Annotated in this window: 59 protein-coding genes (1 of these 59 running past the window's edge); 24 read left to right on the top strand and 35 right to left on the bottom strand. The window is 27.4% G+C overall.

Going from position 1 to position 57,671, the window contains the following annotated elements; genetic code table 11:
* Positions 1 to 299: 299 nt before the first annotated feature.
* From ABVS04_RS01990 to ABVS04_RS02000, 3 genes are read right to left on the bottom strand one after another with little or no spacing between them, the layout of a single operon-like run.
* Positions 300 to 929, bottom strand: coding sequence for a type II secretion system protein (locus tag ABVS04_RS01990; protein ID WP_368028981.1), 630 nt, complete (start codon positions 927 to 929; stop codon positions 300 to 302).
* Positions 926 to 2,131, bottom strand: coding sequence for an ArnT family glycosyltransferase (locus ABVS04_RS01995; protein WP_368028982.1), 1,206 nt, complete (start codon positions 2,129 to 2,131; stop codon positions 926 to 928). The genes ABVS04_RS01990 and ABVS04_RS01995 overlap by 4 nt, the downstream gene beginning before the upstream one ends.
* 1 nt (position 2,132) lies before the next feature.
* Positions 2,133 to 2,702, bottom strand: a complete 570-nt coding sequence (locus ABVS04_RS02000; protein WP_368028983.1) for an aminodeoxychorismate/anthranilate synthase component II — start codon at positions 2,700 to 2,702, stop codon at positions 2,133 to 2,135.
* Positions 2,703 to 2,875: 173 nt separating this feature from the next.
* On the opposite strand from ABVS04_RS02000, the gene ABVS04_RS02005 reads away from it, so the two are divergent.
* From ABVS04_RS02005 to ABVS04_RS02020, 4 genes are read left to right on the top strand one after another with little or no spacing between them, the layout of a single operon-like run.
* Complete coding sequence (locus ABVS04_RS02005; RefSeq protein ID WP_368028984.1) at positions 2,876 to 3,883, top strand: Fe(3+) ABC transporter substrate-binding protein; 1,008 nt, start codon at positions 2,876 to 2,878, stop codon at positions 3,881 to 3,883.
* Positions 3,874 to 5,442, top strand: coding sequence for an ABC transporter permease (locus ABVS04_RS02010; RefSeq protein ID WP_368028985.1), 1,569 nt, complete (start codon positions 3,874 to 3,876; stop codon positions 5,440 to 5,442). The genes ABVS04_RS02005 and ABVS04_RS02010 overlap by 10 nt, the downstream gene beginning before the upstream one ends.
* Positions 5,439 to 6,371: an ABC transporter ATP-binding protein gene (locus ABVS04_RS02015; protein WP_368028986.1), complete on the top strand. Its 933-nt coding sequence runs from the start codon at positions 5,439 to 5,441 to the stop codon at positions 6,369 to 6,371. The genes ABVS04_RS02010 and ABVS04_RS02015 overlap by 4 nt, the downstream gene beginning before the upstream one ends.
* Before the next feature lie 28 nt (positions 6,372 to 6,399).
* Positions 6,400 to 8,661, top strand: a complete 2,262-nt coding sequence (locus tag ABVS04_RS02020) for an ABC transporter substrate-binding protein (RefSeq protein ID WP_368028987.1) — start codon at positions 6,400 to 6,402, stop codon at positions 8,659 to 8,661.
* A 49-nt stretch (positions 8,662 to 8,710) separates the two neighbouring features.
* On the opposite strand, the gene ABVS04_RS02025 is transcribed toward ABVS04_RS02020, so the two are convergent.
* Positions 8,711 to 10,297 carry a nitrite/sulfite reductase gene (locus tag ABVS04_RS02025; RefSeq protein ID WP_368028988.1) on the bottom strand — a complete coding sequence of 529 codons (1,587 nt, stop codon included), beginning with the start codon at positions 10,295 to 10,297 and terminating at the stop codon, positions 8,711 to 8,713.
* 404 nt (positions 10,298 to 10,701) lie between these two features.
* Here ABVS04_RS02025 and ABVS04_RS02030 point away from each other — a divergent pair, with 404 nt between their 5' ends.
* Genes ABVS04_RS02030 through ABVS04_RS02055 form a run of 6 tightly spaced genes read left to right on the top strand, consistent with a single transcriptional unit; the run spans position 10,702 to position 16,080 of the window.
* The gene (locus ABVS04_RS02030) at positions 10,702 to 11,790 is read left to right on the top strand and encodes a peptidase M42 (protein WP_368028989.1); all 1,089 of its coding nucleotides are present in this window, start codon (positions 10,702 to 10,704) and stop codon (positions 11,788 to 11,790) included.
* Positions 11,791 to 11,835: 45 nt separating this feature from the next.
* Positions 11,836 to 12,069, top strand: coding sequence for a hypothetical protein (locus ABVS04_RS02035; protein ID WP_368028990.1), 234 nt, complete (start codon positions 11,836 to 11,838; stop codon positions 12,067 to 12,069).
* Positions 12,053 to 12,457: an ester cyclase gene (locus tag ABVS04_RS02040; protein WP_368028991.1), complete on the top strand. Its 405-nt coding sequence runs from the start codon at positions 12,053 to 12,055 to the stop codon at positions 12,455 to 12,457. Before ABVS04_RS02035 ends, ABVS04_RS02040 begins: the two co-directional genes overlap by 17 nt.
* Positions 12,458 to 12,481: 24 nt before the next feature.
* Entirely contained in the window at positions 12,482 to 13,192 is a 711-nt protein-coding gene (locus ABVS04_RS02045; RefSeq protein ID WP_368028992.1) for a 2OG-Fe(II) oxygenase, read from the top strand.
* A 49-nt stretch (positions 13,193 to 13,241) separates the two neighbouring features.
* Positions 13,242 to 13,976 carry a phytanoyl-CoA dioxygenase family protein gene (locus ABVS04_RS02050; protein WP_368028994.1) on the top strand — a complete coding sequence of 245 codons (735 nt, stop codon included), beginning with the start codon at positions 13,242 to 13,244 and terminating at the stop codon, positions 13,974 to 13,976.
* Positions 13,969 to 16,080, top strand: a complete 2,112-nt coding sequence (locus tag ABVS04_RS02055) for a Tex-like N-terminal domain-containing protein (protein ID WP_368028995.1) — start codon at positions 13,969 to 13,971, stop codon at positions 16,078 to 16,080. The genes ABVS04_RS02050 and ABVS04_RS02055 overlap by 8 nt, the downstream gene beginning before the upstream one ends.
* A 24-nt stretch (positions 16,081 to 16,104) precedes the next feature.
* Here ABVS04_RS02055 and ABVS04_RS02060 read toward each other — a convergent pair whose 3' ends face one another.
* The 11 genes from ABVS04_RS02060 to ABVS04_RS02110 form a co-directional block, all read right to left on the bottom strand.
* Positions 16,105 to 16,389: a type II toxin-antitoxin system RelE/ParE family toxin gene (locus ABVS04_RS02060; RefSeq protein WP_368028997.1), complete on the bottom strand. Its 285-nt coding sequence runs from the start codon at positions 16,387 to 16,389 to the stop codon at positions 16,105 to 16,107.
* Entirely contained in the window at positions 16,379 to 16,630 is a 252-nt protein-coding gene (locus ABVS04_RS02065) for a type II toxin-antitoxin system prevent-host-death family antitoxin (RefSeq protein ID WP_368028998.1), read from the bottom strand. Before ABVS04_RS02065 ends, ABVS04_RS02060 begins: the two co-directional genes overlap by 11 nt.
* Positions 16,631 to 16,860: 230 nt before the next feature.
* Positions 16,861 to 17,166, bottom strand: a complete 306-nt coding sequence (locus tag ABVS04_RS02070; protein WP_368028999.1) for a CcdB family protein — start codon at positions 17,164 to 17,166, stop codon at positions 16,861 to 16,863.
* Positions 17,166 to 17,411 carry a type II toxin-antitoxin system CcdA family antitoxin gene (locus ABVS04_RS02075; protein ID WP_368029000.1) on the bottom strand — a complete coding sequence of 82 codons (246 nt, stop codon included), beginning with the start codon at positions 17,409 to 17,411 and terminating at the stop codon, positions 17,166 to 17,168. The genes ABVS04_RS02070 and ABVS04_RS02075 overlap by 1 nt, the downstream gene beginning before the upstream one ends.
* 99 nt (positions 17,412 to 17,510) lie before the next feature.
* Entirely contained in the window at positions 17,511 to 17,894 is a 384-nt protein-coding gene (locus tag ABVS04_RS02080) for a RidA family protein (protein ID WP_368029001.1), read from the bottom strand.
* Positions 17,895 to 17,926: 32 nt separating this feature from the next.
* A complete protein-coding gene (locus ABVS04_RS02085) occupies positions 17,927 to 18,712 on the bottom strand; it encodes an NUDIX domain-containing protein (RefSeq protein ID WP_368029002.1) in 786 nt (261 codons plus the stop codon).
* Positions 18,713 to 18,735: 23 nt separating this feature from the next.
* Positions 18,736 to 19,350 (bottom strand): LysE/ArgO family amino acid transporter, encoded by a 615-nt coding sequence (locus ABVS04_RS02090; protein WP_368029003.1) that lies wholly within the window; start codon positions 19,348 to 19,350, stop codon positions 18,736 to 18,738.
* Positions 19,343 to 19,972 carry a MarC family protein gene (locus tag ABVS04_RS02095; RefSeq protein WP_368029004.1) on the bottom strand — a complete coding sequence of 210 codons (630 nt, stop codon included), beginning with the start codon at positions 19,970 to 19,972 and terminating at the stop codon, positions 19,343 to 19,345. The genes ABVS04_RS02090 and ABVS04_RS02095 overlap by 8 nt, the downstream gene beginning before the upstream one ends.
* Entirely contained in the window at positions 19,972 to 20,940 is a 969-nt protein-coding gene (locus tag ABVS04_RS02100) for an amino acid ABC transporter permease (RefSeq protein WP_368029005.1), read from the bottom strand. Before ABVS04_RS02100 ends, ABVS04_RS02095 begins: the two co-directional genes overlap by 1 nt.
* A 3-nt stretch (positions 20,941 to 20,943) precedes the next feature.
* Positions 20,944 to 21,759 (bottom strand): transporter substrate-binding domain-containing protein, encoded by an 816-nt coding sequence (locus tag ABVS04_RS02105; RefSeq protein ID WP_368029006.1) that lies wholly within the window; start codon positions 21,757 to 21,759, stop codon positions 20,944 to 20,946.
* A 29-nt stretch (positions 21,760 to 21,788) separates the two neighbouring features.
* Positions 21,789 to 22,529, bottom strand: coding sequence for an amino acid ABC transporter ATP-binding protein (locus ABVS04_RS02110; protein ID WP_368029007.1), 741 nt, complete (start codon positions 22,527 to 22,529; stop codon positions 21,789 to 21,791).
* A 150-nt stretch (positions 22,530 to 22,679) separates the two neighbouring features.
* On the opposite strand from ABVS04_RS02110, the gene ABVS04_RS02115 reads away from it, so the two are divergent.
* Positions 22,680 to 23,567, top strand: a complete 888-nt coding sequence (locus tag ABVS04_RS02115; protein ID WP_368029008.1) for a DMT family transporter — start codon at positions 22,680 to 22,682, stop codon at positions 23,565 to 23,567.
* On the opposite strand, the gene ABVS04_RS02120 is transcribed toward ABVS04_RS02115, so the two are convergent.
* Entirely contained in the window at positions 23,551 to 24,429 is an 879-nt protein-coding gene (locus ABVS04_RS02120) for a GyrI-like domain-containing protein (RefSeq protein WP_368029009.1), read from the bottom strand. The genes ABVS04_RS02115 and ABVS04_RS02120 overlap by 17 nt on opposite strands.
* A gap of 120 nt (positions 24,430 to 24,549) precedes the next feature.
* Between ABVS04_RS02120 and ABVS04_RS02125 the strand changes: the two genes are divergently transcribed.
* Positions 24,550 to 25,653 (top strand): PLP-dependent aminotransferase family protein, encoded by a 1,104-nt coding sequence (locus tag ABVS04_RS02125; RefSeq protein ID WP_368029010.1) that lies wholly within the window; start codon positions 24,550 to 24,552, stop codon positions 25,651 to 25,653.
* 24 nt (positions 25,654 to 25,677) lie between these two features.
* Here ABVS04_RS02125 and ABVS04_RS02130 read toward each other — a convergent pair whose 3' ends face one another.
* The 16 genes from ABVS04_RS02130 to trmD all read right to left on the bottom strand — a co-directional run bounded on the left by ABVS04_RS02130 (position 25,678) and on the right by trmD (position 41,325).
* Positions 25,678 to 26,508 carry a DUF5718 family protein gene (locus ABVS04_RS02130; protein WP_368029011.1) on the bottom strand — a complete coding sequence of 277 codons (831 nt, stop codon included), beginning with the start codon at positions 26,506 to 26,508 and terminating at the stop codon, positions 25,678 to 25,680.
* Positions 26,498 to 28,219: a glutamate synthase-related protein gene (locus tag ABVS04_RS02135; protein ID WP_368029012.1), complete on the bottom strand. Its 1,722-nt coding sequence runs from the start codon at positions 28,217 to 28,219 to the stop codon at positions 26,498 to 26,500. The genes ABVS04_RS02130 and ABVS04_RS02135 overlap by 11 nt, the downstream gene beginning before the upstream one ends.
* Positions 28,220 to 28,308: 89 nt before the next feature.
* Positions 28,309 to 31,875, bottom strand: coding sequence for a proline dehydrogenase family protein (locus tag ABVS04_RS02140; protein WP_368029013.1), 3,567 nt, complete (start codon positions 31,873 to 31,875; stop codon positions 28,309 to 28,311).
* 132 nt (positions 31,876 to 32,007) lie between these two features.
* Positions 32,008 to 32,730: an ABC transporter ATP-binding protein gene (locus ABVS04_RS02145; protein ID WP_368029014.1), complete on the bottom strand. Its 723-nt coding sequence runs from the start codon at positions 32,728 to 32,730 to the stop codon at positions 32,008 to 32,010.
* Entirely contained in the window at positions 32,730 to 33,512 is a 783-nt protein-coding gene (locus ABVS04_RS02150) for an ABC transporter ATP-binding protein (RefSeq protein WP_368029015.1), read from the bottom strand. The genes ABVS04_RS02145 and ABVS04_RS02150 overlap by 1 nt, the downstream gene beginning before the upstream one ends.
* Positions 33,512 to 34,477 (bottom strand): branched-chain amino acid ABC transporter permease, encoded by a 966-nt coding sequence (locus ABVS04_RS02155; protein ID WP_368029016.1) that lies wholly within the window; start codon positions 34,475 to 34,477, stop codon positions 33,512 to 33,514. Before ABVS04_RS02155 ends, ABVS04_RS02150 begins: the two co-directional genes overlap by 1 nt.
* Complete coding sequence (locus tag ABVS04_RS02160) at positions 34,477 to 35,379, bottom strand: branched-chain amino acid ABC transporter permease (protein ID WP_368029017.1); 903 nt, start codon at positions 35,377 to 35,379, stop codon at positions 34,477 to 34,479. The genes ABVS04_RS02155 and ABVS04_RS02160 overlap by 1 nt, the downstream gene beginning before the upstream one ends.
* Before the next feature lie 12 nt (positions 35,380 to 35,391).
* Positions 35,392 to 36,513, bottom strand: a complete 1,122-nt coding sequence (locus tag ABVS04_RS02165) for a branched-chain amino acid ABC transporter substrate-binding protein (protein WP_368029018.1) — start codon at positions 36,511 to 36,513, stop codon at positions 35,392 to 35,394.
* A 27-nt stretch (positions 36,514 to 36,540) separates the two neighbouring features.
* Entirely contained in the window at positions 36,541 to 37,200 is a 660-nt protein-coding gene (locus tag ABVS04_RS02170) for a hypothetical protein (protein WP_368029019.1), read from the bottom strand.
* Positions 37,200 to 37,433, bottom strand: a complete 234-nt coding sequence (locus ABVS04_RS02175) for a hypothetical protein (protein WP_368029020.1) — start codon at positions 37,431 to 37,433, stop codon at positions 37,200 to 37,202. Before ABVS04_RS02175 ends, ABVS04_RS02170 begins: the two co-directional genes overlap by 1 nt.
* A 212-nt stretch (positions 37,434 to 37,645) precedes the next feature.
* On the bottom strand, positions 37,646 to 38,539 hold the full coding sequence (locus ABVS04_RS02180) for a DMT family transporter (RefSeq protein WP_368029165.1): 894 nt from the start codon (positions 38,537 to 38,539) through the stop codon (positions 37,646 to 37,648).
* A 43-nt stretch (positions 38,540 to 38,582) separates the two neighbouring features.
* Positions 38,583 to 39,125, bottom strand: coding sequence for a hypothetical protein (locus tag ABVS04_RS02185; protein WP_368029021.1), 543 nt, complete (start codon positions 39,123 to 39,125; stop codon positions 38,583 to 38,585).
* Positions 39,126 to 39,128: 3 nt separating this feature from the next.
* Complete coding sequence (locus ABVS04_RS02190) at positions 39,129 to 39,734, bottom strand: DedA family protein (RefSeq protein ID WP_368029022.1); 606 nt, start codon at positions 39,732 to 39,734, stop codon at positions 39,129 to 39,131.
* Positions 39,735 to 39,743: 9 nt separating this feature from the next.
* Positions 39,744 to 40,262, bottom strand: a complete 519-nt coding sequence (locus ABVS04_RS02195) for a hypothetical protein (RefSeq protein WP_368029023.1) — start codon at positions 40,260 to 40,262, stop codon at positions 39,744 to 39,746.
* A gap of 29 nt (positions 40,263 to 40,291) precedes the next feature.
* Positions 40,292 to 40,651 (bottom strand): 50S ribosomal protein L19, encoded by a 360-nt coding sequence (gene rplS / locus ABVS04_RS02200; protein ID WP_172127705.1) that lies wholly within the window; start codon positions 40,649 to 40,651, stop codon positions 40,292 to 40,294.
* Positions 40,648 to 41,325 carry a tRNA (guanosine(37)-N1)-methyltransferase TrmD gene (gene trmD, locus ABVS04_RS02205; RefSeq protein ID WP_368029024.1) on the bottom strand — a complete coding sequence of 226 codons (678 nt, stop codon included), beginning with the start codon at positions 41,323 to 41,325 and terminating at the stop codon, positions 40,648 to 40,650. The genes rplS and trmD overlap by 4 nt, the downstream gene beginning before the upstream one ends.
* A 130-nt stretch (positions 41,326 to 41,455) precedes the next feature.
* Between trmD and ABVS04_RS02210 the strand changes: the two genes are divergently transcribed.
* From ABVS04_RS02210 to ABVS04_RS02230, 5 genes are all read left to right on the top strand, one after another.
* On the top strand, positions 41,456 to 41,812 hold the full coding sequence (locus ABVS04_RS02210) for a hypothetical protein (protein WP_368029025.1): 357 nt from the start codon (positions 41,456 to 41,458) through the stop codon (positions 41,810 to 41,812).
* A gap of 46 nt (positions 41,813 to 41,858) precedes the next feature.
* Positions 41,859 to 44,129 (top strand): 5-methyltetrahydropteroyltriglutamate--homocysteine S-methyltransferase, encoded by a 2,271-nt coding sequence (metE, locus tag ABVS04_RS02215; RefSeq protein WP_368029026.1) that lies wholly within the window; start codon positions 41,859 to 41,861, stop codon positions 44,127 to 44,129.
* A gap of 98 nt (positions 44,130 to 44,227) precedes the next feature.
* Positions 44,228 to 45,433 (top strand): threonine ammonia-lyase, encoded by a 1,206-nt coding sequence (gene ilvA / locus ABVS04_RS02220; protein ID WP_368029027.1) that lies wholly within the window; start codon positions 44,228 to 44,230, stop codon positions 45,431 to 45,433.
* Between the two features lie 91 nt (positions 45,434 to 45,524).
* Complete coding sequence (locus tag ABVS04_RS02225; protein WP_368029028.1) at positions 45,525 to 46,211, top strand: F0F1 ATP synthase subunit A; 687 nt, start codon at positions 45,525 to 45,527, stop codon at positions 46,209 to 46,211.
* 86 nt (positions 46,212 to 46,297) lie between these two features.
* Positions 46,298 to 46,864, top strand: coding sequence for a thiamine phosphate synthase (locus ABVS04_RS02230; RefSeq protein WP_368029029.1), 567 nt, complete (start codon positions 46,298 to 46,300; stop codon positions 46,862 to 46,864).
* Here the strand turns inward: ABVS04_RS02230 and ABVS04_RS02235 are convergent.
* Positions 46,861 to 49,593, bottom strand: a complete 2,733-nt coding sequence (locus tag ABVS04_RS02235; protein WP_368029030.1) for a RecB-like helicase — start codon at positions 49,591 to 49,593, stop codon at positions 46,861 to 46,863. The two genes, ABVS04_RS02230 and ABVS04_RS02235, sit on opposite strands and share 4 nt — an antisense overlap.
* A 124-nt stretch (positions 49,594 to 49,717) precedes the next feature.
* Here ABVS04_RS02235 and argB point away from each other — a divergent pair, with 124 nt between their 5' ends.
* From argB to ABVS04_RS02260, 5 genes are all read left to right on the top strand, one after another.
* On the top strand, positions 49,718 to 50,617 hold the full coding sequence (argB, locus tag ABVS04_RS02240) for an acetylglutamate kinase (protein ID WP_368029031.1): 900 nt from the start codon (positions 49,718 to 49,720) through the stop codon (positions 50,615 to 50,617).
* A 50-nt stretch (positions 50,618 to 50,667) separates the two neighbouring features.
* Positions 50,668 to 52,149, top strand: a complete 1,482-nt coding sequence (gene thrC, locus ABVS04_RS02245) for a threonine synthase (protein WP_368029032.1) — start codon at positions 50,668 to 50,670, stop codon at positions 52,147 to 52,149.
* Positions 52,150 to 52,321: 172 nt separating this feature from the next.
* A complete protein-coding gene (gene petA / locus ABVS04_RS02250; RefSeq protein ID WP_368029033.1) occupies positions 52,322 to 52,822 on the top strand; it encodes a ubiquinol-cytochrome c reductase iron-sulfur subunit in 501 nt (166 codons plus the stop codon).
* Between the two features lie 10 nt (positions 52,823 to 52,832).
* Positions 52,833 to 54,083, top strand: a complete 1,251-nt coding sequence (locus ABVS04_RS02255) for a cytochrome bc complex cytochrome b subunit (RefSeq protein ID WP_368029034.1) — start codon at positions 52,833 to 52,835, stop codon at positions 54,081 to 54,083.
* The gene (locus ABVS04_RS02260; protein WP_368029036.1) at positions 54,080 to 54,964 is read left to right on the top strand and encodes a c-type cytochrome; all 885 of its coding nucleotides are present in this window, start codon (positions 54,080 to 54,082) and stop codon (positions 54,962 to 54,964) included. The genes ABVS04_RS02255 and ABVS04_RS02260 overlap by 4 nt, the downstream gene beginning before the upstream one ends.
* Before the next feature lie 81 nt (positions 54,965 to 55,045).
* Here the strand turns inward: ABVS04_RS02260 and ABVS04_RS02265 are convergent, their stop codons facing one another.
* Together ABVS04_RS02265 and ABVS04_RS02270 are read right to left on the bottom strand one after the other, a co-directional pair.
* A complete protein-coding gene (locus ABVS04_RS02265) occupies positions 55,046 to 55,717 on the bottom strand; it encodes a 16S rRNA (uracil(1498)-N(3))-methyltransferase (RefSeq protein ID WP_368029037.1) in 672 nt (223 codons plus the stop codon).
* A complete protein-coding gene (locus tag ABVS04_RS02270) occupies positions 55,717 to 56,121 on the bottom strand; it encodes a hypothetical protein (RefSeq protein ID WP_368029038.1) in 405 nt (134 codons plus the stop codon). The genes ABVS04_RS02265 and ABVS04_RS02270 overlap by 1 nt, the downstream gene beginning before the upstream one ends.
* An 82-nt stretch (positions 56,122 to 56,203) precedes the next feature.
* On the opposite strand from ABVS04_RS02270, the gene ABVS04_RS02275 reads away from it, so the two are divergent.
* Both ABVS04_RS02275 and queC read left to right on the top strand, forming a co-directional pair.
* Complete coding sequence (locus ABVS04_RS02275; protein WP_368029039.1) at positions 56,204 to 57,427, top strand: molybdopterin molybdotransferase MoeA; 1,224 nt, start codon at positions 56,204 to 56,206, stop codon at positions 57,425 to 57,427.
* Positions 57,420 to 57,671 carry the beginning of a 7-cyano-7-deazaguanine synthase QueC gene (gene queC / locus ABVS04_RS02280; protein ID WP_368029040.1) on the top strand. 432 nt of this gene lie beyond the right edge of the window, so 252 of the gene's 684 nt are visible here — the first part of the coding sequence; it begins with the start codon at positions 57,420 to 57,422; its stop codon lies beyond the right edge, outside the window. Before ABVS04_RS02275 ends, queC begins: the two co-directional genes overlap by 8 nt.

Below are 57,671 nucleotides of genomic sequence, written 5' to 3' on the forward strand. Positions count from 1 at the left end.
ATTTAAACAACAAGAATTACATATTCGGTTTACAAAGATTACTTCATAAACGTTATAATTTATTTTAAAGATCATCCAGCTTCGAATGTCACGCTTCTCATCAACCTTTTAGTTGGTGACGCTTCAGTCAAATTGGACGGGAATTATAATAGATTCTTCTGCCTTTGTCAAGAGCTTACAGCTGAAATTTGGCTTAAATTTCTGGATTCTTCTCCCTCCCTCTTCTTTTACTCTATTTTTATTGGGTTTATACTTTTATTTTGTATTTTTTTGTTACTTTTTTATACTCTTTAATTTTTTTAGTTATTTTTTATTTGATTATTATATCCTGTGAACGGATAAATTATGATTTCTTTTGTATCTTTATTCTTTGATATGAATTTTATAGTACATGGCTCAGTAATTTCATATTCTTCACTCTCGTTATCAAATGCTGATAATTTAGAATAAATTTTTCCATCACTTCCAAACGAAAGTTGTCCTAATGTTGTTGTATCATTACAAGATATATTTACATCTTCTACATCATATTGCTGAGTAAGTAATACATATTTACTATTTTGCTCATTTTCATTACATGTATTAAAACTATAAATATTTTTATTTGTTAGTGGATCTTTTAAACTATCCTGGGCACTTGGATGTCCTGATTTGTTTCTATCTGTATACATAGTATAATAAATACCACCCACACTTTTTCTACAATTAAAAAACTTTATTGTCCATCTTTGCTTATGCCATAAGGGATCTGTAGAATCATATTTATCATCTATTAGAGCTTTAAATCTTAAGTGAGTTATATAAAGAGACATTTTACTTGTTAATTCTTCTAGATTATCAATTTTTGTTTTGGGAATAAAAGCTGTATATAAAAACCCAAGCAAAGTAATTACTAATATAATTTCTAAGATTGAGAACGATTTTTTCATTGATTTATTTTTTTCACATAAACGTCTAGTAATTCTTTATTATAATATCTAATAACAATTTTTTCATCATAGTTATAATATGGACGAGTTGATATAAAATATTTTTCACCTTCAGTAATATTATAAAATTTTAATCTTAATTGTAATTCTTTATCTAAACAAGTAATTTCATTTATATCTCTTTTTCTTAACTCTTCAGATAACTCTTTTGCAAAATGATATTGATACACAAAATGTTTTGTAGGATTTCCTAATACTAAATATAAAGGTTTATTAATAAAAGTTAAAACAACATTTATTATAAGCATTAATAGTATTAATATTGCAGCTATGTTATAAGGTTGTCTAAATTCTTTTAATCTAACTCGATATGAGTGAAAAAATGTTTTTAGCATAAAAGGTAATGCAATTACAACATATGGACCAAAATCTTCAATAAATATTCTTTGTCTAAAAGAAAATATTATAGATAAAATCATAGCTGTTATTGATATATACCAAGTTAATGTTCTTTCATCTTTTATCCCTGCTCTATATAATGAATAAATAAAATAAATAAATAATAAAGGAGAAAAAACAGTTGCATAAATAGCAAAGGTATCAACTAAAAAACCTCTAGGTTTACCCTCTGTAGCAAATCCATATATATACATTGATAAGACAAAAAATATCATAGAAAAATACATTAGTTTTTTATCTTGGTTTTTAAAAGAGTAAAAAAATAATGCTAGATATAAAATAGCAAATGAATTATCTACAAATAAAAAGAATATCAATAGCATATAAGAATGCTTAGAGTTTTTTTCATATAAATATAAATATAAGAGAGTAAAAAATATTACCATTATTGCACTATTTACTAATAAAGATGCACTTATAACTCCAGGCAAAATCATAAATATACAAATAGCTATGAATCTATCTTTTTCATATCTAAAATAGTTTTCTGTTAATCTATACATCAAAAGTACACTAAGGGTATAAAAGGTAATAAAAGGCAATCGTAAGGCTATATCATTTTGTCCAAAAAATGCGATTGATAGTTTTGATATTATTGATAAAACAGAATTGTTTACAAATACATTTAATGCTTCTTTATAAGAAATACTAAGAGAACTATCTGCTTTGAATAATAAAATAAGTACTATTGTAAATAAAGATATATAGAAATAGTAGTTATATTTATTATTTGTTGTAATCATTTTATAATTTTAAAAAGTTGTCTAATATTTTAAATCCATGCTCACTCATTATTGATTCAGGGTGAAATTGAACACCATAGATTTTTTTATCTTTAATTTCTAAAGACATAATTTCATTATCATCATCACTATATGAAGTAACTATTATGTTTTCAGGTAAATTATCTTTTTCAACTATTAATGAATGATATCTTGTTTGTGTAAACTCTTTTGGTAAACCTTCAAAAATTTTTGTATCTTTTACTACTTTTATTAAAGAAGTTTTTCCATGCATCATATTTTTAGCACGAACTACATTACCACCAAAAACTTGACCTATGGCTTGATGACCTAAACATATTCCAAAAATCGGTTTCTTATCTGCAAAATATTTTATAACATCTAAACAAACACCTGCATCATCGGGAGTTGCTGGACCTGGAGATATAATAATTTTATCTGGATTTAAAGCTTCAATTTCTTTTAGTGTTAATTCATCATTTCTAATTATTTTTAAATCAGCTCCTAATTCTAAACAATATTGAACTATATTGTAAGTAAATGAGTCGTAATTATCAATCATTAATATCATATTATAGTATTCCCTCTTTTTTTCTTGCGCCATTATAACAATAATAAAATTTGTTTATGTTAAAAATAACTGTTTTTATTTTATGATAATCATTCTTAGTATTAAGACTAATCAAAGTTTTAAAAGTATATTATTTCGATAACAATTATTAATATAATAAAAAAAGGAAAATTATGATAAAAAAATTAGCTTTAGGTACTATATTATTAGCAAGCTCGTTATTTGCTACAACAGAGGTAAATGTTTATTCTCATAGACATTATGATTCAGATAAAATATTATTCAAAAAGTTTGAAGAAACAACAGGAATAAAAGTAAATGTTGTTACAGCAAAAGCAGAAGAACTTGTATCAAAATTAGCAATCGAAGGTGAAAATACACCTGCTGATGTTTTAATTACGGCAGATATTGGAAATCTTTATGAAGCAAAAACTAGAAGTTTATTACAAGCTATTGATTCATCTACTTTAAATACAAATATTCCATCTCATTTAAGAGATGCTGATAAAGAGTGGTTTGCTCTTACAAAAAGAGCAAGAATTTTTGTATATAATCCAGATAAAATTAAAGAAAGTGATTTAAGTGACTATTTAAGCTTAACTAATACTAATTTAAAAGGTAAAATCATTACAAGATCATCAACAAATGCATATAATAAAGCATTATTAGCCTCTATTATTGCTAATCATGGTGAGGCAAAAGCTTTAGAATTTACAAAAGGCTTAGTAGCGAATTTTGCAAGAGAACCAAAAGGTAGTGATAGAGATCAAATAAGAGCAGTAGCAGCAGGAGATGGAGATTTAGCTATTGTAAATACTTATTACTTAGGTGTTATGTTAAATGGTAAAGATCAAAAAGATATTGATATTGCAAAAAGCGTAAAAATCTTTTTTCCAGCACAAGAAACAACAGGAACACATATAAATATTTCAGGAGCTGGAGTAACAAAATTTGCTAAAAATAAGGAAAATGCTGTTAAACTTATTGAATTTTTAAGCTCAAGTGAAGCACAAGCAACATTTGCTGAAGGAAATCATGAGTATCCTGTAAATCCAAATGTAAAACCATCTGCAACAGTTGCATCATGGGGAACATTTAAAGAAGATACAATTGAATTAACAAAAATTGGTGAAAATACTAAAAAAGCAGTTGATATAGCAACTCAAGGAAATTGGAAATAAACAGATTAAAGTACTACTTAGCCCCTTTTGCGGGCTTAAGTATCTCATTACCTATACTATCTTTAATAGTTTACTTCTTAATTGAAGGAAGCTTTGATTTTAACTTCTTAAAAAGTAGTGTATTAACTGAATATACAATAAATACTGCCTTATTAGTTTTTGGAACTTTTACTTTTGTAATTGTTTTGGGAACTATTACTTCTTATTTAAGTGCAAGATTTGAATACTTTGGTCATAAATTTTTTGCAATAACCTTTGTTTTACCACTTGCTTTTCCTGCTTATATTTTAGGTTATACATATGTTGGTTTTTTTGAATATAGGGGAATTTTGTCAGATATAGTATCAGATGCTAGTGTTAGATTTGATATTTTGAATATGTATGGTGCAATTTTTATTTTTGCTATTGCAATGTTTCCTTATGTTTATATTCTAGCTAGAGTATCTTTTGGCTCTATTTCTTCCACTGTTTGTGAATTAGTTTCCTTACAACAAATAAGTCCTATAAAAGCATTTTTCAAAGTATATCTACCCCTAGCATATCCTGCTATTTTTGCAGGAAGTATTTTGGCTGTTATGGAAACAATTAGTGATTATGGAACTGTTTTGTATTTTGGAATAGAAACTTTTAGTGTAGGAATTTTTAAAAGTTGGTTTGGATATGGGGACTTAGCACAAGCAATTAATGTAGCTATTGTTTTACTAGTTTTTGTCTTTGGTATTTTATGGACTGAAGCATTAATTAGAAAGAAATATAGATTTGTTAGTGCAACACATAGTGCAAAAAGAGCCTCTAAAATTAAATTAAATGGGAAATATAATTTATTAGCATTTTTAATATCATTTAGTATTTCAACAATTACTTTATTTATTCCAATTGGCGTTTTGGTTTACTGGTTTATTTTAGATATTGATACTTTAGATTTTGATGCTTTTTCATTTCTTTATAACACTCTGAGTTTAAATATCATCTCATCAAGTATTATCATTTTATTATCTTTTGTTGTAATTTATATGCTTAGATTTTATCCATCTAAATTAGGAAACTTTACCCATAAACTTTCAATGTTAGGATATTCAATTCCTGGTGCAGTTGTTGGTGTTGGTTTATTGATACTTAGTAATTTTTTAGATAAAAGTTTAGGATTTATACTTTTTAGTGGAACTTTTTTTATGGTAGTTTTTGCATATGCAACAAGATATTTTGCATCAAGTATAGGTTCTATTGAAAATGGTTTTTCTAAAATTGATTCAAGTATTGATGATGCTAGTAAAATATTTGGAAAAAGTGAAATAAAAAATATTATGCAAGTATATTTTCCACTTATGAGACCATATATTATAAGTGGATTTTTAATACTTTATATCGATATTGCAAAAGAGTTACCTGCAACACTAATATTAAGACCTTTTAACTTTGATACATTAGCTATTAGAATATATGAACTTGCAAGTAATGAAATGCTTTATAAAGTTGGATTTCCATCACTTATACTTGTGTTTACAACTGCTTTTGCTGTAATATTATTAAACTCTGGATTTGGGAAAAGAAAAAAATGAATCAAATTGTACAAATAAGAAATCTGCAAAAAGTTTTTCCAAAAGGAAATATTTGTATTGCAAAAGATATTAATCTAGATATAAAAGAAGGTGAAATCTTTACTATTTTAGGTAAAAGTGGTAGTGGTAAAACTACATTTCTTCGAATGATTGCAGGACTTGAAACTCCTGATGATGGAAAAATTTCAATAGATAATAATATAGTTTTTTCAAACACTATAAATCTACAAGCAAAAAATAGAAAAGTAGCTGTAGTATTTCAAAACTATGCCCTACTTCCCCACTTAAGTATTGCTTCAAATATTACCTTTGGAAGTGATGCATCAAAAGCTGATCTTGAAGAAATTTTAGAAAAAACAAAATTAAAAGGTCAAGAAAATAAACTTCCACATGAACTAAGTGGGGGACAACAACAAAGAGTAGCCCTTGCACGTGCACTTATAAATAAACCAAAAATTCTTCTTTTAGATGAGCCATTAAGTAATATCGATACAGAATTAAGAGCCCATTTAAGAGCTGAGTTAAAAGAAATGATAAAATCTTTTGGAATTACAGCTCTATTTATAACTCATGATAAAGAAGATGCTTTTTATCTATCTGATAGAATTGCAATTATGTATGGGGGGAATATTTTACAAACAGGAACAGCAAAAGATATTTATCATCATCCAAAAGATTTATATTGTGCAAATTTTCTTGGAAAAATGACTCAAATATCTGAGCATACATATATAAGACCTGAGCATATTGAAATAAAAGAAGATGGTGAATTTGAAGGAATTATAAAAAACATTGTATTTTATGGAAGTTTTTATGAAGTCATAATATTAAGTGAAAATAAAGAATTACTAGTACATAGTTTCGATGATAGACTAGAAATAGATCAAAAAATTAAATACTCTTTTATTGGGACTTTATTAGAATTTTAGTTTAAAGTAAAACATTGTAAAATATTGTATGTTTATAAAAAAATTATTACTTACTTGTTTATTGTTAGCGGCGTCATTAAATGCAAAAGAAAGAATAACTCTTTATTTAGATTGGATAAATCAGTTCCAATTTGCTGGCTATTATATGGCAAAAGAAAAAGGATATTATGATAAATTAGGAATTGACTTAGAAATAGTCGAATATTCTAACAATCATAATGTTGTTAATAAAGTAATAGAAAATAGTTCAAATTATGGTATTGGTAAATCTTCTTTAATCATTGATAAATTTGAGGGGAAAAATGTAATTTTATTATCAAGTTTTTTTCAAAGTTCTCCATTAGTATTAATTACACTTAAAAGTTCAAATATTAAAACTCCTAAAGATTTAGTTAATAAAAAAGTTATGATAACACAGGATGCTAAAGATGCCATTGCAATAAAAGCTATGATTGTATCACAAGGCATGAAAATGGATGAATTAAATATTCAAGATCATTCTTTTGATATTAATGATTTAATAAATGGTAAAACAGATGCCATGGCTTGTTATTTATCAAATGAACCACTAAAATTAAAAGAAAAAAATATTAAATATAATATTATAAATCCATATGATTTCGGTTTTGATTTTTATGAAGGTATTCTTTTTACTTCACAAAAAGAACTCAATGAAAATCCTATTCGTGTACAAAACTTCAACCAAGCATCTATACAAGGTTGGGAATATGCTTTTAATAATATTGAAGAAAGTGCTAAAGTAATATATGAGAAATACAATTCTCAAAATAAAACTTTAAAAGAATTAATTTATGAAGGCAATAGTTTAAAAAAACTTTCAAAAATTGATGAAAACTTATTAGGGAATATTGATTATCAAATAATAGAAGAAATAAAAAGATTTTATACTTTATTAGGTTTAAATTCAAATAATAAGTTATTTGATACGAAAGATGTAATTTTTAATAAAAATGATGTTTTAATCAACGAAGAAGAAAAAAAATACTTAGAAGATAATTCTTTCGCACTCTTAGTTCAAAATAATAAAATACCTTTTTCTTTTAAAACAACAAATGAATTAGTAGGAGCTGAATTAGATTTTTGGGATTTGATATCTAAAAAACTATCTAAATCTTTTAATATAGAAGAAATAATTCAAACTGAATTCATAAATATTTTCTCTGATTCAATAAAAGGAAAATTTATTTATAGTTTTGAAGAATCACCTTCAGATAAACATGTATATAGTGATCCTATTATTAAAATTCCTGTTTCTATTGCCACTAAGAATAATGTTAATTTCATTAATGATTTGTCTTCATTAAAAAATATAAAAATTGGTATTCTAAAAGATTTAAAATTAATTGATTTATTAAAAAATGATTACCCAAATATAGAATTTGAAGAAATAAATAGTATCAAGCAAGGTATAAATAAACTAAAAGCAGATGAAATATTTGGATTAATTGATAACTTTTATACACTATCTCATAGTATTACAAGTGAATTAAAAATAAACAATTCTTTAAAATATGAAATAGGAATGAGACTAGAAGTTGAGAAAAAGAATGAAAAATTTATTCACTTAATAAATAAAATAGCTAACACATTAACTCAAAAAGAAAAAAATGATATTCTTAATAGTTATCAATTAATTTCATATCAACAAAATTTTGATATTTCATATCTTATTCAATATATTATTCCTTTGATTATACTTCTAATAATTCTTATATTTTTAAACTTTAAATTAAAAAAAGAGGTAAAAGTAAGAAAAGAAACAGAGATTAAATTATCTAAATTTGCAAATAAAGATAGTTTAACTAATATTTATAATAGAAGAAAAATTGAAGAATTATGTGAAAATGAAATAAAAAGAAGTGAAAGATATAACTATAATCTTTCTTTAATCTTTTTTGATCTTAATGATTTTAAATTAATAAATGATTTAACAGGACATCATAAAGGTGATGATGTTTTAATTAAAATTGCAGATACTGTATCTCAAAATATACGTTCAAGTGATTACTTTGGTAGATGGGGAGGAGATGAATTTTTAATAGTTTTACCGCACACTGATTTAGTACAAGCAGAAAAAATAATTAAAGTTTTAGAGAGTAAAATAAATCAAATAGATTTTGATTTAAAAAAAGATTTAATATTAACCTGTAGTTTTGGTTTATGTCAATATGAGGTAAATGATACCTTAGATAGCTTACTTAAAAAAGCTGATGCGTCAATGTATGCTGTAAAGAATGAATATAAAAGAAAAAAAAATATAATTGCATAAAGATAAAATCTCTTAAAATAAATATTTTAAGAGATTTTTACTAAAACTATTATTCTGAATCTTCAACTACACTATCTGCATGCAACACTGCTAAATAGTCTTTAAATCTTTTCTGACCTAAGTTATCTGCCTTATAATCATTTATTAATTGACCAACATATGATACCAAACCAGTAGCAGGAACTTTAACTCCAATTTTTCTTGAAATTCTACTTCCTTTAACACCTTCTAAATTTCCACCTAAAAGTACTTCATATCCTTCAACTCTTTGACCATCATGTCTAATCATTCCACCTACAAATCCAATATCTGAAATCTGTGGTTGAGAACAACCATTTCCACATCCTGAAATTGAAATAGTTACATCTTCTGTAAATTCAGGAAATCTTTCTTCAAGTTCAACTAATACTTTTTTAGCAAACTCTTTAGTTTCTGTAATACCGAATTTACAAAACTCTTTTCCTGTACATGATTGTAATCTTGCTCTAAAAGGAGTTGGGGCATATGGATATCCAAGTGCTGCAATTTCATTTGCTAAGTCTTGAGCTACCTCATCTTTTACACCATAAACAATAAAGTTTTGAGTAGCTGTTAAAGATAGACCTTCAACATTATATTTTTTACAAATATCATACATAGCTTGGAAGTCTTCACCTGCAACTCTTCCTGAATTTGTTGCAAATCCAACATATGAATAACCTTTTTGTTGAGCTTTATTTATTCCAAAGTGGTTTCTATTTTCAAAAGATTCAATTTTTGGCTCTACTAAACCTTCTTGTAAAGAGTAACCAATAACTTTTTCAATTTCAGCTACAAATTTTTCAATTCCCCAGTCATTTAATAGGTGTCTTACTCTTGCTTTGTTTCTATTATCTCTATTTCCATTGTCTCTAAAAATTTCTGCACAAGCAACTGCTACATCTTGAACTTGTTCTGGTTTTACATATCTATTCGCACGTGTTGCTATTTGTTTTGATTTTGATAATCCTCCACCAATAGTTAAATCAAACAGTACTTCACCATCATCTGTTTTAAATGCTGTAAATGCAACATCTTGAATTTCATGTGCTGCACAATGACACTTACATCCAGAAATACCAATTTTATATTTTCTTGGAAAATTACAAAATCTATCTTCATTTACATCAAAATAAGTATCTACTTGTTTTACTAATTTTGCTGCATCATAAATCTCACCTTCATCTATTCCACTAACAGGACATGTCATAATAGGTCTTGGTCCATCACCTGATGCCATTCTTGATGTTAATCCAACTGATTCTAATAATTCTAAAATAGCTGGCATATCTTTTATTTGAATAAAATGAAATTGCACATTTTGTCTAGTTGTAAAGTCAACTAAACCTTGAGCATATTCTTGACCTATTTTTGCCATAACTTCTAATTGTTTTAAATTCATTTTTGTATCAACTAACTTTATTCTTTTCATAAAGTATTTTTTATCTTCAGTTCCATCTGTATTAATATGTGGATACATTCCATACCACTTCAATAATCCAATGTATTCATCTTTTAAAGGAATACCATCTATTGCTTCTTTATAAACATCATCAATAACTCTTAAAGGATTTCTAGAAGCTTTTAATTGCTCTAGTGGCGATAACTCTTTTCCCATAATTTTCTCCTATTATTTAAAGATAAAATAATATCTTTTTATTGCAAATTTTCAAAATTATATCCTATTTTCATAAAAAATAGATTAAATTAATCCTGATTAAATTACTATACTATTATTCACTATTGTTTTATAGAATATTTTAATTAATGAAAAAAGTACAAAAAAACCCTAACAATGTGAGTAAAGTACTATTTTATTTTTTTTCAAATAATTTATTTTAATAAGATTAAATGCCCATTTTATCGTACTTTTTACTGATAAAAAACCACTTTAAGCTTATTTTCAGAATATTTCGTTTTTTTATGGTTTATAATTACAATATGGAATAAGAAATAAAGTATTATTGTTTTATTTACTTGACTTATAGTCTTATTCTATTCTAAATTTTTCAGGAGAATAAATTGGGTGCTTCATCTTCAAATGAGCCGAAAAATTTTATTCAATTTCTTGACTTATTAAAACAATTAATAAGGGTCCCATCAGTAACAGGTGCGGAACACTCTTTTTTATTATATTTAAAAAGAGAGTTAGAAGAAATTGGTATAAAAACACAATACTATGATGGTCTACTTGTTGCGCAAGGTAAAAATCCCACAAAGGGAATGCTTAGTGCTCATATTGATAGACATGGTGTAATTTGTACAGGTCCAAATGAATTTCAGTTTGCAGCTTTTCTTGCTAAAAATCGATCTGATTTAAGAGGTAACTCACTATCTGAACAAACATATCAATTAATTGCAAAAAGATATATAAATCAACAAGTTCAAGCTTATGAACCTTGGAGTGGAAGCTATCTAGGAATTGGTCAAATTTCTGATGTATATATGAATGAAGATGTTAATAACTTATTTTTTAAAATTGAGGGATTATCTCATTTACAACCAGGAACACCAATTGCATTTAGTGATAAACTAAAAAGATCTGATGATTTACTATCAGCCCAACTTGACAATGTTATTAGTGCTGCCATTATTATCTATTTATATCAAAATGGTTTTCAAGGAACAGCATTTTTTACAGCACAAGAAGAAGCTGGTAAATCTTGGAGATATGTTTATGAATGGTTTAGAAAAAACAATGTAACTACAAATGAATTGTTAGTTTTAGATACGAGTCCTTATGACACAAGACTTGAAGCTGATGTGCAACAAGTAGTTCTTAGAAATAGAGATGCAAATGCTAGATTTAAATCTCCTATTTTAAAACAACTGAAAAACTTTTGTCATAAAAATAAAATTGATTTTTCTTGTAAAGATACTTTTATTCAAGAAAAAAATAAGATTAGAAAAGAGAAAGGTTTGTCTTTATTGACTCTTGGTAGTACTGAGCTTGGAAGAATTGTAATGGAATCTAAAGGATCAATCCAAGGAGCAACATTACAAATACCAACAACTGGTTATCACACAGTTGAAGAAACAGCTTCTATTAAGTCTGTTAAGGCAATTTTACATATATTAAGCAGTATTTATATAGATACTAAAAAAGCTTAATAATACAATATTAAAAAATATATTAATTTAGAGGAATTGAGAGTTATGAATTTAGCTATTATTTATGAATTAAGAGCAAATGATGTAAGCGAAGAGCATATTGAATTAATCATGAGTAGAGTGAAGAACCGATTGACAGAAGAAAATATTGATAAAGAACTTGTTAAATTAGGTTATTCTAAAATATTTACGGTAGACTACGATGAATTTGACAACTATGATTTTGATGATGATTATAGTGGTCCAAGCCACAAGGGAAATAATGAAGAAATTGACTAATAAAGAGTTAGTAAAACTATATTACAACGAATTATGGAATAAACAAAATAAAGATTATATTGATATCTTATTTGATGACAACATCACATTTCATGGTTCTTTAGATATATCAGTTGTTGGAAAAGAAAAATTCAAAGAATATATGGACACTATTTTAACAGGTATTCCAAACCTTTTCCATAGTATTATAATGATGGTAAGTGAAGATGATACAATTGCTGTTAAAGCATTGTACAATGGACGACATACTGGTAAACTATTTGATTATGAAGCAAGTAACAACAAGATTGTTTATAATGGAGCATCTTTTTTCAAATTTAGAGATGGAAAAATTATAGATATTTGGGTTCTTGGCGATTTAAATAATCTTAATAAACAACTTTCATAAACACTCGTTTATGAAAGGGCTGCTATGACACAAATAAGCAATCATATTTATTGCGCTGATTTTTTAACTTCTTTTGATATAGAAACAAAACTTTTACCTAATCCTTATTATGATTATCCATTTTTAATAATAGAAAACTTTCTTAGTATTGATGAGTGTAATGAAATAAATAAAAAAGTAAAAGAAGATGATGATTTTCAAAAAGCACAAATAAAGACTTTAGATTCTGTAGTTTTAAGTGAAACTAATGAAGAAATCAGAAAAACTAATATTTATTCACTTGATGAAAAATATTTAGAACTCTATACAAATAGATTTCTTCAACATCAAGCACAAATAGAGGATTACTTTAAAATAGCACTTACAACTTCTACTTCTGTTCAAGTTTTAGAGTATTTAAAAAATAGCTTTTATTCAATGCATAGTGATGATTCAAGTATGTTATATAAAGATGATGAACTTGTTGGATTTTTACCAGTTGCTAGACAAAGAAGGGTTTCAAGCGTATTATTTACAACATCAAATGATGAAATTCCAAGTGAAAACACTTTTAATGGTGGAGAACTTTTATTTAATTTTCTTTTTGATGCAAGGGGAAATGAAATAAAGATAAAACCAAAAGCTGGTGATATGCTTGTATTTTTAAGTAATCCATATTTTACCCATGAAGTTCTAAAAGTAACTGAAGGAAGAAGAATCACCTTAGTTCAATGGCATAACGCTATCATCAATTAAAAAACAGCTTTTTCTACTATAATAAAAAAAATAATACCTAAGAGATATAATGATATTAGATGAAAAACAAATAAAAGAGTTCCATGAAAATGGCTTTTTACTTCTTAAAAACTTTGCAGATGCTAAGCTTTGTGATGAAATTCTAGAAAAAGCAAAAATACATTTGAGAAATAAAATTGCTCCAATTGAGAGTGAACAAGAATATATGCAAAAAGATACAAATGAAATCACAGTTAGAAGATTAAGACAAGTATATGATAGGGAAGAAGTTTTCAGAATTTGGATGCGAGATAAAAAAATCAGACCTATTTTAATACAACTTTTAAAAGATACTCCTGTATTAACCCTTGCTCATCATAATTCAATTATGACAAAACTACCACATGATAGTACAAGAACTTTTTGGCATCAAGATAGAAGATACTGGAATTTTGAGAATGATAATCTAGTTTCCGTATGGTTAGCTTTAGGTGATGAGTATTTAGAAAATGGATTACTTGAATTTATTCCAGGTTCTCACATAATGAATTTTTCAAAGGATAGATTTGATAGTGAATCTAATTTTTTAGATGAAAATAGTGAGAATATAGAACTAATTCATAAAAAAACTTCTAATAACTTACAAAAAGGAGATGTCGTATTGTTTCATTGTAAAACACTTCATCACGCAAGTAAAAATAACTCAGATAAAGCAAAAATCTCCTTTGTATATACAGTTCGAGCAAAATCAAATAATCCAATAAAAGGGACAAGAAGTGATTTTAAAGAGGTGATTCTTGACTAATAATCTAATTACTCTTTTAATAGAGAAAACAAACTTTTCAAAAACTACTGTTGAAAATATTTTAAAACTTATTGATGAGGGTTGTACTATTCCATTTATTGCAAGATATAGAAAAGATATGACTTCAAATGCTACAGATGAACAGCTTAGAGATTTTGAAGATATTTATAATTATTCTTTAAAACTACTAGGAAGAAAAGAAGAGATACTTAGCATTTTAAAAGAGCGAAACTTTTTAGATGAGAAAATACAAAATCATATAAATTCTGCAACAACTTTACAAGTGCTTGAAGATATATATGCACCATTTAAAGATAAAAAATCATCAAGAACATCAACAGCCATTGAAAATGGACTTGAACCACTTGCAAATATAATTCAATCTATGAAATATTCACTTGAAGAAATAAATCAAAAAGCAAAGCAATTTTTAGGCAAAGAAGTATCAAATATAGAAGATGCAATTAGTGGAGCTAGTGATATTATCGCACAAAGATATGCCGATGATTTTAGAACAAAAGAAGTAATTAGAAATATTGTTTTAAATTATGGAATTTTAGAGACTAAAAAAACAAAAACATTTAATGAAAATGGTGTGTATCTTAGTGTTGCAAACGTTAGTGATAAAGTAAAATATTTAAAATCACATAGATTTCTTGCAATTTCAAGAGCTGTAAATGAAAAAGAATTAACAGTCAAAATCGAAGTTGATGAAAACTATATTTTAGAAAATATAAAAAAATATAAAATTCCATCAAGTGCTGCTAGCTCAAAAGAATTAGTTTTTCAAGCCTATAAAGATGGTCTAAAAAGACTATTACTTCCAAGTCTAAAAAGAGAAGCACTAAGTGAACTAAAAGAAAAAGCCTCAAGTGAAGCAATAACACTTTTTGGAAAAAATCTAAAAGAACTACTTCTTACTCCTCCTCTTGTAAACCAAGTAATTTTAGGAATGGATCCAGGATTCATAAGTGGATGTAAACTAGCAGTCATTGATATAAATGGTGATTATTTAGACTCAAACGTGATATATCCCACAAAACCAAAAGAAGATTTTGTAAACTCTTCAAAAGTAGTATTAGAGCTAATTAAAAAATATAAAATAAACTCAATAGCCATAGGAAATGGAACAGCCTCACAAGAAACAGCAGCTTTTATAGCAAAACTAATTGAGCAAAATAACTTAGATATTAAATACGCAGTTGTAAGTGAAATAGGAGCAAGTGTTTATTCAGCTTCAAAAATAGCAATACAAGAATATCCAAATCTAGATGTAACAATAAGAGGAGCTATTTCAATTGCTCAAAGATTAAGAGATCCAATGGCAGCTTTAGTAAAAATAGATCCAAAATCATTGGGAATTGGTCAATATCAACATGATGTAAACCAAAAAGAGTTAAATACAAAACTTGAAAATGTAACAGTAGATTTAGTAAATAAAGTAGGTGTTGATATAAACTCAGCTTCATATAAATTACTTTCATTTATTTCAGGTATTAGTGAAACTATGTCAAAAAATATCATAGCCCATAAAAATAAAATCAAAAAGTTCACATCAAAAAAAGAACTACTTGATGTAAAAGGAATAGGTGAAAAAGCATACGAACAAGCTGTAGGATTTTTAAGAATAAAAGATGGTAAAAGTATTTTAGATAATACAGCTATTCATCCACAAAATTATGATGTAGTAAAAAACTTACAAAAAAACTACAAAATAGAAGAGATAAAAGATAATCAAATTGAAGCTATCTCAAAAGAACTAAATTGCCCTCCACTACTTTTAAAAGATATTATAAGTGAGCTTTTAAAACCAGGATATGATGTGAGAAGTGAATTTGATACAATAGAGTTTTCAAAAGATATAAAAACCATAGAAGATTTAAAAGAAGGATTCATAATAAGTGGAGTTGTAAGAAATATCACAGATTTTGGTGCATTTGTAGATATTGGTCTAAAAAATGATGGATTAATCCACATCTCACAAATAAGTGAAAAAAGAATCTCCCATCCTATGGATGTACTCAGTATCAATCAACAGCTGAAAAATATCAAGGTTATTAGTATTGATTTAGAGAAACAAAGAGTTGGTTTGAGTTTGAAATAGGCTGTTTTGATAAAGAGTAAAAAGTTAAAATCTATCTTTTAAATTTTTATAGATTTTATCATTTTCTCTTTTTCCAACGGCTAATACTAAAACAATTATTTCTTCATCTTTTACTTCGTAAGCCAGTCTATAACCAACTGTTCTTAATTTGATTTTATAAACATTTTCATATCCACTAAGTTTATTTTTTTCTACTCTTGGATTTTCTAATCTCTCTTTTATCTTATTTTTAAACTGTTCCTTTATAGTAGAACCCAGTTTACTCCACTCTTTTAAAGCTTTAGGTTTAAATTCAAGATTATAAGTCATCTAAGTTTACTTTTATTGGCTTATCTGCATCCTTTAAAGATTTTTCAACTTCAAGAGATAAATAATAATCATCAATAATATCCATCATCTTTTCATATAACTTACTTGGAACTAAATAAGCACTAGGAGTATTATGATTTAAAATTGCTATAACTTCATCACCAGCTTCATTTAGTAATTGAGTAGGAGATTTTTTAAGTTCAGTAATACTTGCTGTGTAATTTGCTAAAATTGCTTGCATTTCAGATCCTTTTTTAATATTAAATATTGTACTAAATATAGTATCTTTTGTCAACATGAGTTTTTTATGCTTAATTTCACATTTTAAATATGAGAGTGAATTTAGAGGGGAAAAGTTTTTTTGAGTTTGAGATAGATTATTTGTACATTCTTTACTGAAACTATTTACTCAACATCCATTCTATATAAAATAATAAACTAGAAATTGGATATTAAAAAAACAAATTAAAACTAAAACCCAGTAACCAAAAAATCAATTGCTCCAATAATCTCTTCTCTTTTATCTTTCAAAGAACAAATTTTATTTCCAAAAATTTCCATAGGAATACTTGCAATTTCTGCAGTTGATAAAGCAACAGTAATTCCACTTATAGTATATTTTGGATTTAAAAGATTGATAGACTTAGAACTAACTACCAAAGGAATAACAACTCTCGTAGATAGATTTTTCAAAATATCATTTTGAATATCTAATAAAAAAGGAGTCTGTACTTTTGTTTTCTCATTTATATTTTCATATACATCAAATTGAGCCATTAAAAACTTCTTAATCCATCAGAAAAAACACCATGTTCTGCTATTCTTTGATTATATGAATCTATTGCTTCTTTATTTTCTTTTTCCCAATTTTTGATTTCATATTGTTTGATGATTTCTTCAAGTGTTTTTTCAACATTTGCTGAAATATTGATTTTATATTTTTTAGCTTTTTCAAGTAAATCAGAATTAATACTTATATTTGTAGCTTTCTTTTTTGCATCTTTATTATATATAGCTGTCATATGTATCCTTAATGTGTATAAACTATATTTATAAAATTATATCATTAATTAATTTTTATTACAACAAAGAATTTAGTGAGATAAAACTAGAGAAAAACTCTAGTTTTTAAAAGCGATTGCATCAACTTCAACAAAAACATTTTTTGGTAAAGTTTTAACAGCAATTGTAGCTCGTGCAGGTGCAGTTTCAGCTGGAAAATATTGTGAGTATACTTCGTTAAAAGCTACAAAATTATCCATATCTGATAGATAACAAGTAGTTTTTAAAACATTTTCAAAAGATGAATTTGCTTCTTCTAAAACAGCTTTTAAATTTTCCATAACTTGTACTGTTTGCTCTTTTACTCCACCTTCAATAATTTCCATAGTTTGTGGTACTAATGGAATTTGTCCTGATAAAAATAGTAATTTATCAAATGCTGTTGCTTGATTGTATGGTCCGATTGCTGCTGGAGCTTTATTAGTTGAAATAATTGTTTTCATTTGTTTTTTTGTATCCTTTTTAATTTTTGCTATTATACAAGCTTCTTACTTTCTATTGGGAAAAACAGTTCAAAATCTTTTTTGATATGACAAAGAACTTCTTGATTTGCTTTTATAAAACCTTTATATTCTAAGGATGCAAAAACAACAGCTTTTGAATAAGCTAAAACTTCATCATCTTCTAAATATTTATTTACATCTATCCATTTTGCATCTATGATTTCTTCTGTATCTTGTATATTTATTTTAGAAGTTTTAGGATTTGCTATACATAATATATAAAGATTAGATTTATGAAATTGATGAGGATAGAAGTGCCCTAAAGAGATGATTGATTCAAACTCTACAATAACTCCTGTTTCTTCTAAAACTTCTCGCTCAAGAGCTGTAGAAATCATCTCACCATTATCTATGTGGCCACCTGGAAGTTTATACCCTATATTTGAAACTTTTTCTTTAATAACTAAAATTTCATTTTTATCATTTATAACAACTGCTCCAACTCCTAAAGTATGATTTGCAGCTGTTGGAATAATTGCATTTTCCTTTACTCTTTTTACAAGTAGAATATAATCTTCATCGCAAGAATGAAAAAAGAATCCTTTTTTTGTTGCTATTGGTATAAAGTCTGATTTTTTTATATCTATATAAATCCAAATTAGATTTCGTTTGTGTATTACTGTTTGTATTAAAAAATCAAGATTTAACTCAAACTCTTCTTTTGTTTTTGGTAAAAATTGAGAATCAATTGTTATTCCATTATATGGATCTAAAATCGTATTGAAACATCCAATTATTTCTACACTTGTATTATTCATAAAATTTCCTTGTGTTTATTATACTAATAAACAATTAAATCAATTAAAGAATATGCAATAAAAAGCATTAAAATACCAATAGAAATATCAAGTATTTTCCAAGTAACTGGTTTTTTAAATAATGGAATTAAAAATCTAGCTCCAAAACCTAAAGAAAAAAACCAAATAGTAGAAGCACTAACAGCACCTAACAAAAAGTAAATTTTTAAATCATTTTCAATATTTGCACCAATTCCGCCAATTAGTAAAATAGTATCCAAATAAGTATGAGGATTTAAAAAAGTGAAAACTAATATCAAAGATACTACTTGTTTTAATGGATTTGTTTTTACATTTCCATCTACTTGTAAACTTGCATTTTTAAAAGCTGATCTAAATGATAAAATTGCATAAAAACATAAAAAAACAATTCCAAAAATAGCAATACCATTAATTAAAAGTTGATTTCCTTGAATAAAATATCCAAGTCCAAAAACTCCTGCACTTATTAATATAAAATCAAAAGTGATACACATCAAAACAGCCATTAAAACATACTGCTTTAATAAACCTAATTTTAGAATATAAGCATTTTGAGCACCAATTGCCATAATTAAAGAGATAGTTACAACAAAACCTTTTAAATATATATCAAGCACTTAAATATACCTTACTTAAATTTACAATTCCTCCAACAATAAATTGAACAGCAATAGCTCCCACAATTAATCCCATAAGTTTTGTAATAATATTTTGTCCTGTTAATCCTAAATATTTTTTAATATAAATAGAGTTTCTCAAGATTAGGTAAAAAACAACTGCATTTAAACAAAATGCCATTGATATAGAAAACAGATCAAAAGCCGTTTGTGCTTGATGTTTAAAAATAACGATAGTTGTAAATAGTCCTGTTCCAAAAGCGATTGGAATTCCAAGAGGAATTACAGATAATTCTTCATTGTTTTTTTCATCAAGGGAATCATCTGCTTTTGTTGTAGGACCATTTACCATTGAAATTGCCATTAAAATAAGTATTATTCCACCCATTACTTTTAATGAGTTTTCATCTATTCCAAAGAGTTTTAAAATCATATCACCTGTTATTAAAACCACAAAAAATGCGATTATAATCGTAAGTGTAGATTTATAGGCAACTTTATTTATTTGAGTTTTAGTAATATTTGGACTTAGTATTGATAAGGCAATTGCACTTATACCAATTGGGTCTAAAATAGCAAAAAAAGTGATTGATTGCTGTAAAAAAGTAGATAAGTTATCCACTAACTCATTCCACCTTTTGCAGTCATTCTTTTTTCTAATCTGTGACCAATAAAACTTAAAACTGATGTAATTGATAAATAAACCAATGCAATTACAATCCATGTTTCAAATGGTGAAAACGTATTTGCAACTATCTCTTTACCAACTTTTGTTAAATCAGTAATTGAAATAACAGACACAAGTGAAGAGTCTTTTATAAGTGCAATCATTTCACCAACAAGAGTAGGAAGAGCTCGCTTAAAAGCTTGAGGTAAAATAATATATCTCATAGCTTGAAATTTAGAAATTCCTAAAGAGTTAGCAGCTTCAAGCTGACCTTTATCAATTGATTGAATCGCACCTCTTAAAATCTCTGCCATATAAGCACCAAAGAAAATACCAAGAGCCAAAACCCCTGCTACAAACCTATCAAGTTCAAATATATTTGCAACTATAAAATAAAATAAAAATATTTGAACAAGTAAGGGTGTTCCTCTTACAATCGTGATATAAACTGTAGCAATATCTTTTAAGAATTGGTAAGAAGACAACTTCATAAATGCAACAATTACACCAATTATAAAAGTCAAGATTGCTGCAAAAAATGAGATTTTTAGAGTAACCCAAAGACCATTTAAAATAGGTCCCGTTTTTTTCTGAGTTTTTGTGGCAATATAATCACCATCATAAACCTTTTCACCTAATTCATAAGAAAATTTATATGAACTATCTAAGTTAAGCTTTATTTTTTCATCACTATTTTCTAAATAGTAGATACCATCTTCAAGTATCAGTTTACCATCGCCAGGAGCTTCAACTGTTTTAGTTTCTGTATATACAAAATAATCAGGAATTGAATTCCACTTCCATACATAATTCATATTTGATGCAGCTATATATAAAAAATATCCTACTGCTATATAAAACATTAGGGCAATTAAATGCCCTACGTTTTTATTTTGAGCTAATGATTGATGCTTTTTTGCCATCGATTATTGAACTCTTTGTAACCAGCTAGTATCAACTAACCATTTTTCATATAACTCATCACTAAATCCAACAACTTTATCTTCTTGAGATTGTCTTAAGAAGTTATTTAACCAGTTAAGGAAATCAGGATCACCTTTTCTAATAGCCCAACCTAATGGCTCATAAGTTAAAGGAGTATCTAAATGAACTAATTTATCTTTTCCTTTATCACTCATAAATAAAACATTATATGGTTGATCATAAACCATTGCAGCAGCTTTTCCATTTAAAACCTCAGCAGCAGCATCAGCTTCAGTTTCAAAAGTCACGATTTTTGCTTTTTTGAAGAATTTTTTAGTTGCAATTTCACCTGTAACACCAAGTTTAGTAACTATTGTATATTCTGGTTTATCTAAATCTTTTGCTGTTTTAACAGTTCCTGCTAAATCTTTAGACATCATTATAGTTTGACCAACAACAATGTATGGATCAGCAAAATTAATTTGTAAATTTCTTTCTTGAGTGATAGTCATACCTGACATAATAATGTCAAATTTATCAGTAATAAGTCCTGCAATAATTCCATCCCATGAAGTTGGAACTAAAGTTAATTTAACACCCATATCTTTAGCCATTTTTCTAGCCATATCAACATCATAACCAATGATATTACCTTTTTTGTCTTTCATTTCAAAAGGCATATAACCAGGCTCCATACCAACTCTTAACTCACCACTTTGAATAATCTTATTCAATGTTGAATTCTTCCATAAATCTAAATCCGCTGCAAACATATTTAATGTTGCAAAGGCTAAAAATGCCATAACTAATTTTCTCATTTCTTTCTCCTTGTTTTTAAGTTAAATTATTAATGTGTTAAAATTTCATTTAAGAATTTTTTAGCCCTATCACTTGATGGATTATTAAAAAATTCTTCTGGTGTATTTTCTTCGATAATTACACCATGGTCCATAAATACAATTCTATCTCCAACTTCTTTTGCAAATCCCATTTCATGAGTTACACAAACAATTGTAAAATTTTCTTGTGCTAAATCTTTCATAACAGATAATACGTCTCCGATTGTTTCAGGATCAAGAGCTGATGTTGGCTCATCAAAAAGTATGATTTTTGGTTTCATTGCTAAAGATCTTGCAATTGCAACTCTTTGTTTTTGCCCACCTGATAAATCGGCCGGATATGAGTTCGCTTTATCTGCTAATTTTACTTTTTCAAGTAATTCTATTGCAATTTTTTTAACCTCTTTTTTATCCATATTTTTTACTAGAGTAGGAGCTATTGTAATGTTCTCTAAAATAGTTAAATGTGGAAATAAGTTAAAGTGTTGAAATACCATTCCTACTTCACTTCTAATTGTTTGAAGATTTTTTTTACTCGCATGAATATCAATATTATCAACAATAATATCACCATCATCAATATCTTCTAAACCATTAATACATCTAATTAGTGTTGATTTACCAGAACCACTTGGTCCACAAACCACAACTATTTCACCTTTTTTTACATTAAAATCAATATTCTTTAATACATGAAAGTCATCATAGAATTTATTGATTTTAATCATCGAAATTATATTATCTGTCATTTACACTCTTTTTTATTTGCTAAACATTAATCATACTAAAGAAAATATTAATTTAACATATAACTATTGTCATATTTTTATACAATTTATATATAATTTACAACTTATTTAAATATGATATAATCCCGTCTTTATTTTTGGAGAATAAATTTGATATCAAAACTATATGAACTAAGAGCAGACTTATTACTTCTTTCTGTCGCAATTGCATGGGGAGTTACTTTTTTAATGGTACAAGATGCTATAAATACCACTCCTGTTTATGCTTTTTTATTTTTTAGATTTGCAATAGCAAGTGTACTTATGTTTTTTATTGCTTATAAATTTTTAAATGAAATCAATAAAAAAACTATTGCCTATGGTGTAATATTAGGTCTATTTTTATTTTCAGCCTTTGCTACACAAACCTTTGGATTAGTATATACGAAAAGCTCAATAGTTGCTTTTATAACAGGTTTAAATGTAATCGTTGTTCCATTTTTAGCCTATTTTATTTTTAAAGATTTTATTTCAAAAAATGTATTAATTGCAACTGTAATAGCAGTAATTGGACTATATTTACTTACTATGTCAGGAGTTCTAACTATTGGAAAGGGTGAACTACTTACTTTAATTTGTGCATTTTTATTTGCTTTACAAATAATCTTTACAGGTAAGTTTTCAAAAGAGGTAAATGTATTTTTATTAGTTTTATTTCAACTTATTACAGTTGCAGTTTTATCTTTGATTTTTTCATTAAATATTGATAATGTAACATTTAATTTAACATATGACTATGCATTTTTTAAAGCTGTAATAATCACAGCTGTATTTGCTACTGTTTATGCTTTTTTGATTCAAACTTATATGCAACAATTTACAACAGCTACAAAAACAGCCATTATTTTTGCAATGGAACCGGTTAGTGCTTCTATTTTTGCCTATTTATCGGTGGGAGAAGTTTTAACAAGTATTCAATTAACTGGAGCAATATTAATTGTATTTGCAACTGTTATTGCAGAATTAAAGTTTAAAAAGAAACTTAAACATACTTTATAGGTAAATAATAATCCAAGATAAACTCTTCATCACTACTTAAAAAATGATTTTTATGATAAATAGTATATGAAGGGTTTGGTGTAGTTTCATATCCACTTTCTATCAGCCATGTGTGATAAACCCATTGAATAAGTTTTATTACATCTCCATATCTTCCATTTAATGAAAATTTTGCATAAATTCCCTTTGGTATATTTAGTGTTGGCAAGGAAAGATTTTCTAAATCTTCATTTTTATTTTCAATGCTTACTAAAGCTATATATTGACACTGCTCAAGGGGAGTGATAATTGGATTGTCATGGTGAAGAGCGAGTTGTTTATACTCTTTTATATCATTTGTATATATCCAAGTTTGAAGTTTAGCCCAAGTTTTTTTAATACTTTTGTCATAACCTTGATGTCTTATATAATAAGCTTTTATTTCAGGCATTTTTACAATACTTGGTTCTATTTTAGAAAAATCAATAGTTTCATTTATATTTATGATTTCTGAAACATTTTTATTTGAATACTCTTTATATCCCCCACTTTTCCACATTTTTGGAGTCATTAAAAAGCGTTCTTTAAAAGCTCTTAAAAAAGATGTTTGTGAGCTATATCCTGTCATATTTGCAATATTAGTAATAGTAGAATATTTATTCGTAATCAAAAGATTTGCGGCTTTTTCTAGTCTTATTGATTTTATACTTTCATAAATATTTTTTCCAAACTCATCTTTGAAAATTCTATGAAGATGAAACTTACTAATTTTTAATTCAATACTCAAATCATCAATATTTATATCTGTATCAATATATTTATAAATATAATTCATAACATCATTTGCGATTTTTGCTCTTTTTTCATAGGTTGATTTTTTCATAATTAAATTATAGCAAATAATGTAGATAAAATTAGCAATAATAGATAGTTTAATAAGCATTTTTAGTAAAGTATCTAAAACTATATTCTTGTATTATTCAATAAAAAAAGGCAAGTTATAATGAAAAGATCATTTATTAGAGAGATACTTGAGTCAATTGATGAACATACTATTTCATTTGCAGGTGGACTTCCAAGTGAAAAGCTATTTCCTGTTGAAGATATAAAAATAGCAACTATGAAAATATTTGATAATCCAAAAGTATTTCAATACGGTGTTAGTAATGGTATTGGTGAATTAAGAGAAAAAATAGCTCTAAGATATACAAAAGAAGGTTTTCCTACATCTAAAGAGAATATCCTAATCACAACAGGAAGCCAACAAGGTATGTATATTCTTGCTAAATATTTTGAAGACAAAGATATTACTATTGAAGAGCCTTCATATTTAGGAGCTATGAATATTTTTAGATTAAATCATCTTAATATGAAAGGTGTAAAACTTGAAAATGATGGAGTTAATATAGAAGAGTTTAAAGAGAGTTTTTCTAAAACAAAACTAGCATATTTAATTCCAGATTTTCAAAATCCGTCTGCTAGAACTTATAGTGATAAAAAAAGAGAAGAAATAGCAAAGATTGTAAGTGATGAAAATGGAATTTTAATAGAAGATAGTCCATATAGCGAACTATTTTTTGATAAAAAAAATATCTCTATTAGTTGTAAAATTCCAAAAAACTCTTTTCATTTAGGAAGTTTTTCTAAAACATTAGTTCCAAGTCTTAGAATTGGGTGGATTAGAGCTGATGAAGAATTACTTAAATCACTTATGATTATAAAAGAGAGTATTGATTTGCACTCATGTGGTATTTCTCAATATATTTTAAATGAATTTTTAAAAGATGAAGAAAAATATGAAAAACATTTACAAGATATTAGAGATGATTATGAGAAAAAAGCAAACTTCTTTTGTGAGCAATTAGATAAGTATTTACCTGAGTTTAAATATGAAAAACCAAAGGGTGGTATGTTTTTATATGGTAGTTTTGAAGGAATTGACTCTTTTGCATTAGTTCAAAAATGTATAGAGAAAAAAGTTGTTTTTGTTCCTGGAAATCAGTTTTATATAGACAAGATACCAAATGGTGAAATTAGATTTAACTATACTCATTCTACTTTTGAACAAATAGAACAAGGTATTAAACTAATCAAAAGCTGTTTATAAAAAAGGCATTGCGCCTTTTTTATATTAAATAATAACTTGATGTAATTTAGAACACTCAGGTAACTTTTCATTTGAATCTATGTTATTTATAATACTTTGATGTGAATATACACGTGCATTATAAACATAGATAAAAAGTTCATCTCCTTTTTTCAAGAAATTTTTCTTACCAAAATCTGCATAAGCTGTGGCCCCTGCTGCTATTATCATACCTTTTGCATCTTTAGCATTTTTCATAAATTGACTTAATTCTTCTAAAGGTCCACAATCTTCTTGAGTATTAAACTTATCAATCATCCAATCTTTTAATTGAGTAAAAAAATATGAGTATGATTTAACAGCTGAGATAGTTCCATAATTATGAATTTTCCCATCTCTTTTTATAAATGAAGAAAGGTGGTACTTACTTAAAATTCCACTTTCGCTAAAGTTATCAATTTCAATAAAATCTGTTGAAATACCTTTTGTATTTTTTCCCCAATTTTTCTTTGTACTTAATTTATTTCCATCTTGAATTCTAAGGGAGCAATCATTAAAAGCAGAAAAGTATCTAGGAATAATATCAATTACTTTTCCATCTTCATATACAAAATCACAAATCAATGCAACTTCAGGTTCTGCTTGCACTTTATCTTCTTCTCTATTATGAGTAGAAATCACATCATAAGAAATTGGATATGTTCCTAAAAAAGAATCATGCCCTTTAATATAAAAAGGAAACAGACCTTTTGGAGCATTCTTTTCTTCAGTTTTAATAACTGAAAACTCGTCCGCTTCTCCTGCTTCTCCTAAATGACCTGCAAAGTTTCCAGCAACTGCGAAACCTAAATAATCTTTTAAATCATCAGCTTGCATTTTCATCTTCCTTCTTTTTTTTCTTTAATATTCTTCTTTCAAATAATTCATGCATATCATCATGAATAATAGAATCGATATCTAAAAATATAAGTTTTTCAATATTTAGCTCTTTTACATTTTTTAAACCCATAACAGCCAATAAACTTTTCATACTTTTAATAATATTGTTATGATAATTTTTTACAAATTCAGAGTGTTTTTTTACAAAATAGTGTTTTCTTTTTTTAATATCTTGAGTTGCTAGTCCAACGGGACATTGATGAGTTCCTGAACCTGAACAATATCGAGCTCGAATACATCCAGCACTCATCATAAATCCACGTGCAATTTGTACAAAATCAGCCCCTAAACAAAGTATTATAATTACATCATCAGGAGTTAGTATTTTTCCACTTGCAGATATTTTCACATGTTCTCTTACACCATAATCTTTTAATACCTTATCAACTAAATATAAAGCATCTCTTATATCCATACCAATTCGTTCCATCATTTCTAAAGGAGCAGTTCCAGTTCCACCACTTCCACCATCAATAGAGATATAATCAGGATATGGTAATCCTAAATCCACTCTTCTTTTTATCTCTTTAGCAATTGGAACAATATTATTATGATCTGAAATTACAATTTTTATACCAACAGGTTTTCTTGAGGCTTCTTGAAGCTCACCAATGAAATCAAATAACTCTTCATTTGTATTTGCATAGGGAAATCTATTTGGTGAGAAAGCATCTTTATATGCTTCTATATTTCTATAATATGCAATAGAAGGAGTAACTTTTTTAGCTATTAGTTTTCCACCTGTTTGTTTTGCACCTTGAGCGATTTTTATTTCTGTCATTTTACAAAAGCTCATTTGTTTTTTATAACGCTCTATGTCAAACTTTCCTTCTTTTGTTCTAACACCATAAAGTCCTGAACTAATTTGTAAAATTACATCTGGCATATCAGAAGGAACTTCTTTTGGAAAATGTTCTAAATCGGCATCCCAATTTAATCTATAAAAAGAGTTATTTTTCTTATTAAAAATATAAGTATCAGCTTGATTATCTTTTCTAAAAATGATTTTTCTATATAAATCAATAGCAACTGGCTCATTAAAAAATATTTTTGCTAATTTAAATATTTTGTATTGAAAAGAGCTTCCACTAACCTCTTTCATATAACTTTTATCATAATCATTATGTGTTACAAAAAAGTTTGAAGTTAAACCACCCTCACCTGAATTTATAGGAAAACCTCCCATTTGTGCACCATATACAAAAGCTCTAGTACCCTCAGGAGAGATAGAGCCATCACTCATAGGTCCTCTTCCTATAATTGACTTTGTGATAAAAGGTTTTTTCTGATTTTTTCCAAAAGTAACCGAAAAATCATTTTCAACCTCATCATCATTTAAAACAATATTTGTATGTCTTAGCATAAATTTTGGTTTTGGCAAGGGTTGAGAAGGAGAGAATGATGAGTAATTTGGTTTATCTCTTGAAGCGTTGTAAACCCAGTCTAGTTTATCCATTGATTCGTAGAATTTTTCATCTCCGAAATACTGTCTAAAAGGTTCTCTAAACTCTTGAAAAACAAATCTAAGTCTTCCAATAATTGGATAATTAACTAAAATTTGATGTTTTCTTTGTACATATTTGTCATGAATATACCATGCAAATATTATTATACTTATAGCTAATAACACTATAATCCATGTTTCCATAATAATTCCTAGTAAATTTTAAAGAATGATAACATCCTTGGGTGGGTAAATAGTATGTAAAGTAGAGTAAATAAGAAGGAGTAACCTTCTTATTTAATAGCTCTTGCTCCGATGTTTCCATATCTATGGAATGAGTGAGAAATTGATTGCTCAATAAAGTAGTTTAGAAGTTCTAGTCTTCCTTCCATCATAGGTTTAGCTCTAATAATGAATGTTAATGATTTTCTAGCTTCTTCAAAAACAAATGTAGGTACTTTTGAAATATCAGAATAAATAACTCTGTCATAATTTTTAATATATTTTACAAACTCTTCATCTGACTGTTCTACTAATGAGTCTCTAGCAGAAAACAACTCTTTTGATACTTCTAAGAATGATTTTATAAGAGCATTATTATTAAGTGAAACTTTAAAATGTACACCTGAAACTTTTGCTGCTAATATTCTTGAAACAACTTCAAAAATTGTATCATCAGATGAAACTCTAATAACAACATTTTTTAAAGGTAAATATCTAAAGTGATTATCTTCACCTCTTACATTTGCATAATCTTTTGCTTTTGAAAATTCATTTTCATAATTTTCTAAATATGATTGAAGTGCAATTTCTAATTTATTAAAATCTTCATTTTTATGATTAGTTTTACATTTTTCAATAAATTTTGTTAAATTATTAGTATATTTTTTACTTACTTTTGGAGCTGATTTTTCTTTGAAATCAACAAATTGAGTAATGTAATTAAAAATACCAACTTTTCTTCCTGCACCAATTGCAGATTTACCCATACCACCAAATGGTTGTCTTAAAACTATAGCTCCTGTTGTTCCTCTATTAATATAAAGATTTCCAGCTTTTAAGTTTTCTTTCCAATAGTTTACTTCTCTTTCATCAAGTGATTCAATTCCTGAAGTTAATCCATATCCTGTGTCATTTACAATTTTTACGGCATGTGCTAAATCTTTAGCTTTAATTACAGCTAGAACTGGTCCAAATAACTCATTCATATGAATAAAGTTACCCTCATCTACTCCCCATTTAATAGATGGTTTTAGCATATATTCATTTCCATCTACATATTCTGGAGCTAATAACCATGATTCATTTTTTTCTAATGATTCAAGTGCTTTTTTTAGATTTCCAGATACAGGATTTGCTAAAGTTCCAATTCTATTTTTGAAATCCCAAACAGAACCAACACTCATAGAAGCTGCTGTATCAATTAAAGCTTTTTTAAAATCTTCATCATAATAAACTTCTTCTTCTAATACTAATAGTGAAGTTGCAGAACATTTTTGACCTGAATTTCCAAAAGCACTATTACAAACATTTTTAACAGCTTGTTCTCTATCTGCCATATTTGTAACTATTGTTGCATCTTTTCCACCTGTTTCAGCTGTTAAGAATAAATCAGGTCTTGTTTTTAGCATTGAAGCTGCTGTATCTTCTCCACCTGTTAAAATAACAAAGTCTACATCTTTATTTGCAATTAAATGCTCACCTGCAAGGGCACCTGCACAAGGAACAAATTGAAGTGTATTTTTTGAGATACCAGCATCCCAGAAACATTTACACATTTCATAAGCAGTTAGAGCTGCAACAGAAGCTGGTTTAATAATAACTGTATTTCCAGAAGCTAAAATAGCTGCAATTCCACCTAATGGAATAGCAACAGGGAAGTTCCATGGTGGAATTACAACACCAACACCCTTACCTGTAAACTCTAAATTTTCATATTTTTCAAAATAATTTGCACTATATGGATAAAACTCTAAGAAATCCACAGCTTCAGAAACTTCAACATCAGTTTCAGTAAATACTTTACCAACCTCAGCAGCAGCAACTCCAATTAAGTCATCTCTTCGCTCTCGCACTTTTATAGCAACTGCTTTTAAAGCTTCATGTCTTTGAGTGTGAGTTAATGCTCTCCATCCATCAATATCAGCCTTTGCAACTTCCACTGCTTTTTTTAAGTCTTCAGCATTAGCAGTTGCAAATCTACCAGCTAAAATACCCTCTTTTAACTGAGATTTATCAATAGCATCTACAACCATTCTGTCTTCAACAATATCAACACCAGCAACTACAATAGGAGCTATTTGATGAACTGTATCTTTTGTAAATTTCCATTTTTTTACAATATTTCTAGCCCACTCTTGGTTTGCAGGTAATACGAAATCTGTATCAGCCTCTGCATGATAATGTTTAGTATCATAAGATGAATTTGAGTAGTTTGAAAAATCTTCTTCTAATCTATTTTGTTTTCTTTTTGCACCAACAAATGATGTTTTTTCTTTTTCAAAAGATTGAATAAATAACTCTTTTTGCATGTTCCAATCACGAGAACCAACTGTTAATCCAAATGAATATCTAATAAAGTTATTTGGACCTGTATTTTCATCAAGTCTTCTAACTAAATATGCAATTGCATTTGTAAACTGCTCTTTTGAAGCTGTTGGAGCATATAAAATTACATCTTTAGTAATTTCTTTAATAGCAAGTCTTGAAGCCTCACTCATTCCTTCTAACATCTCTAATGTATGATAAGCAGTTGTTCCATTTTCACGTGCATATTCAACAGCAAATGCTAATTCAAAAAGATTATGAGAAGCTGTTCCTATATGCATAAATGGTGCATTATCAGGAAGTAATGCATATTTTGCCATTCTTTTATAGTTTGAATCTGTATCACTTTTATCAATATAAGTTACCATTTCCCAATGTTTCTGAGAGGCTTCTGTTTCTTCCATTTCCATATTAGCACCTTTTACAAGTCTAAACTTAATAGGAGATCCACCATTTTTTACTCTATTTCTAGCCCAATCACATAAATCTTTTTGCCAGTTAAATGAATCTGGTAAATATGCTTGTAAAACTATCCCTGCATAAAAATCTTTAAATTCTGGTTTTTCTAAAGTTCTTTTAAATACCTCAACAGTAATTGCTAAATCTCTATACTCTTCCATATCAAGATTTATAAATTTATTTGATTTTGTTCCATTTGGTGAGATATATGGATATTTCTTTGCTTGAGCATATATTTCACTTAATTTTTCAACTAATACTTCAACTGTATGTTCAAAATCTAAGGCAATTATTTGTGAGAATATTGTAGAAATTTTGATTGAAATGTAATCAATATTTGGATTAGCTAAAGCTTTTAAGTATTTTTCCATTCTTTCTGCTGCTTCAATTTCTCCCAGAACGACTTCACCAATTAGATTAATATTTACTCTAGTTCCTTCTTCTTTTCTCATTTTTAAGTGTTTATTAAAAGGCTCCTCTTCTCCTTTAATAACTACTGTTTTTGTATCTTCTCTTATTTGATTTACAAACATTGGAACTGATAAATCAGGTAAGAACTTTCCAAAATTTTGAAATAACCATAATAGTGTTTTATCTTTTGTTGTAAAAAAATGCGCCATACCATGTTTTTCTAATAAAAAACAGATTTGATCAGCAACTCTAGCATTTGAATCACATCTAAATGCTTGATCCATTAACTCAATTAAAAGTGCTTTATCTTTTGGATGTTCAAGCATTTTATTCATTTTTACATAAAACTCTTTATCCCATTTACTAACAAGCTGAGTAGCTCTGTTTTGCCATTTTTCTGCTAAAACTATAGCTCTTTCTATAATTTCTTTTTCATTTTTCATTTACAATCCTTAAAATTAATTGAATCTTAATCAAATTTTAAGTAGCTTTAGACGCACGCTTAATTGTGTCAACAGAGGGAGAACCGCCAAGTTTAATCCCTCTTGCTACTTCACACTTTTTTCTTTTACTTACTAATGTTTTTTACCTAAATATGCTTCTTGAATAGTTTTTGAGTTTAATAATTCTTCTGCCGTTCCTTCATGTGTGATTTTTCCAACTTCTAAAACATAAGCACGATCAGCTAGTTTTAATGCTGCTTTTGCATTTTGTTCTACTAATAAAACAGTAACACCACTTTGAGCAATCTCTTTTACAGCTTTAAATATAGCTTTTATCAAAATTGGAGCAAGTCCTAGTGATGGTTCATCCAAAATTAATAGTTTTGGTTTAGACATAATAGCTCTACCAATTGCAAGCATTTGTTGTTCTCCACCTGAAAGAGTTCCTGAAAGTTGTTTTCTTCGCTCTTTTAATCTTGGTAAAATATCATATATCCAAGCTAATGTTTCCTTATCATGATCTTTTAGAGTATAAGCACCCATCATAAGATTTTCTTCAACTGTTAAAGTTCCAAATACTCTTCTTCCCTCAGGAGAATGAGACATTCCTAAAGATACAATATCGTGAGCTTCACACTTCGTAATATCATTTTTATCAAAAACTATTGATCCAGATTTTGATTTTATTAATCCAGAAATTGTTTGTAAAGTTGTAGTTTTTCCAGCACCATTTGCACCTAAAATTGTTACAACTTCACCTTTTAAAACTTTTAATGAAATTCCTTTTATCGCTGTTACAGCTCCATAAGAAACATGAAGATCTCTAATATCTAATAATATTTCATTATTTACCATTATGCATTCTCCTCTTCTTCATCATCTGTTCCAATATATGCCTCAATTACTCTTGGATCTGCTTGAACAAAAGATGGTTCACCTTGAGAAATCTCTTTTCCAAAATTTATAACTGTAATGTAATCAGTTAATTTCATAACCATTTCCATATCATGTTCAATCATCATAATTCCAAGTCCCATCTCTTTTATTTTTAAGATGATATTTGTAAGTTCTATTGTTTCATTTTCATTAAGTCCAGCTGCTGGCTCATCTAAAATTAAAAGTTCAGGTTCAGCGGCTAATGCTCTTGCCATCTCGATTTTTCTTTGATTTCCATATGATAAATCACCAGCTGGTGTATTTGCATATTTACTTAAGCTAAAAAACTCCATTAGTTCTTCAACTTTTTTCCACTGTTTTAATTCATCTTTTTTATAAAAAGGTGTGTGAATAATTGAGTGATACCATTTTTGTTTTGATTTTGTATGACATCCTGCAATTATATTTTCAGCAACACTCATCTCTTTGAATAATCTAATATTCTGAAATGTTCTTAAAACTCCTCTTTGAGCAATTTTATGAGGTTCCATTCCTGTAATGTTTTCACCTTTGTATTTAATAGTTCCCTTTTCAGGAGTATATATACCTGTTACACAGTTAAAAAGTGTAGTTTTACCAGCACCATTAGGACCAATAATTCCATATATTTGACCTGGTTTTACCTTGATTGTTAAATCATCAATAGCAACTAAACCATGAAAGAGTTTTGAAACATTTTGGATTTCTAATACATATTTCATTATTTTGTCTCCTTCAATTTAGCTGCTTTTTTCTTTAAGAAATTTGGAATATTTCCAAAAGTAGCAGGCCATACACCATTTGGTCTTAAAATCATTGTTAATACCATCGCTGCACCAAAGATTAAATATCTTGATTCTTTAAACTCTGTAAATAACTCAGGTAATACAAACATTACAAATGTTCCTATTATAATTCCAGGAAGAGAAGCAGATCCTCCTACTAAAACAATAGCAAAGAACATAACAGACTGCATAAAGCTAAATGACTCAGGACTTACAGCTGAATACTGAATAGCAAATACACTTCCAGCAGCTCCTGCAATTGCAGCTCCTAAAGCAAAGGCAAATAGTTTGTAATATGAGATATTAATTCCCATAGATTTAGCTGCTATTTCATTTTTATTTATATAATATAGTGCTCTTCCATATTTTGAATTATCAAGATTTCTAATTATAAATAAAGTGATAATCAATAATCCAAAAGCTATATAATAAATAGCAGTATCAGACCATAATTCATAACCAAAAACTCTAACAACATCAATTCCAAAAATACCATTTGGACCACCGGTTAAATCAAATACATTGTTTTTTAATACTTGTTCAAAAATGATATTAAATCCAATTGTTGCAACTAATAAATAATCACCTCTTAAATGAATAATTGGACCTGCTAATAAAACTGAAAAAATCACAGGTATAATAATCGCAAATGGAATTGTTTCAATAATCTCAAAACCAAAATTTACATTTAAAATAGCTGTTGTATATGCTCCCATTCCAAAAAATATTGCATGCCCCATATTGAAAATTCCAGCTCGTCCTAGAATAATATCTTGAGAAAAAGCAACAACTGCAAATACTAGAAAAGTAATACCAATACTAAGCCATGCAGAATCAACTAAAAATGGAAAAACCGCCATTGTTACTAAAAATAGTATGGCAATAATAGTAGTTTTATTCATTATACTTTCTCCGCTGTTTTTTCACCAAGAATTCCAGTTGGTCTTATTATTAAAATTACAATTAATAAAATAAATGTAAAAGTCTCAGCCCAAGTGGTTGAAATATAGCCTGAAATCATTGCATTAAATAACCCTAATAAAAGTCCACCAAGCATTGCTCCTGGAATTGAACCAATCCCACCAATGATTGCTGCTATAAATGCATTTAATCCATAAAGCCAACCCATATCAAAAGTTAAACCTCTATAATAAATCCCAATAAATAATCCACCAATTGCTCCAAGCATAGAACCAATAATAAAAATAGTCATAATAATTCTATTAACATTAATACCCATTAATTTTGCAGCATCTTGATCAATAGCAGTAGCCCTTATTGCTGTACCCATTTTTGTTTTATTAATAAAAATATATAAAGCAGTCATTAATACAGCTGATAGTGCTAAAATCATAACTTGTGTAAATGATATAATTACTCCACCAAAATCCCAAGATGTACTTGGAAAAATATCTGATGGAAAGATTTCCATATTTGGTCCCCAAATTAACATGATTCCATTTTGAATAACAAGTGAGGCTCCAAGGGCTGAAACAACAGCACTTAATCGCGGTGCCGTTCTTAAAGGTCTGTATGCTAGACGCTCAAGAAGAACACCCACAAAAGCCACTACAATTGCTGTTAAACAAAATACTATTACAATATTTACTAAAGATAAGGCATTTGAACCATAAAACTGCGTAAAGATAGTAAGTCCAACATAAGCAGAAAAGGCAACAAGGTCACCGTGAGCGAAGTTGATTAACTTCATCACACCGTAAACCATTGTATAACCTAAAGCTACTAATGCATATAAACTTCCTATAGTTAATCCATTAATTAACTGTTGAAAAAAGATATCCATTTAATAAACCTTTTATTGACTAATTACGTCTTTAGTACCGTCATTTTTCATTTTATAAACAACAAATTTAGCACCAATTCTTTCACCATCTTCTCTAATATTAAATGGCCCTGTGATTCCTGGGAAATCTTTCATTGTTTTAATATATTCAACAATTTTTTTAGTATCAAAAGAATTAGTTTTTTCAACACCTTCCATAACTGCTCTTAAACCATCTGCATTTGTAACAGGCCAAATTGATGGGGGATCCATTTGGAATTTATTTTTATAAGCTGCAAGATATTTTTTAGCTTCTGGATAAGGTAAAATTTCAGGAGTTGGGAAGTTGATTAAAACTGTACCCTCAGCAGCATTTCCTGCTAATTTATAGAAATCAGGATTATCATTTGAATCTCCACCAACAAAATCTGCATCAATTTGTAATTGCGCTTGTTGAGCTCTTAATAATCCACCATCAGTATAGTAACCAGAATAATAAATAACATCAGGATTCATAGATTTTACTTTTGTTAACATTGCAGAAAAGTTTTGAGTTCCAGATTTAATTTTTCCTCTATAAATAACATTTCCACCTAAAGCTTTAATAGATGCTGCTGTTGCATCACCTAAACCTTCTGAGTAAGAAGAGTAATCAGATAAAACAACAATATTTTTATATTTTTTTGTATTTACCATATATTCAGCAGTATAATCACTTTGTGATGAATTAGGGAATGAGTTTCTAAAGAATGTCCAGTATTTATTTGATATTAAAGAATCACTTGTTCCATCTGATGTTTGAATAATATTATTTCTAAAATAAGTTGTTTGAGCAGCTTCTGTTGCTCCTGAAGTATATGAACCAATTACTGCAATTACACCTTCATTTGATAACTTTTTAGCACAAACAGCAGCTTTTTGAGCTTTTGCTTCATCATCACAAGTAACAACTTCAATTTGTTTACCTAAAAGTCCACCTGCGGCATTTTTTTCTTCAACTATTAATCTTACAAAGTTATCAATACTTTGACCTTCATTTGCATATTCACCTGTAATTGGTGCTTGTACACCTATTTTCACAACATCTGCTGCCATTAATGAACTAGCTAAGATAGCACTTACTGCTATTGTTTTTGTAATATTTTTTAAAATCATTTATCTCTCCTTAAATTTATTTAATTTTTATAAAGTATGCTCTATAACATAACAACCTATACACCACTCACCAACTTTTTCTATCTTTTTTATACTTCCCCCTTTGAAACTTGATTTTAAATTTTTATGTGAAGCTACTATTAAATCAAATGATTCAATAATATTATCTAGTCTTTCTTGAGCATTTTTTCTAGCACTTGATGAAATATCTAAATAGAATGCAAATATTCCATAATCTAATGTTGAATCTGAAGCATTATCTCTTTGCAACATTTTACACATAAGCTCAACATCATTTTTATACTCTTCTTGTACATTTCGAACACCATTTTTTAAAGACATAATAACTTTAGAAACGGAATCATTATCACTTTTATGGATAAATCTTTCATCTAAAGTTAGACATAATAATCTATCCATAATATAGTTTTTTCTCATGAAATCTTTATAATCTGTTCTATTTGGTAATGAACATCTTAAAATATCTGAAACCGTTGCATCAATGAAAATTTCAGGTGCATTAGCTAATTTACCAATTTCTTGAGCAACATGAATAGTTAAAAATTTTGGAGGAGCATATGATAAGTACAACTCATCAGATGTCCAAAAAGTATAGTTTCTTTTTGCATTCTCAATACCAGCTATAACTGCATTTATAACATCATCTTTTATAGGGAAAACACTCATTATTCTTGCTCCATATAGTTTTCATCTACTTCTTGTAAAATTCCACTTTCGAATAAAATATCTTCTATTAGTTTATTTTTTGATATATTTAAATTTTGACTCAAAATTGCTAGAGCATTATCTAACTTGCTATCAATTTTTATTGTAAGCTGAGAAATTTCTTTCTTACTACCATTAATATGTTTGTTGATAACTTTTTTGATAATAGTTCTTTTATTTTTAAGTTTTGCCATTTCTTAAACCATTTTCCCTAATAAATTTTTAGTAGTACTTTTAGTACTACTATTTTTTCTTAAGTCATTTTTACATAGTGAAACTTAATTTAATCTGATTTTTTTCATCATAAATGTATATAAAATAGTCATTTTTAATGTTTTTTGAGAAAAAATATCAAAATGCTATTTTGATGCTATTTTTCTCCTAATTTTACGATTTTTGTGTAATTTTAAGGATTCTTTTTTGAGCTTTTAAATTGTTGCAAAATCAATCCTAAAATAATAATTATTAATCCAAAAATTGTAGATATATAAATTTGCTCACCTACAATAAAATATATAAATATTAAAGAGATAAAAGGTGAGATGAAAATTAGATTTGCAATCTTTGAAGTTGATGTTGCACTTTGCATTGCTTTTAACCAAAAGAAAAAAGTAATTCCCATTTCAAATAATCCAACATAAGAAGCTGCTAGTATTCCTTTTATATCTGGAAGAACTAAAGGTTGAGTTATAAGAAAATAAATAATAACAATTGGAATTGAGACTAAAAAATTTGAAAACAAACCAACTATTGGATCAGCCTTTTGCTTAGTATTTATAATCCAATACATAGACCATAATACGGTTGATAGCAATGCTAATATAACTCCATCAATGTTTGAAAAATTTAATGAAAAAGGCTCACCTTTTGTAGATATAATCAAAACACCAAAGTAGCATATTATACCTGCAAGGATATCTTTGAATGTTAATTTTTGTTTTAAAAAAATTACAGATAAAAAAGCTAACATTAATGCCCAAGTATAATTTATAGCTTGAGCTTCTTGGGCTGGTAATAAATCATAGGCTTTAAATAAAACTAAATAGTATAAAAATGGATTTATTAAACCTAGAATAAAAACTAATTTATAGTTATTTATTATATGAATTTTTACATCATTGATTTTTTTTTGATAAAAAATTATTAACCATAAAACTATTGAAGAAAACAGTGAAGAGTATAAAACTAATTCGGATGGACTTAAATACTGTAAAGAAACTTTAAAAGCAGTTGCAACTGTTGACCAAAAAAATATTGCGATTAGTGCATATTTATATGCTTGATTTTGATTTTTGATAATTAAACCTTAAAAAATTTATCTAATTGTAGTAAATAAAGTTTAATTATAATTTAATTTTTTGTTTTATTAATTTATAAATATAAATTGCTTTTTTCTTAAATTTGCTTCTAGTTGAAAAGTATCTATCTTTTATTGATTTTTTTAATTCATAAGATTTATCTTTAATCATTATATATATTGAAGAGTTTTTGATTTTTGAAATTATTAATAATAGATAGTTATAAGAATACTCAAACCATTTAAATTCTAATAATTTTGATTTAGTAATATTGAAAAACCAAAAAATAAAAGCAGCAACGGGTACTTTTAATATATATATAACTACAGCGCTTGAAATATGTCCAGAAACAAATAAAATACCTGCATAAATACCAATTAATTCCACAATAATAAATGTGCTAAGAAAAAATATCAAGATTACATAGGAATTTAAAGATAAGATTTTTGGAATAAGTTTAGTAAATATTTGAAGACTTGAAATAAGTTTAATAAGAGGTTTAGCAAACTTTTCCCAAACTAATTCTTCAAATATTATATAAATAAATACTAAAACAATTAAAATTATATTTAGTATTTTTTTATACATGATTTATAAAGCTTTTACTTTTTTAATTCTTCTATAGTACCAAAGAGCTAAAATAGCTAATAAAACTAATATAATAATAATTATAGTATGTAAATACTCTTTGATTAAAACTTCATTCCCACCTAAGAAATATCCTAGTAATGTAAGTATAATAACCCAAATACCAGCACCTAAACTTGTATAAATACAAAATACAAATAAATTCATACGAGCCAGTCCAGCAGGAAATGAGATATATTGTCTAACAGCAGGTATTAATCTTCCTGAGAAAGTTGAAATATGTCCATGTGATTTAAAAAACTCTTCCATTTTAACAATAGTAGGCTCTTTTATAAAAAAGTATTTCCCATATTTAATTAAAAATTTTCTTCCAAATTTAATAGCTAAATAGTAATTAAATAAAGCACCTGCAAGAGAACCTAAGATTCCTACAGCAATTGCTATATACATATTCATTTCACCTTTATAAGCTAAATAACCAGCAGGAATCATAACTACTTCAGAAGGGAAAGGGAAAAATGAGCTTTCAAGAAACATCATTAAAAAAATACCTATATAGCCTAAACTTCCTACAGTTTCAACTATAAAATTAACAATACTTGTAAGCAAGTGGATCCTTTAGATTAGTTTTTTCCATTTTGATATTGAGTTATTAATAAGTTCAAATATTATATCATTTGTTGGTTCTATTTCATCAAAATAATCAGAAACTATTTTTAAAACGTAAAAGTCTTTAATATTTTCTTTACAAATTTGAGAGAAGAATTGTGCTTGTTTATCAACTAATAAAGTTTCTAAATTTTCATCAGTTTCAAGTGGTTTTTCTATAGTAGTAATGTTAGCAAAATTTAATCCACCAATAAATCTATTAGTACAAAAAAGTGTTCCAAGGGCAATTGAACCATCACTACAAGATGCAATACTTAAATCAAATGCTTTAGAAATTGAATAGTTTTTAAAAATATAATCCAAAGACTTAACTATTAAATCTTTACTTACTCCAGATATTATAAGTAAGATATCATCATTGGAATATATTTTATTTTCGTAAGAGTTTTCTAATTCTTTCAAATTAAAAAATTTGATAATCGGATTTGCTTCGATTATCGAGGTTGTGTGAATTAAGATCTTTGACATTAAATCAAACTAAGGCCTAAGCCAAAGTTTTACTTTCTTTTAAGTTCTTTAATTCTTGCAGCTTTACCTTTTAATCCTCTTAAGAAGTTTAATTTAGCTCTTCTTACTCTACCTTTTCTAATTACTTCAAAAGATTTTAAAGATTCAGAATATAATGGGAAAATTCTTTCAACACCGATTGAGTTTGCACCAATTTTTCTAACTGTAAAAGTTGAGTCTACACCGTTTCCACTTCTACCGATAACAATACCTTCGAAAGTTTGAACTCTTTTTTTCTCACCTTCTTTAATTTCAACACCAAGTCTTACAGTATCTCCTGCTCTAAATTGAGGGATCTCTTTTGACTCTATTTGAGCTGCTTCAAAACTAGCTATATATCTATTTTTCATCGTTTTTCCTTATTAGGTCTATAATATTTTGTCTTACAATTGGACATCTGGAATTTTAAGTCGGAAATTTTACTATGATTTCCCTTTAAGAATTCTTTAACAACACTTAATTTTTGAAAAATTTCAGGTTTGGTAAAAGATGGTGCTTCTAAAAGGTTGTTTTCATAGCTCTCAACATCCAAAGAATCGGCATTTCCTAAAACTTTTTCAACATTTCTTGAAATAGCGTCAGCCATCACAAGAGAGGGTAATTCTCCCCCTGTTAAAATAAATTCTCCTATAGAAAACACTTCATTTGCATATTTTTCTATAACTCTTTCATCAATTCCTTCATATCTTCCACTAACAAAAACAATGTTTTCTTTCTTAGCTAGTCGCTTTGCATCATTTTGTCTAAATGGCTTCGCAGCAGCTAATGGAAAAACAATATAAGCATCTTTGTTTTTACTCTTTATTTCATCTAAGCAATCAAATAATGGCTGACAAGTAAGAAGCATTCCTGCTCCTCCACCAACCATTTGATCATCAACTTTTTTATGCTTATTAGTCGTAAAATCCCTTGGATTATAAAACTCATAAGATATAAAATTTGATTCAATTGCTCTTTTTAATATAGAGTCATAGAAATATGGCTCAATCAAATTTGGGAAAAGTGTTACAAAAGTAAATTTCAAACTTAAATTCACATACCTTATATAATAAAGTATGTTCTCCTTTTTTCTTGGAATCATACCATATTTATTTTTATTTATAATTAAGCATTAATTATTTACACTTCGCACTTATTTATAAAAAAGGTTTTATTTGAAATTACTTAAGGGTTTTGGAAAAAAATATTTCACACTATCAGCAATACAAGCACATTCTGTTGCACCAAAATTACATAGTGTAATTACATCATATAAAAATCATTTAAATAAAAAACTATCAATATCTTCAAAAGATGAAAATGAAGAAGATGAATCTGTCCCAATTTTACAAGAAAGCTTGATATCTTGCTTTATACAAAAAAGTAAACCTTGTCATTGTGATTGTGTTTTTAGAAGAAAAACTGCATTAGCAGTAACTCTCTTTAAATTTATTCCTAGATGTCCTTATTATGACACATTCTTCGCATTTAGAAGATCAGGTGTTCACCCTCCTTTCATTTATTTTAATTAAACAAATCAAAATTCAAAACAAAATATTAAATTAAAAGGCAAAAAAAATGCAAAAGAGTTATGTAATAGGATTTCCAAGAATTGGAGAAAAAAGAGAGCTTAAAAAAGTTCTAGAAAAATACTGGTCAAAACAAAGTGATTTTAATGAAGTTAAATATGTGGCACGTCAATTAAAAAGACGACATTGGAACTACCAAAAACAAGCTAACATTAGTTTTATATCATCTAATGATTTTTCACTTTATGATAATGTGCTTGATACAACTATTCTTCTAGGAGCAATACCAAAAAGATTTGAACATTTAAAAGATGAAGAACTATATTTCACAATGGCTAGAGGAAATGATTCTTGTCCGGCAATGGAAATGACTAAATGGTTTAATACAAACTATCATTATATAGTTCCTGAAATTTCTAAAAACACTACTTTTAAACTAAATAGTAAAAAAATCATTGAAGAGTATAATGAAGCTAAAGAGTTAGGATTAAAAACAAAAATAAATTTAATTGGTCCCATCACATATTTAGGTCTTTCAAAAAGTATTGATAATTCTGATGTTTTTTTTCAAATTAATAATGTAGTAAAAATTTATAAAGAATTACTAGAAGAGATATCAAAACTTGATGATGAAATTATTGTTCAATTTGATGAACCATTATTTGTAAAAGATATTGATACAAAAGTATTATCTTTAATTAAACCTGTATATGATGAGCTTTCAAATAGTATTTCAAATATAAAAGTAGTAGTTGCAACTTATTTTGAACATTCAAATGAAGCTACAAAAATATTAGTAAATACTTCTATTTGGGCATTAGCTTTAGATTTTATTTATGGTGAAAAAAACTTAGAAGTATTAGAAGAAATAAATAATTCAAATAAAACTTTAATTGCAGGAGTTATTGATGGAAGAAATATTTGGAAAAGTGATTTCAAAAAGAAAATAGATTTACTAGAAAAAATTTCTTCACATATAAATAAAGATAAATTGATTGTATCTACCTCTTGTTCTCTTCTTCATGTACCTTTTTCTTTAAAATATGAAGATAACTTAGCTAAAGAAATAAAATCTTGGTTAGCTTTTGCTTGTGAAAAATTAAATGAACTTTCACTTGTAAGTAAAGATTTTTTTGATGTGGATTTAAATTTAGAAGAGATTTCAACTATCAAAAGAAATTTAGAAGATAATATCCAAAGAAAAACATCTAGTAAAATTCATAATTTAGAAATTCAAAATGAAATAAAAAATTTAAAACTTTTTGAAAGAGTAGATAAGTTCAAAGAGAGAATAAAAATTCAAAGAGAGTTTTTCAATTATGATTATCTAACAACTACAACAATTGGTTCATTTCCACAAACCCCTGAAATTAGAGAAAATAGAAAAAAATTCAAAGAAAATTGTATCTCAAAAGAAGAGTATGAAAAAGAAATAAAAAAATATATTGATGATTGTATTTCATTTCAAGAAGAAATAGGACTTGATGTATTAGTTCATGGGGAACCTGAAAGAAATGATATGGTTGAGTATTTTGGTGAGATGTTAGATGGATTTGCATTTACACAAAATGCTTGGGTTCAGTCTTATGGTAGTAGATGTGTAAAACCTCCTCTAATCTATGGAGATGTAAATAGAGCAAATCCAATGACTGTTAGTTGGATAACTTATGCCCAAAGTAAAACTTCAAAAGTTGTAAAAGGTATGTTAACAGGTCCTGTTACAATTTTAAACTGGTCATTTGTAAGAGATGATATAAAAAGAAGTGAAGTAGCAAAACAAATCGCTCTTGCCATTGCAAAAGAAGTTGATGATTTGCAAAAAGCTGGAATAAAAATGATTCAAGTTGATGAAGCTGCATTTAAAGAAGGTTATCCTCTACGAGTTGAAAATATTAAAACTTATGAAAAATGGGCTGTTTATAATTTCAAACTAAGTGTTAGTTTAGCTGCTATTGATACACAAATTCATACCCATATGTGTTATAGTGAGTTTAATGATATTATAAAAACTATAGAAGAAATGGATGCAGATGTTATTTCAATAGAAACAGCACGAAGTGGAAATAGACTATTAAAAATCTTTAAAGAAGTTGCATATAAACAAGAAGTAGGACCTGGAATTTATGATATTCATAGTCCAAGAATTCCAAGTGTAGATGAAATGGTAAAACAAATAAAAGCTTTACTTGAAGTTTTACCAAAAGAGCAATTATGGATAAATCCTGATTGTGGATTAAAAACTAGAAAATGGCCTGAAGTAAAACAAAGTTTAAAAAATATGGTTGAAGCTGTAAATATAATAAAAAATAAATTTAACTAGAGTTTTTTACTCTAGTTAAATTATTATTCAATTAAATACTTAATTATGCTAAAACATATTTTTAGATAAGATTCAAAAAAAAAATAAGAAAAGAAAACATGATTACATTAAATGATATAAAAGATGCGAAAAGAAGACTAACAGGAACTGTTCTAAATACTCCTTTAGTAAAAGCTCCAATTCTAAGTAAAGATTTAAATTCAGAGATATATTTAAAAGAAGATAACTTACAATTAACAGGAAGTTTTAAAATCAGAGGTGCTTTCAATAAACTAGCAATAATGGATGACAAAAGAAGGAAAAATGGTGTAGTTGCTGCAAGTGCAGGAAACCATGCACAAGGTTTAGCATATGCAGCACAATATTTTAATTGTGAAGCAACTATTTTTATGCCAGAGGCAACACCTTTAACAAAAGTAAGTGGTGTTAAGTCATATGGAGCAAATGTAGTTTTAATTGGTGAAAATTTTGATGAAGCATATGCAACAGCAACAAAATTTGCTATTGAAAATGATAAAGAGTTCGTTCATCCATTTGCAGATGATGCTGTAATTGCAGGACAAGGAACTATTGCTTTAGAAATTTTAGAGAAAATTGATAATATGGAACAAATAATTGTACCAATTGGTGGAGGTGGATTAATTTCGGGAATTGCAATAGCGGCAAAAGCTATAAATCCTAATGTTAAAATTATAGGAGTTGTAGCATCAGGGGCTAGAGGAATGAAGGAATCATTTGAAGCTAGAATGCCTATTGATTCAGCATCTGTTAAAACCATTGCAGATGGAATTGCAGTTCGTGATGTAACACCTAAGCTTCTTGACATTATTTTAGAATATGTTGATGAAATAGTCGAAGTAACCGATAATGAAACTGCGAATGCTATTTTATTTTTACTTGAAAAACATAAGCTTGTGGTAGAAGGAGCAGGTGCTGTTGCAACCGCTGCTATTATGCATAAAAAAGTTAAAACGGATAACCAAAAAGTTTGTGCAATAGTAAGTGGTGGAAATATTGATGTAACAATGTTATCTCTTATTATTGATAAAGGATTAGTTAAATCTTTTAGAAAAATGAATCTTATCGTAACACTTATGGATAAACCAGGTGCATTAATGAGATTAACAGATGTTTTTACTAAAAGCTCTACAAATATTGTTCAAATAGATTACGATAGAAATTCGGTAAAGCTGGAGTTTGGTGAGGCTCATGTTACAATTGCCCTTGAAACAAAAGGTGAAGAACATCAAGAACTAATAAGAGAAAATTTGAAACAAAGTGGATATAGATTCAAACAAATCTAAGTTAATTTAATATCTTTAGAAAGTTTTTAGAAAACAAATATTATAATGCATGCATAATTTAGTATGTAGAAACAAAAAATAAAGGAAGAAAATGGAAGGAAGACTGTTTACATTCTTAGGAACTATCGGTGGACATGGACAAGAGTGGATAATCCTATCTCACTACGTTTTAGTTATTGGAATTATTTTCTTAATAGCAAGAGCAGCAACTAATAAATTACAATTAGTTCCAACAGGAGCACAAAATGTAATGGAAACATTTGTTGGTGGTATCATTACTATGGGTGCTGATACTATGGGTGAAAAAAATGCTAGAGTTTATATGCCGTTAATTGCATCATTAGCTATAGTTATTTTCGTAAGTAATATGATTGGAGTAATTCCTGGTTTTGAAGCTCCAACTAGTAATATCAACTTTACTTTATCTTTAGCATTAATAGTATTTGTTTACTATAACTATGTTGGAATTAAGAAAAATGGTTTTATTAACTATTTTAAACACTTTATGGGACCAATGCCAATTCTTGCTCCTTTAATGTTCCCAATTGAAATTATTTCTCATTTTTCAAGAATTATTTCATTATCATTCAGACTTTTTGGTTCAATTAGAGGGGATGATATGTTCCTTATGGTACTTTTAATGTTAGTACCTTGGTTATTACCTCTTCCTGGATTCTTCTTATTAACTGCGTTTGGTTTCTTACAAGCGTTTATTTTCAGTATATTAACTTATGTTTATATTGCTGGATCAGTTATGATGGAACACGAAGAACACTAAGAATTCTTAGAATTCCAACAAAAAGCACAAAAGGGAATAAGTTTTACTTATTCCCTTTTTTTATTGCCATAGGAAAATAAAATCATATGAATTACAATCTAAAACACTATCTAATAACGGATCCAAAATACTATACAAATGATAAAACTTTATTTGAAGATAAACTAATAAAAATTTTAGAAAATAAAAAAGTTGATATTGCATGTTTTAGAGATAAATACTCTAATAATTATAGAGAATTAGCAGAAACATTTATAAAAATTTGTAAAAATTTTAATATAAAAGAGATTTTATTAAATACAGATTATAAACTAGCTTATGAATTAAATGCAACAGGTGTTCATCTAAATTCAACACAATTCGAAAATATCAAAGAAGCAAAAAAACTAAAGTTAAATACAATTATATCTTGTCATAGTTTAGAAGATATTAAAAAAGCAAGAGATTTAAATTGTGATACAGTTACCTTTTCTCCTATATTTCACACACCAAATAAGGGTGAGCCAAAAGGAGTTTCAGAACTAAAAAAAGCAATTAATTTATATAAAGACATTAATATCATAGCTCTTGGTGGAATTATAAATGAAGAGCAAGTAAAGCAAGTAGAAGAAACAAAAGCTTATGCCTTTGCTTCTATTCGATATTTTATTTAGATCTCTTTTATAAAACTTTCATTTGAGTGCAAATAAACTAAATAGGCTTTTACTTCATTTGTATTAAATATATCTTTTATTGCTTTTTTATAAAAAGATACTTGAGCTATATGTTCAGGTAATCTATCTTTTGTAGTTTTATAATCTATAATATAATAAGTGCCATTTTTAAAAAGAAGTAAATCAATAATTTTTATTTCTTCTTTATATATAAGAGACTGCTCTGTTATGAATTCTGAATCTTTAACAATATTTTTAAAAGCATCATTTTGAACTAACAAGAAAATTCTATTTTCTATATCAATAAAATCAACTTCATTTAGATAATTTGAATATCTACTTCTAGCAAGTTTTAGTGAATAATCCAAACAATCAAGGCTAAATTCATTCATCATTTCTAAGCAATAGTGAGTTGTAATTCCAAAGTATTTTGCATGTAGATGATTTTCATCTAACTCTTTTTCTTTTGCTATTTGTTTATCTTGAGTTCCTAAATTCATAGGTGTATAAATAACCTTCTCAACCTTGTCATAATTTTTAGAAATATTTATACTCTCTTTTATAGTTCCAATTTTACAAGTACTCATATTTAAAATATCAAATACTGATGATTTTATTTTTTTAAATACTATCATATTATTTTTAGCCCTTGTTAATGCAACATATAAAATATTTATCTCATCTTCTAAACTTAAAGCTTTTTCTTTAGCAAGTGCTTTTTCATACTCTTTATTGTAGTTTTCATAGCCTTTTATTTTATAAAAAATATTTTTTAATTCCACACTATCATACTCAAAAAGAAGTGATGATTTATCTACATTCTTTCTTTTTATTCTATCAAGTAAAATTACAGTATTAAACTCCAATCCCTTTGATTTAAAAATAGTTAGTATTTGAAGACCAATAGATTCACTATTAACCATATTTGCATCAAGTTTATCTATTTCATAAACGAAATCTACAATATTATTGAAGCTAGAACTCACTTCAATAAGTTTGATGATATTTTCATCTATTATTTTTAAATTACTAGCTATCTCTTTTATTAAATCTTGAATAGATTTTTCTTCTAAAGAAACGAGTAAATCTAATTCATTTAATATTGATTTTCCAATAAGTGCATTTAAATTCTCTTTATAAATATCTTCTTTAAAATAGATATATTTAATTGCATTTATAATTGCTTTTACATTTTGTTGATTTATAAGTTTTGAAGTCATCTCAGTTGAGATTTTCAAAGATGGAAATTTTTGTTTTAAATAGTAGTATAGATTTAAAACATCAGCATTTGTATAAGTTAATATTGCTATATCATTTGAATTTACACCCTCTTGTAAAAGTGCTGCAATTTTTGATGCAACATTTATAAATTTTTCATCTTCGTCAAAAGCACTATCTTCAATTACTTCTATATAACCATCTTTTGCTATTGATTCTTGTTCAAAGTATTCATAATTTGGTAATTTTAAAAAAAGAGAATTTACGTAAGAAATTATATTTTCACATGAACGATAGTTTGTATTTAAGACTTCAACTTCAAGAAGTTTATTTGTATTTGCAACATAATCAAAAAGCTCTCTTTTCCCACCTCTGAATCTATAAATTGATTGTTTTGTATCTCCCACATAAAAAAATGTTTTAAATTTAGTTGCATCCCCTGAAAGTATCTCTTTTATTAAAGGCTCTAAAATTTTATATTGTAAAAGTGAAGTATCTTGAAACTCATCCATTAATATATGTGAAAACTGCGAATCTAATCTAAAATATAAAAACTCTTTATCAATTTTTGTTGATAATAGTTCGTAAACTAAATTTGAAATATCATTAAACTCTAAATAGTTTTTATTTTTATTAAATGAAAACTTAAAATCTTTAAACATTAAATACAACTCAAATAATTTACTAAGACTATAACCTGCTCTTAATTTATAATAAATAGCGATTTGTTCTTTTAATGTAGAAAAATAAGATTCAATTGTTTCATTTGCACATTTCTTAAAATATGAATAATCAGCTAATGTATCTTTTTCAAGCCAAGTTCTACCAAATAGATCATCAAATTTTTCAAAATCAACAGCTTTTATTGCACTATTACTTGCAACACTACAATTTAAAATCGCTTCTTTTATTTTAAAAGCATTTTCTAAAACCATATCTTTTTGTAAGTCAATTAATTTTGCATCAATATTTAAAATATCAATAGTTTCATTTTTTTCAAGTAAATTTTTAAATAGATCAAAAATAGAGTTAAACTTCTTTTTTTCATAGTGTGAAAAATCAATTAATATTTCAAATTGTTTAGAATCTAAAGATTCTAAAAACTTCATACTTAAAGTCTCAATATCATCTTCTTTTATTTCAAAATCATCTGAAATTCCAATATATCCACAAAATTCTCTAAGAATTTTATTAATAAATTTATCAATTGTAAAAATAGATAAAGTAGCATTTGAAAAAGATTTTACTAAAAAAGATTTTCTACCAAGAATTTCTTTTTTTGATAAATTTGATTGCTCAACAATTGCATTTAAGTATGCTTCATCATCTCCTAAAGTAAGAAGTGTTTTATAAATTCTTTCACTCATTTCATTTGCCGCTTTATTTGTAAATGTAAGAGTTAAAATCTCATTTGGTTTTGCACCAAGTAATAACAATGATATATATCGAACTGTTAGTGCAAAAGTTTTTCCACTTCCTGCACTAGCTTTTAGGGCTAAGTATTTTTTCATAAACGAATGATACTAAAGTAACAATTATAACTTACTATATTTCTTTAGATTAATTATTTTTTATTAAATTAATAAGATTCTTTTAGATATAATCTAGTCTCAAAAAATACTTAGGATAGTTTATATGCAAACAAAACATCAAAAAGTTCAAACCTTACTTGACGCAATTCCATATATTAAAAAGTTTTTCGGAAAAATAATTGTTATCAAATATGGAGGATCAGCTCAAACAAGCCCTGATTTAAAAGAAAAATTTGCGCAAGATATCGTTTTTCTTTCACTTCTAGGAATAAAACCTGTAATTGTTCATGGTGGTGGTTCAAGAATTACTGAACTTCTAAACAAACTAGAGATTCCATCAAGTTTTGTGGATGGTCATAGGGTTACGTGTGAAGAAAGTATGAGAGTTGTTGAAATGGTATTAAGTGGTGAAATTAATAAAAATATCACTTCTTTACTAAATCATCATGGTGCAAAAGCTATTGGTATTTCAGGTAAAGACTCAGCAATTATTAATGCCATTCCAAAAGATGGTGGTAGATTTGGATACACAGGTGAAATCACAAAAGTAAATGGAACAATGATTACTAATCTAATCAAAGAAGGATTTATTCCTGTTATTGCTCCAATTGCTGATAGTGCTGAACCTAACCATCCTGGATTTAATATAAATGCAGATGTTGCAGCTTGTGAAATAGCAGCTGCTGTTGGAGCTCAAAAAGTCTTATTTTTAACAGACACTATTGGAGTTTTAGATAAGAAGGGTAATTTAATTACTTCATTAGATAAAGAAAGTGTAGAAGCATATAAACTAGATGGAACAATAGCAGGAGGAATGATTCCAAAGGTTGATTCATGTATTGATGCTATTTATAATGGTGTAAATAAAGCACACATTATTGATGGAAGAGTTGAGCATTCTATTTTACTTGAGTTATTTACAAGTGATGGAATTGGTACTCAATTTGTAAGACGAGATAATCCAAACAATGATATTAATTTGGATAAATTATTAAACGACTAAATTAAATAAATAAAAATTCCCTTATTTTGGGATAATTTTAAGGAATATGAATGAATTTTATAGAAACAAGAGGAAATGACGGTATTAAACCAGTTGAAGTACCATTTAGTGAAGCGATTCTAAATCCAAGTACATCATTTGGAGGATTATATGTACCTGCATATTTACCAAAACTTGAAGATAACTTTTTACAAAATCATGTTAACTCTTCTTATAAAGAATTAGCTTATGATATTTTAAAAGCTTTTGAAATAGATATTGATGAATCTGAAATAAATAAAGCATTAGCTTTATATGATAACTTTGATAATCCTTTAAATCCATGTCCTGTAATAAAAGTGAAAAAAGATTTATTTGTACATGAACAATATCATGGTCCAACACGAGCTTTTAAAGATATGGCATTACAACCTTTTGGTTCAATTCTTTCTTCAATTGCAAAAAAAAGAGATGAAAAATATTTAATTTTAGCAGCAACTTCTGGTGATACAGGACCAGCAGCACTTAATACTTTTAAGAATAAAGAAAATATTCAAGTAGCTTGTTTATATCCAGATGGTGGAACTAGCGATGTTCAAAGACTTCAAATGGTTTGTGAAGATGGTAAAAACTTAAAAGTACTTGGAATAAAAGGTAATTTTGATGATGCACAAAATGCATTAAAACAATTATTAGCTTCTCAAACTTTTAAAGATGAATTAAAAAAAGACAATATTAAATTAAGTGCAGCAAATTCTGTGAATTTTGGAAGAATTATATTTCAAATCATTTATCACTTCTGGTCTTATATCCAACTTCTTAAAGAAAATGAAATTAAAAATGGTGATAAAATCTACTTAGTTGTTCCAAGTGGTAACTTTGGGAATGTTTTGGGTGGATTCTACGCACAAGAAATGGGAGTACCAATTGAAAAACTTTTAGTAGCATCAAATGAAAATAATATTCTTACACAATGGATTAACACAGGTATTTATGATATAAGAGATAAAGAATTAAAGCTTACAAAATCGCCTGCGATGGATATATTAAAATCATCAAATATTGAAAGAGTTATCTTTTCTCTTTATGGAGCACAAAGAACAAAAGAATTAATGGAAGACTTAAATAAAAATAATGTTTTCCATATGAGTGAAAACGAAACAAAAAAACTTCAAGAATATTTTTCTGCAGTTAATTCAGATGATACATTTGGAACAAGAACAATTAAAGAATTCTTAGATATTGGTTACTTAATGGATCCACATACTGCAACTTGTATAAAAGCATATAATACATTAAGAAAAAAAGACTTAAAAACAGTTATTTACTCAACTGCTGAATGGACAAAATTCTCACCAACAGTTTTAAATGCTTTAAATGAAAATGATACAAAATACGCTGATAAGGAAGCTTTAGAAGAAGTTTCTTCAAAATACGATGCTAATTTACCGCAAAGTATAAAAGATTTATTTAGTGCTAAAATTAATCACTCTTTAGTTATTGACAAAAAAGATATTGAAACAGAAATTGTAAAATTCATTAGAGAATCATAAGATTCTCTAATATTTATATTAAGAACTAAAAATACCTACATAAATGATAGATTGTGTCATTTATTCTCAAACTAATCTTAAAAAATAGCATTAACGTGACATAAGTCAATTCAATTTAAGTAATTTAGTAATATAATGACCAAATTCTAAATTAAAAAAAAGGAAGCCAAATATGTCTAAAGAAACAAATAGACGAGATTTTATTGGTTACTCATTTGCTGCAGTTGCTGCAGTAGGTGGAGCAGCATCGCTTGTTGGTATGAAACAAGCTTGGGATCCACTTCCAAGCGTACTTGCAGGTGGATTTACTGAGATAGATCTTGCACCATTAAAAGCTGGGACACCAGAAACTTTTACGTGGAGAGGGAAACCAATATTTGTACTTAAAAAGAGTGCTGATATGGAGAAAGCTGATAGAGATTTAGTAGTAGGAGAAGATAGATACACTGTTGCTATTGGTCTTTGTACTCACTTAGGATGTATTCCTGCGTGGAAAAAAGATATATGGAAATGTGCATGTCATGGTGGAGAGTTTAATGCTAGTGCTAAACAAACATTTGGACCTCCTCCAAGACCTCTTGATTTACCTCCATTTGAAGTAAAAGGAACTACAATCGTTTTAGGAAACGAAGGTCCAGAATACAAAGCTATCGCTGCTGCGATGATGGCATAAGGAGTAATAAATGGCAAAATTTGAAAAAGCTAACTCTGTTGGAGAATGGTTAGACCAAAGACTTAATCTAACTACTTTCAACAAGGTAATGATGACTGAATACTGGATTCCAAAAGATATTAACTTCTTATGGGCAATGGGAGTATTACTTGCTACTACTTTTGGTATTTTAATTATCTCAGGAATTTTCTTGATGATGTATTACAAACCAGATATTAATTTAGCATTTGATTCTGTTAACTACACAATTATGCAAGAAGTTGCTTTTGGTTGGTTATTTAGACATATGCATGGTGTTGCGGCATCTGTTGTATTCTTAATTATTTATATTCACATGTTTACTGGTATCTATTATGGTTCTTATAAACAAGGGAGAGAAATGATTTGGATTTCAGGTATGTTATTATTTATGACATTCTCTGCTGCTGGATTCTCTGGATATATGTTACCATGGGGACAAATGTCTTACTGGGCTGCAATGGTTATTACTAACTTATTTGGTGGAGTTCCAGTTATTGGAGATGCTTTAGTTGTATGGATTAGAGGTGACTTTAACGTTGCTGATGCTACTTTAACTAGATTCTTTATGTTACATGTATTCTTATTACCAATTACAATTATGGGTATTATTGGTGTTCACTTCTATACATTAAGAATTCCTCACGTAAATAATCAATCTTCTGAAGAATTTGATTTTGATGAAGAAGCTGAAAAATATTTAGCTGGAAATAAAAAAGAGTCAAAAGTTATTCCTTTCTGGCCTGTATTTATTTCTAAAGATTTAGCAGTATTAGGTGTATTCTTAATATTCTACTTCTACTTAGTATTCTTCCATTACAATTTTGCTATGGATCCAGTTAACTTCGATCCTGCTGATAACATGGTTACACCTGCTCATATTTATCCTGAGTGGTATTTCCTATGGTCATATGAAGTATTAAGAGGTTTCTTCTTTGATATTGCTGGATTTAAAGCATTTGATATTGGATTAATCGCATTTGCATTTGCTAATGGTATTTTCTTAGTATTACCATGGTTAGATAGAGATCCAAAAATTTTACCAGCACATAAAAGACCTGCGTTCTTTATTTGGTTCTGGATATTAATGGTTGACTTAATAGTATTAACTGTTTATGGTAAATTACCTCCAACAGGTACTAATGCATGGGTTGGATTCTTTGCAGCAGTAGCATTTATTGTATTATTTGTTGTACTTCCAATCGTTACTAAAATTGACGCTAAGAAAAGGGGATCACTATGAGAGAATTAAAAATACTAGCAGTAGTAGTAGCATTAACGCTTATTACTTACTGGGGAGTTGAGCCATTTGCTCACTCTCAAATGCATCCTCATGTAGCAGCTGCTGATTTTACATTCTCAGATGTGAAAAAAGATGTTGAAGATGTTACAGCATTACAAGGTGATGCAACAAATGGAGAGGCTTTAGTAACAGCAAACTGTACAGCTTGTCACTCAATTGAGTCTAAAGGTTTCCCACAAGTTATGGATAATGCAAGTTCAGCTGCTGCTTATGGTGTTACACCTCCTGATTTAGGATCTGCTGGGAAATTATATGATGCAACTTATTTAGCTGCATTTATTAAAAATCCTGCAGTTGCATCTAAAGTTGCTCATAAATTCGTTGATGGAAGAGCTCATCCAATGCCAAGTTATGACTGGATGCAACCACAAGAGATTGCAGATATGGTTGCATATTTAAAATCTATTGCGCCAAAAGAAATGACAAACAAAGAAGTATTCACTGATGCTTGTCAAAGATGTCACGCTATTAAATATGCTGATATGAAAGGTGGTTCAATGGCTGCATTTACACCAAATGCTGATATTAAACACTACATGGGGAAATTACCTCCAGATTTATCTCAATATATTAAATCAAGAGGACATGAGTATTTAGAAACTTTTGTTAACGACCCTCAAAAACACCTTGAAGGTACAGCAATGCCAAGAGTTGGATTAAATGAAGAATCTCAAGCTCAAGCTATTTCTTACTTGGAAGAAATTGGTGAATCTAAAAAAGCAGAGAGAGAAGAGTTAGGACCTAAATTCTTAATTTATATGGTAATCTTTGCAATCTTCGGATTCTTATGGAAAGCAAGTAAATGGAGAGATGTTCACTAAGAACATTTCTTCAAAATAAAATTAGTAAAAAAAAGGATAGATTGAATATCTATCCTTTTTTTATGTACAAATTATAAAATACTATAAAAGTATTTTTGAAGCAGCAGAAATAACTGCAGTTTCTGAACGAAGTATTAAATTAGAATTAAATCCAACAACATTATCTTTTGTAAATAATTCTCTTTCTTTATTAGAAAAACCACCTTCACAACCAATAACTAATGTTTTGATTTCATCACTTTTTTTATCAATAGAAATATTTGAAAAATCTAAAAAATAAATATCTTTATTTTCTTTTATAAATGTTTCTATATTTTTACATAATTCAAGCTTAATGATATTTGATCTTCCACATTGACAAGAAGAGTTTATTAATATCTTTTCTAGTTTTTCTATATTTATTTTAAAATTCTTTTGAGAATAATCACTATAAATGAAAGTAATTTTATCAACTCCCATTTCATTTAAAGATGCAATATGTTTTTCTATTGTTTTTGGATCAACAACACACCATCCTAGATGTAAACTTCTTTTATTTAAAAGAGTTTTTTCTTCACTTGAAATTAAATCTAATATCGCTCTTTTTTTATCAATATTATTTAATCTATATAAATAAAGATTATTATCTTTTAAATTTCTAAAATAAATCTCATCATCAATTTTATGTCGTCTAGCTTTTATTAAGTAATTATAAACATCATCTTTTATTTCTAAAATATTACCACCACAAAATTCATCATAAGTAAATTGCATTAAAATACCTTAGAAATAATATAAACAGCAATAATTACAGATATTTCAATTGTATAAATTTTTTTTGAATATGCAAAAAAATCATTTTGAAGTTCACTCTGATCATGTTTAATAACTCTCATTTTTTTATATCTTTTTATTTCAATAACTAATAAAAATATTGAAGCAGGGATCATTAAAGCAATTGTAAAACTAAAAGTTTTTGCATAAAAAGCAACAATTGTACCTGTATAAATAACTATAGCATTTGTTAAATGATATAAAGGTGTCATAAATTTTAATCTTTTTGCTAAAACAATAAAATTTCTTTCTCTTGTAACTGAATATAAATTAAATAACATAATTGCTAAAAAAAAGTATATTGTATAAACGTGGGTTTGAACCGCACTTTGCATTAATTCCATATATGTTTATCTCACTTTTAAAAAATTTTGGTATTATATCTAACTTGTCATAAGTTTTTATTTTAACTACAAAAGGAATAATATGGCTATTGCAGTACAAAAGGCTATAGATATAATTTCAAATCTAAATATTAATACAAATTTCGAAATCATACCAATAGAAAATGCTCTAGGAAGAATCTGCGCTCAAGAAGTAATCGCAAATAGTTTTTTACCAAAATTTAACAACTCTGCAATGGATGGTTACGCAATAATCTATGCAAATAAAAATAATGAATTAAAAATAATTGATACAATTTTTGCAGGTGATAATAATACAAAATTATTAGAAGAAAATACTTGTATAAAAATAATGACGGGTGCAAGAGTACCTGAAAATACTAGTGCTATTATTCCCAAAGAAGATACTCAAGAACTTAATGATAATAAAATAAGAATAACACAAAATGTTAAAGAATTTCAACATATAAGATATATTGGTGAAGATATTAAAAAAAATGATATTTTAATAAAAATAGGTGATGAGATAAATTTCTCTAAAATAACTCTTTTAAGTTCTCAAGGTTATTCACACATAAAAGTTTTTAAAAAACCAAAAATTGTTGTATTTGCAAGTGGAGAAGAGTTAAAACTTCATTATCAAAAAATAGAAGATCATCAAATTTACAATTCTAATACCCCAACTTTTATAGCACGAGCTAAAGAATTAGGTTGTGAAGTAACATTTATTGGTCAAGCAAAAGATAGTATTGAAGCAATAAAAGAACTTATTAATAACTCATTAGATGCTGATTTAATTATAACATCAGGTGGTGTCTCAGTTGGGGATGCTGACTTTACAAAAGCTGCTTTTGCTGAACTTAATTTTGAAACTATTTTTGATGGTATAAAAATTAAACCAGGGAAACCCACTGTTTTTGGAAAAATAAAAAACTCGTACATTTTAAATCTTCCAGGCAATCCACTAGCATCAGCATTAATTTTTGAACTATTTGGTAAACTAATAGTTCAAAAACTACTTGGTTCAAATGAAATTTATCCAAATTATATTTTAAGTAAAATTGATCAAACATTTAAAACAAAAAAAGGAAGAGCTACAATAATTCCTGGAATGTTTAATGGAGAATATTTTACTGTCTCACAAAATAGATCACCTGGAATGGTATCAGTTTTAAGTTCATGTAATTCAATGATAATTATTGATGAAGAAGTTGAAACAATAGAAAAAGAAAAATTAGTAAAAATTTTACCAATAAATTGGAAATTTTTAAGCACTATAGAAAAGGATTTTTTTACACATGAGTAGCAAATCTACTAGAAAAGCAATATGTATTTTAAGTGGTGGAATGGATTCAACACTAGCTTCATATATTGCTAAAAATGATGGCTATGAAATAATAGCTGTTCATTTTAATTATGGACAAAGAACAGAAAATAGAGAGTTAAAAGCATTTAGAGATATTTGTGATGATTTAAAAATATTAGAAAAATATGAAATTGATATTCCATTTTTCACACAAATTGGAGCTAGTGCTTTAACTGATAAAAAT

Origin of the sequence: Arcobacter sp. s6, assembly GCF_040884245.1 — a bacterium.
GTDB lineage: Bacteria > Campylobacterota > Campylobacteria > Campylobacterales > Arcobacteraceae > Aliarcobacter.

Excerpts from the sequence above, each read along its gene's own strand:
- ABVS04_RS02015 (WP_368028986.1), top strand. The coding sequence starts at position 5,439 with ATGAATCAAATTGTACAAATAAGAAATCTGCAAAAAGTTTTTCCAAAA.
- ABVS04_RS02045 (WP_368028992.1), top strand. The coding sequence starts at position 12,482 with ATGACACAAATAAGCAATCATATTTATTGCGCTGATTTTTTAACTTCT.
- ABVS04_RS02065 (WP_368028998.1), bottom strand. The coding sequence starts at position 16,630 with ATGCAAGCAATTTTAGCAAATTACACAGCAAGTATTACTGAACTTAAA.
- ABVS04_RS02150 (WP_368029015.1), bottom strand. The coding sequence starts at position 33,512 with ATGAAATATGTATTAGAAATCCAAAATGTTTCAAAACTCTTTCATGGT.
- ABVS04_RS02195 (WP_368029023.1), bottom strand. The coding sequence starts at position 40,262 with ATGTCAAAGATCTTAATTCACACAACCTCGATAATCGAAGCAAATCCG.
- ABVS04_RS02085 (WP_368029002.1), bottom strand. The coding sequence starts at position 18,712 with ATGAATAATACAAGTGTAGAAATAATTGGATGTTTCAATACGATTTTA.
- petA (WP_368029033.1), top strand. The coding sequence starts at position 52,322 with ATGTCTAAAGAAACAAATAGACGAGATTTTATTGGTTACTCATTTGCT.
- ABVS04_RS02265 (WP_368029037.1), bottom strand. The coding sequence starts at position 55,717 with ATGCAATTTACTTATGATGAATTTTGTGGTGGTAATATTTTAGAAATA.
- ABVS04_RS01990 (WP_368028981.1), bottom strand. The coding sequence starts at position 929 with ATGAAAAAATCGTTCTCAATCTTAGAAATTATATTAGTAATTACTTTG.
- ABVS04_RS02075 (WP_368029000.1), bottom strand. The coding sequence starts at position 17,411 with ATGACAGCTATATATAATAAAGATGCAAAAAAGAAAGCTACAAATATA.
- ABVS04_RS02230 (WP_368029029.1), top strand. The coding sequence starts at position 46,298 with ATGAATTACAATCTAAAACACTATCTAATAACGGATCCAAAATACTAT.
- ABVS04_RS02005 (WP_368028984.1), top strand. The coding sequence starts at position 2,876 with ATGATAAAAAAATTAGCTTTAGGTACTATATTATTAGCAAGCTCGTTA.
- metE (WP_368029026.1), top strand. The coding sequence starts at position 41,859 with ATGCAAAAGAGTTATGTAATAGGATTTCCAAGAATTGGAGAAAAAAGA.
- ABVS04_RS02050 (WP_368028994.1), top strand. The coding sequence starts at position 13,242 with ATGATATTAGATGAAAAACAAATAAAAGAGTTCCATGAAAATGGCTTT.
- ABVS04_RS02140 (WP_368029013.1), bottom strand. The coding sequence starts at position 31,875 with ATGAAAAATGAAAAAGAAATTATAGAAAGAGCTATAGTTTTAGCAGAA.
- ABVS04_RS02060 (WP_368028997.1), bottom strand. The coding sequence starts at position 16,389 with ATGACTTATAATCTTGAATTTAAACCTAAAGCTTTAAAAGAGTGGAGT.
- ABVS04_RS02275 (WP_368029039.1), top strand. The coding sequence starts at position 56,204 with ATGGCTATTGCAGTACAAAAGGCTATAGATATAATTTCAAATCTAAAT.
- ABVS04_RS02170 (WP_368029019.1), bottom strand. The coding sequence starts at position 37,200 with ATGAGTGTTTTCCCTATAAAAGATGATGTTATAAATGCAGTTATAGCT.
- ABVS04_RS02145 (WP_368029014.1), bottom strand. The coding sequence starts at position 32,730 with ATGGTAAATAATGAAATATTATTAGATATTAGAGATCTTCATGTTTCT.
- ABVS04_RS02020 (WP_368028987.1), top strand. The coding sequence starts at position 6,400 with ATGTTTATAAAAAAATTATTACTTACTTGTTTATTGTTAGCGGCGTCA.
- ABVS04_RS02175 (WP_368029020.1), bottom strand. The coding sequence starts at position 37,433 with ATGGCAAAACTTAAAAATAAAAGAACTATTATCAAAAAAGTTATCAAC.
- ABVS04_RS02225 (WP_368029028.1), top strand. The coding sequence starts at position 45,525 with ATGGAAGGAAGACTGTTTACATTCTTAGGAACTATCGGTGGACATGGA.
- ABVS04_RS02120 (WP_368029009.1), bottom strand. The coding sequence starts at position 24,429 with ATGAAAAAATCAACCTATGAAAAAAGAGCAAAAATCGCAAATGATGTT.
- ABVS04_RS02035 (WP_368028990.1), top strand. The coding sequence starts at position 11,836 with ATGAATTTAGCTATTATTTATGAATTAAGAGCAAATGATGTAAGCGAA.
- ilvA (WP_368029027.1), top strand. The coding sequence starts at position 44,228 with ATGATTACATTAAATGATATAAAAGATGCGAAAAGAAGACTAACAGGA.
- ABVS04_RS02165 (WP_368029018.1), bottom strand. The coding sequence starts at position 36,513 with ATGATTTTAAAAAATATTACAAAAACAATAGCAGTAAGTGCTATCTTA.
- ABVS04_RS02025 (WP_368028988.1), bottom strand. The coding sequence starts at position 10,297 with ATGGGAAAAGAGTTATCGCCACTAGAGCAATTAAAAGCTTCTAGAAAT.
- ABVS04_RS02235 (WP_368029030.1), bottom strand. The coding sequence starts at position 49,593 with ATGAAAAAATACTTAGCCCTAAAAGCTAGTGCAGGAAGTGGAAAAACT.
- ABVS04_RS02000 (WP_368028983.1), bottom strand. The coding sequence starts at position 2,702 with ATGATATTAATGATTGATAATTACGACTCATTTACTTACAATATAGTT.
- ABVS04_RS02105 (WP_368029006.1), bottom strand. The coding sequence starts at position 21,759 with ATGAGAAAATTAGTTATGGCATTTTTAGCCTTTGCAACATTAAATATG.
- ABVS04_RS02255 (WP_368029034.1), top strand. The coding sequence starts at position 52,833 with ATGGCAAAATTTGAAAAAGCTAACTCTGTTGGAGAATGGTTAGACCAA.
- ABVS04_RS02130 (WP_368029011.1), bottom strand. The coding sequence starts at position 26,508 with ATGCAAGCTGATGATTTAAAAGATTATTTAGGTTTCGCAGTTGCTGGA.
- argB (WP_368029031.1), top strand. The coding sequence starts at position 49,718 with ATGCAAACAAAACATCAAAAAGTTCAAACCTTACTTGACGCAATTCCA.
- ABVS04_RS02125 (WP_368029010.1), top strand. The coding sequence starts at position 24,550 with ATGAAAAGATCATTTATTAGAGAGATACTTGAGTCAATTGATGAACAT.
- ABVS04_RS02080 (WP_368029001.1), bottom strand. The coding sequence starts at position 17,894 with ATGAAAACAATTATTTCAACTAATAAAGCTCCAGCAGCAATCGGACCA.
- ABVS04_RS02100 (WP_368029005.1), bottom strand. The coding sequence starts at position 20,940 with ATGGCAAAAAAGCATCAATCATTAGCTCAAAATAAAAACGTAGGGCAT.
- ABVS04_RS02155 (WP_368029016.1), bottom strand. The coding sequence starts at position 34,477 with ATGAATAAAACTACTATTATTGCCATACTATTTTTAGTAACAATGGCG.
- thrC (WP_368029032.1), top strand. The coding sequence starts at position 50,668 with ATGAATTTTATAGAAACAAGAGGAAATGACGGTATTAAACCAGTTGAA.
- ABVS04_RS02135 (WP_368029012.1), bottom strand. The coding sequence starts at position 28,219 with ATGGAAACATGGATTATAGTGTTATTAGCTATAAGTATAATAATATTT.
- ABVS04_RS02070 (WP_368028999.1), bottom strand. The coding sequence starts at position 17,166 with ATGGCTCAATTTGATGTATATGAAAATATAAATGAGAAAACAAAAGTA.
- ABVS04_RS02270 (WP_368029038.1), bottom strand. The coding sequence starts at position 56,121 with ATGGAATTAATGCAAAGTGCGGTTCAAACCCACGTTTATACAATATAC.
- ABVS04_RS02040 (WP_368028991.1), top strand. The coding sequence starts at position 12,053 with ATGAAGAAATTGACTAATAAAGAGTTAGTAAAACTATATTACAACGAA.
- ABVS04_RS02185 (WP_368029021.1), bottom strand. The coding sequence starts at position 39,125 with ATGTATAAAAAAATACTAAATATAATTTTAATTGTTTTAGTATTTATT.
- ABVS04_RS02160 (WP_368029017.1), bottom strand. The coding sequence starts at position 35,379 with ATGGATATCTTTTTTCAACAGTTAATTAATGGATTAACTATAGGAAGT.
- rplS (WP_172127705.1), bottom strand. The coding sequence starts at position 40,651 with ATGAAAAATAGATATATAGCTAGTTTTGAAGCAGCTCAAATAGAGTCA.
- ABVS04_RS01995 (WP_368028982.1), bottom strand. The coding sequence starts at position 2,131 with ATGATTACAACAAATAATAAATATAACTACTATTTCTATATATCTTTA.
- ABVS04_RS02260 (WP_368029036.1), top strand. The coding sequence starts at position 54,080 with ATGAGAGAATTAAAAATACTAGCAGTAGTAGTAGCATTAACGCTTATT.
- ABVS04_RS02110 (WP_368029007.1), bottom strand. The coding sequence starts at position 22,529 with ATGACAGATAATATAATTTCGATGATTAAAATCAATAAATTCTATGAT.